52 protein-coding genes and 2 tRNA genes are annotated in these 55,860 nt (G+C 67.0%); 29 read left to right on the top strand and 25 right to left on the bottom strand.

Annotated elements, in window-relative coordinates; translation table 11 throughout:
- Positions 1 to 373 precede the first annotated feature (373 nt).
- Both MFF55_RS11010 and speB read right to left on the bottom strand, forming a co-directional pair.
- A complete protein-coding gene (locus MFF55_RS11010; RefSeq protein WP_238244137.1) occupies positions 374 to 775 on the bottom strand; it encodes a VOC family protein in 402 nt (133 codons plus the stop codon).
- A gap of 15 nt (positions 776 to 790) precedes the next feature.
- Entirely contained in the window at positions 791 to 1,807 is a 1,017-nt protein-coding gene (gene speB, locus MFF55_RS11015; protein WP_238244138.1) for an agmatinase, read from the bottom strand.
- A 268-nt stretch (positions 1,808 to 2,075) separates the two neighbouring features.
- Here speB and rpsT point away from each other — a divergent pair, with 268 nt between their 5' ends.
- From rpsT to recF, 4 genes are all read left to right on the top strand, one after another.
- A complete protein-coding gene (gene rpsT / locus MFF55_RS11020) occupies positions 2,076 to 2,342 on the top strand; it encodes a 30S ribosomal protein S20 (protein ID WP_238244139.1) in 267 nt (88 codons plus the stop codon).
- A gap of 793 nt (positions 2,343 to 3,135) precedes the next feature.
- Positions 3,136 to 4,650, top strand: coding sequence for a chromosomal replication initiator protein DnaA (gene dnaA / locus MFF55_RS11025; RefSeq protein ID WP_238244203.1), 1,515 nt, complete (start codon positions 3,136 to 3,138; stop codon positions 4,648 to 4,650).
- A 139-nt stretch (positions 4,651 to 4,789) separates the two neighbouring features.
- The gene (gene dnaN, locus MFF55_RS11030; RefSeq protein WP_238244140.1) at positions 4,790 to 5,911 is read left to right on the top strand and encodes a DNA polymerase III subunit beta; all 1,122 of its coding nucleotides are present in this window, start codon (positions 4,790 to 4,792) and stop codon (positions 5,909 to 5,911) included.
- Between the two features lie 43 nt (positions 5,912 to 5,954).
- Positions 5,955 to 7,100: a DNA replication/repair protein RecF gene (gene recF / locus MFF55_RS11035; RefSeq protein WP_373874790.1), complete on the top strand. Its 1,146-nt coding sequence runs from the start codon at positions 5,955 to 5,957 to the stop codon at positions 7,098 to 7,100.
- A 10-nt stretch (positions 7,101 to 7,110) separates the two neighbouring features.
- On the opposite strand, the gene MFF55_RS11040 is transcribed toward recF, so the two are convergent.
- Positions 7,111 to 7,515, bottom strand: a complete 405-nt coding sequence (locus tag MFF55_RS11040) for a type II toxin-antitoxin system VapC family toxin (RefSeq protein WP_238244141.1) — start codon at positions 7,513 to 7,515, stop codon at positions 7,111 to 7,113.
- Positions 7,515 to 7,754, bottom strand: coding sequence for a type II toxin-antitoxin system VapB family antitoxin (locus tag MFF55_RS11045; protein WP_238244142.1), 240 nt, complete (start codon positions 7,752 to 7,754; stop codon positions 7,515 to 7,517). The genes MFF55_RS11040 and MFF55_RS11045 overlap by 1 nt, the downstream gene beginning before the upstream one ends.
- A gap of 99 nt (positions 7,755 to 7,853) precedes the next feature.
- Here MFF55_RS11045 and recQ point away from each other — a divergent pair, with 99 nt between their 5' ends.
- The 8 genes from recQ to MFF55_RS11085 all read left to right on the top strand — a co-directional run bounded on the left by recQ (position 7,854) and on the right by MFF55_RS11085 (position 17,046).
- Positions 7,854 to 9,710: a DNA helicase RecQ gene (recQ, locus tag MFF55_RS11050; RefSeq protein WP_238244143.1), complete on the top strand. Its 1,857-nt coding sequence runs from the start codon at positions 7,854 to 7,856 to the stop codon at positions 9,708 to 9,710.
- Positions 9,711 to 9,886: 176 nt separating this feature from the next.
- Positions 9,887 to 11,050, top strand: a complete 1,164-nt coding sequence (locus MFF55_RS11055; RefSeq protein ID WP_238244144.1) for a hydrolase — start codon at positions 9,887 to 9,889, stop codon at positions 11,048 to 11,050.
- 347 nt (positions 11,051 to 11,397) lie between these two features.
- On the top strand, positions 11,398 to 13,617 hold the full coding sequence (gene purL / locus MFF55_RS11060; protein ID WP_238244145.1) for a phosphoribosylformylglycinamidine synthase subunit PurL: 2,220 nt from the start codon (positions 11,398 to 11,400) through the stop codon (positions 13,615 to 13,617).
- Positions 13,618 to 13,636: 19 nt separating this feature from the next.
- Complete coding sequence (locus MFF55_RS11065) at positions 13,637 to 13,873, top strand: BolA/IbaG family iron-sulfur metabolism protein (protein WP_238244146.1); 237 nt, start codon at positions 13,637 to 13,639, stop codon at positions 13,871 to 13,873.
- Between the two features lie 383 nt (positions 13,874 to 14,256).
- The gene (gene grxD / locus MFF55_RS11070; RefSeq protein ID WP_238244147.1) at positions 14,257 to 14,595 is read left to right on the top strand and encodes a Grx4 family monothiol glutaredoxin; all 339 of its coding nucleotides are present in this window, start codon (positions 14,257 to 14,259) and stop codon (positions 14,593 to 14,595) included.
- A 236-nt stretch (positions 14,596 to 14,831) separates the two neighbouring features.
- A complete protein-coding gene (locus tag MFF55_RS11075) occupies positions 14,832 to 15,734 on the top strand; it encodes an NAD(P)/FAD-dependent oxidoreductase (protein WP_238244148.1) in 903 nt (300 codons plus the stop codon).
- A 22-nt stretch (positions 15,735 to 15,756) separates the two neighbouring features.
- On the top strand, positions 15,757 to 16,659 hold the full coding sequence (locus tag MFF55_RS11080) for an SMP-30/gluconolactonase/LRE family protein (protein ID WP_238244149.1): 903 nt from the start codon (positions 15,757 to 15,759) through the stop codon (positions 16,657 to 16,659).
- A 171-nt stretch (positions 16,660 to 16,830) separates the two neighbouring features.
- A complete protein-coding gene (locus MFF55_RS11085) occupies positions 16,831 to 17,046 on the top strand; it encodes a hypothetical protein (protein WP_238244150.1) in 216 nt (71 codons plus the stop codon).
- A 6-nt stretch (positions 17,047 to 17,052) separates the two neighbouring features.
- Here MFF55_RS11085 and MFF55_RS11090 read toward each other — a convergent pair whose 3' ends face one another.
- Together MFF55_RS11090 and MFF55_RS11095 are read right to left on the bottom strand one after the other, a co-directional pair.
- Positions 17,053 to 17,886 carry a hypothetical protein gene (locus MFF55_RS11090; RefSeq protein ID WP_238244151.1) on the bottom strand — a complete coding sequence of 278 codons (834 nt, stop codon included), beginning with the start codon at positions 17,884 to 17,886 and terminating at the stop codon, positions 17,053 to 17,055.
- Between the two features lie 138 nt (positions 17,887 to 18,024).
- The gene (locus tag MFF55_RS11095; RefSeq protein ID WP_238244152.1) at positions 18,025 to 20,109 is read right to left on the bottom strand and encodes a M3 family metallopeptidase; all 2,085 of its coding nucleotides are present in this window, start codon (positions 20,107 to 20,109) and stop codon (positions 18,025 to 18,027) included.
- Positions 20,110 to 20,256: 147 nt separating this feature from the next.
- On the opposite strand from MFF55_RS11095, the gene MFF55_RS11100 reads away from it, so the two are divergent.
- A complete protein-coding gene (locus MFF55_RS11100) occupies positions 20,257 to 21,036 on the top strand; it encodes an extensin-like domain-containing protein (RefSeq protein WP_373874786.1) in 780 nt (259 codons plus the stop codon).
- Between the two features lie 73 nt (positions 21,037 to 21,109).
- The gene (locus tag MFF55_RS11105) at positions 21,110 to 22,396 is read left to right on the top strand and encodes a L,D-transpeptidase family protein (RefSeq protein ID WP_238244153.1); all 1,287 of its coding nucleotides are present in this window, start codon (positions 21,110 to 21,112) and stop codon (positions 22,394 to 22,396) included.
- Here MFF55_RS11105 and MFF55_RS11110 read toward each other — a convergent pair.
- The 3 genes from MFF55_RS11110 to MFF55_RS11120 are packed head-to-tail and all read right to left on the bottom strand — an operon-like array spanning position 22,383 to position 25,224.
- Complete coding sequence (locus MFF55_RS11110) at positions 22,383 to 23,150, bottom strand: ABC transporter permease (RefSeq protein WP_373874787.1); 768 nt, start codon at positions 23,148 to 23,150, stop codon at positions 22,383 to 22,385. The two genes, MFF55_RS11105 and MFF55_RS11110, sit on opposite strands and share 14 nt — an antisense overlap.
- The gene (locus tag MFF55_RS11115; RefSeq protein WP_238244155.1) at positions 23,138 to 24,298 is read right to left on the bottom strand and encodes an ABC transporter permease; all 1,161 of its coding nucleotides are present in this window, start codon (positions 24,296 to 24,298) and stop codon (positions 23,138 to 23,140) included. The genes MFF55_RS11110 and MFF55_RS11115 overlap by 13 nt, the downstream gene beginning before the upstream one ends.
- Entirely contained in the window at positions 24,295 to 25,224 is a 930-nt protein-coding gene (locus tag MFF55_RS11120; protein ID WP_238244156.1) for a glycine betaine ABC transporter substrate-binding protein, read from the bottom strand. Before MFF55_RS11120 ends, MFF55_RS11115 begins: the two co-directional genes overlap by 4 nt.
- 272 nt (positions 25,225 to 25,496) lie before the next feature.
- On the opposite strand from MFF55_RS11120, the gene MFF55_RS11125 reads away from it, so the two are divergent.
- Positions 25,497 to 25,886 carry a response regulator gene (locus MFF55_RS11125; RefSeq protein ID WP_238244206.1) on the top strand — a complete coding sequence of 130 codons (390 nt, stop codon included), beginning with the start codon at positions 25,497 to 25,499 and terminating at the stop codon, positions 25,884 to 25,886.
- 5 nt (positions 25,887 to 25,891) lie between these two features.
- Here MFF55_RS11125 and MFF55_RS11130 read toward each other — a convergent pair whose 3' ends face one another.
- Positions 25,892 to 26,284, bottom strand: a complete 393-nt coding sequence (locus MFF55_RS11130) for a YraN family protein (protein ID WP_238244157.1) — start codon at positions 26,282 to 26,284, stop codon at positions 25,892 to 25,894.
- On the bottom strand, positions 26,271 to 27,239 hold the full coding sequence (gene rsmI / locus MFF55_RS11135; protein WP_238244158.1) for a 16S rRNA (cytidine(1402)-2'-O)-methyltransferase: 969 nt from the start codon (positions 27,237 to 27,239) through the stop codon (positions 26,271 to 26,273). The genes MFF55_RS11130 and rsmI overlap by 14 nt, the downstream gene beginning before the upstream one ends.
- A gap of 124 nt (positions 27,240 to 27,363) precedes the next feature.
- Between rsmI and MFF55_RS11140 the strand changes: the two genes are divergently transcribed.
- Positions 27,364 to 28,575, top strand: a complete 1,212-nt coding sequence (locus tag MFF55_RS11140; protein WP_238244159.1) for a penicillin-binding protein activator — start codon at positions 27,364 to 27,366, stop codon at positions 28,573 to 28,575.
- 3 nt (positions 28,576 to 28,578) lie between these two features.
- Here MFF55_RS11140 and hemW read toward each other — a convergent pair whose 3' ends face one another.
- Positions 28,579 to 29,757 (bottom strand): radical SAM family heme chaperone HemW, encoded by a 1,179-nt coding sequence (gene hemW, locus MFF55_RS11145; protein WP_238244160.1) that lies wholly within the window; start codon positions 29,755 to 29,757, stop codon positions 28,579 to 28,581.
- A 56-nt stretch (positions 29,758 to 29,813) separates the two neighbouring features.
- Positions 29,814 to 30,047: a hypothetical protein gene (locus MFF55_RS11150; protein WP_238244161.1), complete on the bottom strand. Its 234-nt coding sequence runs from the start codon at positions 30,045 to 30,047 to the stop codon at positions 29,814 to 29,816.
- Between the two features lie 210 nt (positions 30,048 to 30,257).
- Here MFF55_RS11150 and MFF55_RS11155 point away from each other — a divergent pair, with 210 nt between their 5' ends.
- Positions 30,258 to 30,965: a glutathione binding-like protein gene (locus tag MFF55_RS11155; protein ID WP_238244162.1), complete on the top strand. Its 708-nt coding sequence runs from the start codon at positions 30,258 to 30,260 to the stop codon at positions 30,963 to 30,965.
- Between the two features lie 6 nt (positions 30,966 to 30,971).
- Here the strand turns inward: MFF55_RS11155 and MFF55_RS11160 are convergent, their stop codons facing one another.
- On the bottom strand, positions 30,972 to 31,841 hold the full coding sequence (locus MFF55_RS11160) for an MBL fold metallo-hydrolase (RefSeq protein ID WP_238244163.1): 870 nt from the start codon (positions 31,839 to 31,841) through the stop codon (positions 30,972 to 30,974).
- A gap of 95 nt (positions 31,842 to 31,936) precedes the next feature.
- Between MFF55_RS11160 and MFF55_RS11165 the strand changes: the two genes are divergently transcribed.
- The 7 genes from MFF55_RS11165 to MFF55_RS11195 all read left to right on the top strand — a co-directional run bounded on the left by MFF55_RS11165 (position 31,937) and on the right by MFF55_RS11195 (position 39,142).
- Positions 31,937 to 33,223, top strand: a complete 1,287-nt coding sequence (locus MFF55_RS11165; RefSeq protein ID WP_238244164.1) for a glycosyltransferase family 4 protein — start codon at positions 31,937 to 31,939, stop codon at positions 33,221 to 33,223.
- Between the two features lie 125 nt (positions 33,224 to 33,348).
- A complete protein-coding gene (locus MFF55_RS11170; protein ID WP_238244165.1) occupies positions 33,349 to 33,672 on the top strand; it encodes a rhodanese-like domain-containing protein in 324 nt (107 codons plus the stop codon).
- 78 nt (positions 33,673 to 33,750) lie between these two features.
- The gene (locus tag MFF55_RS11175) at positions 33,751 to 34,893 is read left to right on the top strand and encodes an efflux RND transporter periplasmic adaptor subunit (protein WP_238244166.1); all 1,143 of its coding nucleotides are present in this window, start codon (positions 33,751 to 33,753) and stop codon (positions 34,891 to 34,893) included.
- Positions 34,894 to 35,016: 123 nt separating this feature from the next.
- A complete protein-coding gene (locus tag MFF55_RS11180; protein WP_238244167.1) occupies positions 35,017 to 38,226 on the top strand; it encodes an efflux RND transporter permease subunit in 3,210 nt (1,069 codons plus the stop codon).
- An 80-nt stretch (positions 38,227 to 38,306) separates the two neighbouring features.
- Positions 38,307 to 38,384: transfer RNA gene (locus MFF55_RS11185), tRNA-Pro, on the top strand.
- A 239-nt stretch (positions 38,385 to 38,623) separates the two neighbouring features.
- Positions 38,624 to 38,869 (top strand): hypothetical protein, encoded by a 246-nt coding sequence (locus MFF55_RS11190; RefSeq protein ID WP_238244168.1) that lies wholly within the window; start codon positions 38,624 to 38,626, stop codon positions 38,867 to 38,869.
- A 51-nt stretch (positions 38,870 to 38,920) separates the two neighbouring features.
- A complete protein-coding gene (locus tag MFF55_RS11195; RefSeq protein WP_238244169.1) occupies positions 38,921 to 39,142 on the top strand; it encodes a hypothetical protein in 222 nt (73 codons plus the stop codon).
- Positions 39,143 to 39,851: 709 nt separating this feature from the next.
- Here MFF55_RS11195 and MFF55_RS11200 read toward each other — a convergent pair.
- A complete protein-coding gene (locus MFF55_RS11200; RefSeq protein WP_238244170.1) occupies positions 39,852 to 40,061 on the bottom strand; it encodes a hypothetical protein in 210 nt (69 codons plus the stop codon).
- Positions 40,062 to 40,626: 565 nt separating this feature from the next.
- Between MFF55_RS11200 and MFF55_RS11205 the strand changes: the two genes are divergently transcribed.
- Positions 40,627 to 41,883: a glycosyltransferase gene (locus tag MFF55_RS11205; protein WP_238244171.1), complete on the top strand. Its 1,257-nt coding sequence runs from the start codon at positions 40,627 to 40,629 to the stop codon at positions 41,881 to 41,883.
- A gap of 1,675 nt (positions 41,884 to 43,558) precedes the next feature.
- Here the strand turns inward: MFF55_RS11205 and MFF55_RS26795 are convergent.
- Together MFF55_RS26795 and MFF55_RS26800 are read right to left on the bottom strand one after the other, a co-directional pair.
- Complete coding sequence (locus MFF55_RS26795; protein WP_283206727.1) at positions 43,559 to 43,693, bottom strand: hypothetical protein; 135 nt, start codon at positions 43,691 to 43,693, stop codon at positions 43,559 to 43,561.
- A gap of 905 nt (positions 43,694 to 44,598) precedes the next feature.
- Entirely contained in the window at positions 44,599 to 44,733 is a 135-nt protein-coding gene (locus tag MFF55_RS26800) for a hypothetical protein (RefSeq protein ID WP_283206728.1), read from the bottom strand.
- Positions 44,734 to 45,148: 415 nt separating this feature from the next.
- Between MFF55_RS26800 and MFF55_RS11210 the strand changes: the two genes are divergently transcribed.
- Positions 45,149 to 45,226, top strand: a tRNA-Ala gene (locus MFF55_RS11210).
- 718 nt (positions 45,227 to 45,944) lie between these two features.
- Here MFF55_RS11210 and MFF55_RS11215 read toward each other — a convergent pair.
- The gene (locus MFF55_RS11215; protein WP_238244172.1) at positions 45,945 to 46,949 is read right to left on the bottom strand and encodes a hypothetical protein; all 1,005 of its coding nucleotides are present in this window, start codon (positions 46,947 to 46,949) and stop codon (positions 45,945 to 45,947) included.
- Positions 46,950 to 47,444: 495 nt separating this feature from the next.
- On the opposite strand from MFF55_RS11215, the gene MFF55_RS11220 reads away from it, so the two are divergent.
- Complete coding sequence (locus MFF55_RS11220) at positions 47,445 to 47,741, top strand: hypothetical protein (protein WP_238244173.1); 297 nt, start codon at positions 47,445 to 47,447, stop codon at positions 47,739 to 47,741.
- A 28-nt stretch (positions 47,742 to 47,769) separates the two neighbouring features.
- Here the strand turns inward: MFF55_RS11220 and MFF55_RS11225 are convergent, their stop codons facing one another.
- The 7 genes from MFF55_RS11225 to MFF55_RS11245 form a co-directional block, all read right to left on the bottom strand.
- The gene (locus MFF55_RS11225) at positions 47,770 to 48,084 is read right to left on the bottom strand and encodes a hypothetical protein (RefSeq protein ID WP_238244174.1); all 315 of its coding nucleotides are present in this window, start codon (positions 48,082 to 48,084) and stop codon (positions 47,770 to 47,772) included.
- Positions 48,085 to 49,923: 1,839 nt separating this feature from the next.
- Positions 49,924 to 50,115: a helix-turn-helix domain-containing protein gene (locus MFF55_RS27130; protein WP_373874788.1), complete on the bottom strand. Its 192-nt coding sequence runs from the start codon at positions 50,113 to 50,115 to the stop codon at positions 49,924 to 49,926.
- 33 nt (positions 50,116 to 50,148) lie between these two features.
- Positions 50,149 to 50,514, bottom strand: coding sequence for a hypothetical protein (locus MFF55_RS11230; RefSeq protein WP_238244175.1), 366 nt, complete (start codon positions 50,512 to 50,514; stop codon positions 50,149 to 50,151).
- A gap of 1,655 nt (positions 50,515 to 52,169) precedes the next feature.
- The gene (locus MFF55_RS26805) at positions 52,170 to 52,292 is read right to left on the bottom strand and encodes a hypothetical protein (protein ID WP_283206729.1); all 123 of its coding nucleotides are present in this window, start codon (positions 52,290 to 52,292) and stop codon (positions 52,170 to 52,172) included.
- An 11-nt stretch (positions 52,293 to 52,303) separates the two neighbouring features.
- A complete protein-coding gene (locus MFF55_RS11235) occupies positions 52,304 to 52,477 on the bottom strand; it encodes a hypothetical protein (protein ID WP_238244176.1) in 174 nt (57 codons plus the stop codon).
- 72 nt (positions 52,478 to 52,549) lie between these two features.
- Positions 52,550 to 52,813 carry a DUF6894 family protein gene (locus tag MFF55_RS11240; protein WP_238244177.1) on the bottom strand — a complete coding sequence of 88 codons (264 nt, stop codon included), beginning with the start codon at positions 52,811 to 52,813 and terminating at the stop codon, positions 52,550 to 52,552.
- A gap of 195 nt (positions 52,814 to 53,008) precedes the next feature.
- Positions 53,009 to 53,182 (bottom strand): hypothetical protein, encoded by a 174-nt coding sequence (locus MFF55_RS11245; RefSeq protein WP_238244178.1) that lies wholly within the window; start codon positions 53,180 to 53,182, stop codon positions 53,009 to 53,011.
- A 592-nt stretch (positions 53,183 to 53,774) separates the two neighbouring features.
- Between MFF55_RS11245 and MFF55_RS11250 the strand changes: the two genes are divergently transcribed.
- Positions 53,775 to 54,185 carry a hypothetical protein gene (locus MFF55_RS11250; RefSeq protein ID WP_238244179.1) on the top strand — a complete coding sequence of 137 codons (411 nt, stop codon included), beginning with the start codon at positions 53,775 to 53,777 and terminating at the stop codon, positions 54,183 to 54,185.
- Between the two features lie 65 nt (positions 54,186 to 54,250).
- A complete protein-coding gene (locus MFF55_RS11255) occupies positions 54,251 to 54,769 on the top strand; it encodes a hypothetical protein (RefSeq protein WP_238244180.1) in 519 nt (172 codons plus the stop codon).
- Positions 54,770 to 55,860 lie beyond the last annotated feature (1,091 nt).

Genomic DNA, 55,860 nt, shown 5'->3' on the forward strand with positions numbered 1-55,860 from the left:
ATGATCATGGGGCCTCTCCCTGTGCTGCGAGGTCCGTTGGCGCGGCCTCGATCAACTGTTCAGGTTGCGGGTCTTCAGGGGCGGGCGGGGACCTGGCCGGACTACGGTGTTGCCACCACGGACCCAACGGTCTCCCGCCCGCTTCCAGCCTGACACATCCCCCACACACAGGGACCCAGAGCCGCCGGCACAGCCATGCCTGGCACTCGGCGAGGTTCTGGGTTCCGGGCTCGCCTGCGGCGCCCCGGAATGACAAAGGGGTTGTGAAGAAGCCCCCTCTGGCGCCGCGGGTCGGGCTGGTTCCGCCTGCTACCGCGGAGGGTCAGCCAGCCCCACCTCCAACTCCTCCCCACAGGGGCGGAAGAGGTGCCCCTCACCCCGCCTGAGCGCTCGCGTCCATGTGCATTAGCTCCCAGACATGGCCGTCGAGATCTTGGAAGCTCACGCCGTACATGAAGCCGTAATCCATCGCCGGCTTCCAGGGCTTGGCGCTGGCCGCGAGCGCCCGTGCGAGCAGATCGTCCACCTCCTCGCGGCTCTCCGCCGAGAGGCAGGTCGGGACCTCCGTCGCCCTGTGGGCGTCGCTGATCTCGCCGGTGATGAAGTCGCGGAAGCGCGCCTCGGTCAGCAGCATGACGAAGCTCGTCTCGGACACGATCATGCAGGCGGCGTTCGCGTCGGTCATCCGAGCGTCGAAGCCGAAGCCGAGCGCCGAGAAGAAGGTCTTGGAGGCCTCCAGATCCTTCACCGGCAGGTTGACGAAGATCATGCGCATGGCAGGCATCTCCTCTTAGGGCGTCGGGTCCGCGGCCTCCCGTCGCCGGGCGACGCCCTCCGCCAGCAGGCACAGGATCTCGAAGGCGAGCGTCGCCCCGGCGAGCGCGGTGACGCCGGTGATGTCGAGGGGCGGCGCCACCTCGACGACGTCCGCCCCGACGAGGTCGAGGCCGCGGAGCGCCCGGACCAGGAACAGGGCCTCGCGCGAGCTGAAGCCGCCCCATTCCGGCGTGCCGGTGCCCGGTGCGTAGGCGGGATCGAGGGCGTCGATGTCGAAGCTGAGATAAGCCGGCGCCTCGCCGACGAGGGTCCTGGCCTCGGCCACCACCTCCGGCAGGCCGCGCACCAGCACCTCCTCCATCGGGATGACGCGCATGCCTTGCGCCAGCGCCCAATCGCGCTCGTCGGCGGCATCGAGGCTGCCGCGGATGCCGATCTGCACGCAGCGGCGTGGATCGAGGACGCCGTCCTCCACCGCCCGGCGGAACGGCGTGCCGTGGGTGAGCCGGGTGCCGTCGTACTGGGAATCGTCGGTGTCGGAGTGGGCGTCGATGTGGATGAGCCCGAGCGGCCGGTCGCGGCCGAGCGCCCGCAGGATGGGATAGGTGACGAGGTGATCGCCGCCGACCGAGAGCGGAACGATGCCGGCCGCTCGCAGCGGCGCCACGAAGGCCTCGATCCGGCGGCAGGTCTCGGCCGCGTCGATGGGGTTCACGGGCACGTCGCCGACATCCGCGCAGGCGGCGATCTCGTAGGGCGCGATCCCGGTGACGGGGTTGAAGAGGCGGGTGCCGGTCGAGGCCTCGCGCACCCCGCGCGGACCGAGGCGGGCACCCGGGCGGTTGGTGGTGGCCCCGTCGAAGGGAATGCCGAGAAGCGCGATGTCGATGGCGCCGGGGGCTGAGGCCGGATCGATGAGCGGCAGGCGCATGAAGCTCGCCACGCCCGAGAAGCGCGGGCTCGCCATCCCGACAGCCGGCTTGTGGCGCGCGATCCGCGCGGCATCGGCCTCGCTCAGGGGCTGCCTCATGCCCTCCTCCTCGAACCCTCTTCGCTTGCCGCGAGGATGCGTGCATGGGCTCGCACAGATCAAGCGCCGCGCGTCGCGACCGCGTGGTCCAGGCATTTCGGCGCTTCGCGTTGACGGGGCGGAGCCGTATGGCTATAGACGCCGCTTCGCCGACGGATGCGGGTCTGAGCCCGCCCGTCGGCTTCGCCATTGCCCCAATCACTTTCGCGTTTCCCGACACCTGAGCCCGCGGGCTCGTCGGGACCGCCCGACGAGACGAGGATGCCCCATGGCCAACACCGTGTCGGCCAAGAAGATGACCCGCAAGATCGCGAAGCGGACTGCCGTGAACCGTTCGCGTCGCTCGCGCATGCGCACCTTCGTCCGCAAGGTCGAGGAGGCGATCGCCTCCGGTGATCAGAGCGTGGCCCTCGACGCGCTGCGCGCGGCGGAGCCCGAGATCATGCGGGCCGCGCAGAACGGCATCGTTCACAAGAACAACGCCTCCCGGAAGGTCTCGCGCCTCACCGCGCGGGTGAAGGCGCTGGCCGCCTGATCCTTTCCGCCATCGACGATTTTAGGAAGAGCCCGGCGCCAGCGCCGGGCTCTTTTCGTTCCGGATCCTAACCCGTCGGACCGATTGCTTCGCGCGCGGCCCTTTCCCGGACGCCTGGAGCGCCAGCGGAAGGCGATTCGGGATCCAGCCGATGCTTTGCCGCGTCAGCGGCTCCTGACCACCGGCGCCGAGGTTCGGACGCTTCGCGGCCTCCCGTGCTGGACCCCGGATCGGGTTCCGCTGACGCTCCACCCGTCCGGGGAAGGGCGTGGTTGAAACAGCGGAAGCGATCAGGTGGCACCGCATCACGACATGTTCGTCGCGGAGAAGGTGGTGGGCGACGCTTCCCCGGCCTGGCCATCCCCGCTGATCCAGCGCCCGCAGCAAGCCTCCTGCGCGCTCCGCCCACCCCCACGCGCCGTTAACGCTGTTGCGAATCTTGCGCGTTGCGGAATCTAGGCGCGTGTGTAGATTAATGATGTCTCGCCGAAAGCGAGCAAATTCACTGTTTTTTCAGACATGCCCGAATCGTCCGCAAGATCTCGGGCGAAACTCGACTCTGCGCGGGTCAAAGTGACCATGCGAGCCACGCCTCTTGCTGGATTCCGGCGCAGGCTTGTTAGGAGAACCGTAGCTTATTGTTGATAGGGTCGGTTCATAGACGAAAGCCTGCGGTGGAGGGATTGACTCCATCGCGATGTTCTGGGTCTCGCGATCGTCTCGCGGGGCGCAACCACAGTGACGTGTGCGTACGCGCTGAAGGCGGGCTCGCCCGGGCGCGAGGAGAGCGATGATGCAGGTCGACGGGAGCGCAGCAGGGAATACGGAGGCTGCCGGTGGCGGGGCGGGTGGCGTCGATATGGTGTCCGCCTGGGCCCGCGTGAAGCGTCGCCTGCGCGCCGAACTCGGCGAGGACGTGTTCGCCAGCTGGTTCGCCCGCCTCGAACTCGACGCCGTCAGCAACGGCACGGCCCGCCTCACCGTGCCGACGCGCTTCCTGAAGAGCTGGATCGAGTCCCATTACCTCGACCGCGTGCTCACCACCTTCCGCAGCGAGGTCGAGACGGTGTCGCGCATCGAGGTGGCCGTCCGCGGCGCCGCGGCGCCCGTCCGCCCCCTGTCGGGCGCGCCCAAGCCCCACGCTCCGGCGAGCCCGCTGGCCCGCCTCCAGGCCGCCGGCACGCCGGCGCCGGTCCAGGGCGACCTGACGCTGCCCGCCGAAGCCGACGCCCTCCCCGCCGCCCGCGGCGACGCCGGCTCAGGCGACCTGAACGGCGCCCCCCTCGACAACCGCCTCACCTTCGCGAATTTCGTGGTCGGGCGCTCGAACGCCCTGGCGCATGCCGCCGCCGAGCGCGTGGCCCGCAACGACGACGCGACCGCGCTCTACAACCCGCTCTACCTCCATGCCGGCGTGGGCCTGGGCAAGACCCACCTCCTCCACGGCATCGGCCACGCCGCCCGCGAGAGCGGCCGCCGGGTCATCTATCTCACCGCCGACCGCTTCATGTACGGCTTCGTCAACGCCCTGAAGACCCAGAGCGCGCTGGCCTTCAAGGAGCGCCTGCGCGCCATCGACCTGCTCATCCTCGACGACGTGCAGTTCATCCAGGGCAAGTCGATCCAGGCCGAGTTCGGTCACACCATCAACGCCCTGATCGATGCCGGCCGCCAGATCGTCGTCGCCTCCGACCGCCCGCCGACGGAGCTCGAAGCCCTCGAGGAGCGCGTGCGCTCGCGCCTCGGCGGCGGCCTCGTGGTCGAGATCGGCACCCTCGACGAGCAGCTGCGCGCCTCGATCCTCTCCGCCCGGCTCGCCGCGGTGCGGGCGACCCATCCGGGCTTCGAGGTCTCGCCGACCGTCGCGACCTACGTCGCCCGCGCGATCACGGCCAATGGCCGCGACCTGGAAGGCGCCGTGAACCGGCTGCTCGCCCACGCGACGCTCACCGGCACCGCCGTGACGATGGAGACGGCCGAGGCCGCGATCCGCGACCTCGTGAAGAACCGCGAGCCCAAGCGCATCAAGATCGAGGACATCCAGAAGCTGGTGGCCTCCCGCTACAACGTCTCGCGCTCCGACATCCTGTCCGAGCGGCGCACGGCCGCCGTCGTGAAGCCGCGGCAGATCGCGATGTATCTCTCGAAGGTGCTCACCCTGCGCTCGCTCCCCGAGATCGGCCGCCGCTTCGGCGGGCGCGATCACACCACGGTGCTCCACGCCGTGCGCAAGATCGACAAGCTCATCGGCGAGGACACGCAGCTCAGCGAGGAGGTCGAGCTCCTGAAGCGCATGCTGCAGGATTGATCGTCGCCGGGAGGGGATGGCTCTCCCGCGGGGTCATTGCGGCCTTGCCTTCGCGGTTGCGCTTCGCCAAGCTGAATAGCCCTGAGCAACCCCTCAAGACGGCCCCGGTGATGTTCTCCCGGGGCCACGAGTTCCTGCGATGAGAGTCACTGTCGAGCGTGCGGCCCTGCTTCGGTCGCTCGGGCACGTCCACCGCGTGGTGGAACGCCGCAACACCATCCCGATCCTCTCGAACGTGCTCCTCCGAGGCGGGGCGGACGGCCTGCAGCTCAAGGCGACCGACCTCGACATCGAGGTCACCGAGACGGTGCCCGCCGACGTCGTCGATCGCGGCGCCACGACGGTACCGGCCCACGTCATCTACGACATCGTGCGCAAGCTTCCCGACGGCGCCCAGGTCTCTCTGGAGACCAGCGGCGAGACGGGGCAGATGACGATCCGCTCGGGCCGCTCGCGCTTCTCGCTCGGCGCGCTGCCCGAGGGCGATTTTCCGGACCTCGCCGCCGGCGAGCTGCCCCACAGCTTCGCGCTGGCGGCCTCCGACCTCAAGCGACTGATCGAGAAGACCCAGTTCGCGATCTCGACCGAGGAGACGCGATACTACCTCAACGGCATCTACCTGCACACGCTCGAGGTCGACGGGGGCCTGAAGCTCCGGGCGGTGGCGACGGACGGGCACCGCCTCGCCCGCGTCGAGATGGACGCCCCCGAGGGCAGCCGCGGCATGCCGGGCATCATCGTGCCTCGCAAGGCCGTGTCCGAGATCCAGAAGCTCGTGGAGGATGGCGGCGAGACCGTCGAGGTCGACCTCTCGCCCTCGAAGATCCGCTTCAAGTTCGCCAGCGGCGTCGTGCTGATCTCGAAGCTGATCGACGGCACCTTCCCGGACTACCAGCGGGTGATCCCGACGGCCAACGACAAGTTCCTGACCGTGGAGCGCGATCCCTTCGCCCGCGCCGTCGACCGCGTCTCGACGATCTCGTCCGAGCGCGGCCGGGCCGTGAAGCTCGCCGTGCAGGAGGGGCGCCTCGCGCTCTCGGTCAACAACCCGGATTCGGGCAGCGCCACGGAGGAGCTCGACGTCGATTACGACGCGGCCGCCCTCGATATCGGCTTCAACGCCCGCTACCTCCTCGACATCACGAGCCAGCTCGAGGGCGACACCGCCCTGTTCAAGCTCGCCGATCCCGGTTCGCCGACCCTGATCCAGGACCGCGAGGGCGCGGCGGCGCTCTACGTGCTGATGCCGATGCGGGTGTGAGCGAGGCTGTTTCGCGATAGGCCAGGACACTGAGCTGCAGGATCTGCCATTAGGCGGTGGCGCGCGCCTCACCCGCCTGATCTGCCGCGACTTCCGCAACCACGCCGATCTCGACCTTTCGGTCGGCAACAGCTTCGTGGCGCTGGTGGGCGAGAACGGAGCCGGCAAGACCAACCTGCTGGAGGCGATCTCGCTGTTCTCGCCGGGCCGGGGCCTGCGGCGCGCCGACCTGCTCGGCATGGCCCGCACCGGCGGGCCGGGCGGTTTCGCCGTCTCGATGACCCTGTCCTCGGGCGAGGACGAGCACCGGCTCGGGACCGGCTACGAGCCCGCCGCCTATGAGACCCGGGCCGCCCGGGTCTGCCGGATCGATGGGGCCAGCGCTCCCTCCCCGATCGCCTTCTCGGAATTCCTGCGGGTCGTCTGGCTGACGCCGGACCTCGACGGGCTGTTTCGCGGGCCGGCCGGCGACCGCCGCCGCTTCCTGGACAGGCTGGTGCTCGCCGTCGACGCGACCCACGGCGCGCGCGTCGCCGCGATGGATCGGGCGCTGCGCTCGCGCAACCGCCTCCTGGAGGAGCGCCCCGACGACAGCCGCTGGCTCGACGCGGTCGAGCGCGAAGTCGCGGAACTCGGCATCGCCGTCGCGCTCGCACGCCGCGAGACCGCCGAGCGGCTCGATCGGCTGATTGCGGAGAGCCGCGACGACGCCCAGCCCTTTCCCTGGGCGAGCATCCGCCTGGAGGGCGATCTCGACGACCTCGTCGCGGTCTGGCCGGCGATCGAGGCCGAGGACCGCTTCCGCGTCGCGATGCGCCAGGGCCGTCACCGCGATCGGGCGGCGGGGCGCTCCCTGATCGGCGCCCAGACCACCGACCTCGTGGTCCGCCACGGCCCGAAGGACGTGCCCGCGGGAACGGCCTCGACCGGCGAGCAGAAGGCGCTGCTCATCGGCCTCGTCCTCGCCCATGCCCGCCTCGTCCAGGCGATGAGCGGGCTCTCGCCCGTGATCCTGCTCGACGAGGTCGCCGCGCATCTCGACCCGCGCCGCCGGGCGGGGCTGTTCGAGGCGCTGGCGGCACTGCCGGGACAGGTCTGGATGACGGGGGCGGACGAGGCGCTGTTCGCGGAATTAGAGGGGCGAGCGGATCTGGTGCGGGTGGCGGAGGGGCGGGTGACAAGCCCGTGAGGTCGCGCCCTCAAGTAAGGGCCGACGTGATGTCCGTCCTCGAGAAATCGTTGCCGACGAACAGGAGCGGCACGTCATGGGTCCGCGCACAGACGTAGGCGAAGCAGTCACCGATGTTCAGTTGAGCCGGGTGACCGCGGCCCTTGCCGTACCGAGCATGCGCAAGGAGCGCAATGTGGGCCTCACCACCGGCGATAGGGACGAACGCGATGTCCGCCTCGTTGAGAAATCGGCGCATTTCCTCCTCGCCGTCCTCCCCCGTGTATCCACGTTTCCGGCACAGAGCCATCACCGTCTCGAAGACCGCGAAAGCGGAGGTGATCGGCTCATTGGCGGATCGAAGGCAGTCGGCGACGGCCAAGTACCCGGGCTCTGCGCATAGGATGGCGACGAGCGCCGAGGCGTCGACGAACATCACTCCTCGTAGAGGCTGTCGTAGAACGCCTTATCCGCCTTCAGCCCCGTGTCCGGATAGCTGGCGATGCGATCCTGGATCGGCTTGATGCGTGCGAGGAAGTCCGCAAGCGACTCCTCACGCCGCTTCAATTCGTTCGTAAGTGCCAGCCGGACCGCCTCGGTCTTGCTCACCCGTGCGCGCGATGCCAGTTCTTCGGCAAGGCGGTTGACCTCTTCGCTGCGGATGTTCAGGGGCATGGCACTCACCGTGTGTAGGCAGTCCGCATATATCGTCTACACGGTGGCGATACAACCGTTCGGCGCATATCCTCCCTTGGCCCACATCAAAGATTCGGCATGACATCCCGCCTCGACGAAGCCCGACGCGCCCTGAAAACCACCTTCGGCTACGACGATTTCCGCACCGGCCAGGACGAGGTGATCGGCGCGGTTCTCGACGGTGAGGACGTGTTCGCGGTGATGCCGACGGGCTCGGGCAAGTCGATGACCTACCAGTTGCCCGCACTGGTTGAGCAGTCGCTGGCCATCGTCGTCTCGCCGCTGATCGCGCTGATGCATGATCAGGTCCAGCAGATGCGGGGCTTCGGCGTCGCCGCCGCGACCCTGAACTCGACCATCGCGGAAGCGCAGTCGCGCGAGACCTGGCGCTTGATCCGGTCGGGCGACCTGCGGCTGCTGTTCGTGTCCCCCGAGCGCCTGATGATGGACGGGCTGATCGAGGCCCTGCGCGGGGCCGGAATCCGCCGCCTCGCGGTCGACGAGGCCCATTGCGTCTCGCAATGGGGCCACGACTTCCGGCCCGAGTACCGCGACCTCGCCCGTGCCCGCCAGGCGCTCGGCGACGTTCAGACCGTGGCGCTCACCGCCACCGCCGACAAGGCGACCCGGGCCGACATCACCGAGCGGCTGTTTCCCGCCGGCCGGCGCCCGCGGGAATTCGTGCATTCCTTCGACCGGCCGAACATCCGCCTCACCTTCGCGCCGAAGGACAACCCGACCCGGCAGATCGAGCGCTTCCTGCGCCATCGTCGCTCCGAGAGCGGGATCATCTACTGCTCCTCGCGCAAGCGCGCGGAACAGCTCGCCGAGGTGCTCGCGAAGGATGGCTTCAACGCCCTGCCCTACCATGCCGGCCTGGACCAGGGCACGCGCATGAAGAACCAGGACACCTTCCTGCAGGAGGACGGCGTCGTGATGACCGCGACCGTCGCCTTCGGCATGGGCATCAACAAGCCCGACGTGCGCTTCGTCTGCCACGCCGACATGCCCTCGAACGTCGAGGGCTATTACCAGGAGATCGGCCGCGCCGGCCGCGACGGGCTGCCGGCCGACACGCTCACCATCTACGGCCTCGACGACATGGCGCTGCGCCGCCGGCAGATCGACGAGAAGGAGGTGCCCGACGAGCGCCGCCGGGTCGAACGACGCAAGCTCGAGGCGATGATCGCGCTGTGCGAGGGCGCGACCTGCCGGCGCCAGTCGCTGCTCGGCTATTTCGGCGAGGCGAGCGAGGCCTGCGGCCGCTGCGACCTCTGCCGCAGCGGCGTCTCGCTGGTGGATGGAACGGTGCATGCGCAAAAGCTGCTCTCGGCGATCGTGCGGACCGGCCAGCGCTTCGGCGCGGCCTATGTCTGCGACGTGGTCCAAGGCAAGGAATCGGAAGCCATCCGCCGTAACGGCCATGGCGAGCTCAAGACCTTCGGCGTCGGCGCCGACAAGCCGGTCGCGGCCTGGCGGGCGATGCTGCGCCAGCTCTTCGCGTCCGGTGCGGTGGCCGAGAACGGCGACGGCTACGGCGGCTTGAGCCTGACCGACAAGGGAGAAGCGATCCTGTTCGGCCGCGAGGCCGTGCAGTTCCGTCCGGACCCGGAGCCCCGCGCGGCCGAAGCGCGCGAGCGGCGCAGGGGCGCCGCGCCGCGAGACGATGCGACCCTCGACCTCAGCGAAGCCGACGAGGCCCTGTTCCAGCACCTGCGAGGTCTGCGCGCCACGATCGCGCGCACCGAAGGCATCGCGGCCTTCATGGTCTTTCCCGACCGAACCCTGATCGAGATGGCGCGGGTGAAGCCCGTCGACCTCTATGCGCTGCGCACCGTCCACGGCGTCGGCGAGCGCAAGCGGGATGCCTACGGTTCACGATTCGTCGAGGCGATCGCGGACTTCCTCCATCAGGCGTCGACCGCCACGGCCTGATCCGGTTTCGGGTCGGGCGGCGGATCGTGTAGGGACGTGGCCCGCGCATCCGCGACGGCCTGCTCCGCCCCAGACGGCACTGATCGGACGATCGAACCATCCCCCAGGACTCGCTGCCTCTCGCCTCGATCCCGGACCGACGCGCCGACACCATCTCGTCGCGGCAGGTCTTCTACATGCCGGGCTTCGATCCGCGCGAGCCGGAGACCTATTGGGGCCTCTTTCGCCGCGAAGCCCGGCTGACCGCCAAGCGCCGCGGAACGCCCATCCAGGTCGGCGATCCCTCTCGCTCGTCCGACGGGCTCCGGCTGGATTGGGAGGTCGAAGCCGACGGCCAGGCGACCCGCTACACCCTGCTGCGCTGGGACGACATCGTCCGCGGCCGCTTCCCCCGTTCCAACTGGCGCCGCTTGATCGAAACGGCCGGCCTGTGGTGGCGGCTCTACCGGTCCGGCTACGTCCGCGCCTATCGTCGCGAGGCCCGGCGCTTCGCCCGCGTCATCCTCGGCATCCACCTCATCTACGCAGGCCTGGTCCTCCTCAGCCTCGCGCTCGCCGCCTGCCTCCTCCTGGTCCCGGCCGACCTGCTTCCGCGGCCCCTTGCCCTGCTGGCCATCCCCTTCGCAGCCTACGCGATCCTGGCCGTGCTGATGCGGGTGACGCGCGGAAAACCTCTCTTCGTCGCCCATCTCGTCGACGACACCGCCTTCACCCATGCCCATGCGGCCGGAAAGACGCCCGAGTTGGAGGCCCGCCTCGACGCCTTCGCCGCCGAGATCGCCGCGGCCGAGGAGCGCGGCGGCGAGATCGTCCTCATCGGGCACTCGTCATCGAGCTTCCTCGGCTTCGAGGTCCTCGACCGGATCCTGATCCGCGATCCCGATTTCGGGCAGCGCGGCACGCCGGTCTCCTTCGTGACGATCGGAAGCGTCATTCCCTGGATCACGCTGGACCGGAACGCCGGGGCCGTGCGGGGGGCGCTGGCGCGCGTCGCGGCCTCCGAGGCGATCGGCTGGCTCGACATCCGCACGAAGTGGGACTGGCTCTCGATCTACAAGCGCGATCCCCTGAGCGCCTCCGGCCTGCCCTCGCCCAAGGCGAACCGGCCGGTCGAGTTCCACATCCGGATGCCGGATCTCGTCGCGCGGCGCACGCTGAATCGCCGGAAGTGGAACCTCTTCCAGATGCACTTCCAGCTCCTCATGTCGAGCGAGAGCCTAGAGACCTTCGACTACATCGCCTTCGTGACCGGCCCCGAGCCGATCCACGTTCTCATCGAGCGCTGGCGGAGCATTAAGGCACAGCCCTTCGGTCAGCCCATGGAAAAGGACGGCTGGTAGCGATGCGCTCGCTCCAGGGCTCCGAACGCGGGCTAACATCGCGTTCGACAACGAATGGAAAACCAAACACTGTCATTCCGAGGCCGCAAAGCGGAACCCGGAATCTAGAACCGCTATGAGTACCAAGCATGGCTCTGTCGGCGGCTCTGGATTCCGGGTTCGCCTGCGGCGCCCCGGAATGACGGTGTTTGGTGGTCAAAGCGGTCGTGCCCTGGACAAGGAGGGCCTACCGCTAACCTGAGTTCAAGGCCCTTGTGTTCGCCCATCGATTGTTGCCAGCCCGGGCATTGACCGACTAGAGCCGTGCCGTCCGGGTCCGGCTGCGGGAGCCGGTCGAGGGGAGCCGCATGTTCCGCAACGATGTTCCGATCACGCCCGAGCTGATCAAGCAGCACGGCCTGACGCCGGACGAGTACGAGCGCTTCCGCGGGTTGATCGGGCGCGATCCGACGCTGACCGAGCTCGGCATCGTCTCGGCGATGTGGAACGAGCACTGCTCGTACAAGTCCTCGCGCAAGCACCTGCGCGGCCTGCCGACCACGGGCCTTCACGTCATCCAGGGGCCGGGCGAGAATGCCGGCGTCATCGATATCGGCGACGGGCTCGCCTGCGTCTTCAAGATGGAGAGCCACAACCATCCGAGCTTCATCGAGCCCTATCAGGGCGCGGCGACCGGTGTCGGCGGCATCCTGCGCGACGTCTTCACCATGGGCGCGCGGCCGATCGCGGCGCTGAACGCGCTCCGCTTCGGCTCGCCCGATCATCCGCGCACGCGCCACCTCGTCTCCGGCGTCGTGGCGGGCATCGGCGGCTACGGCAATTCCTTCGGCGTGCCGACGGTGGGCGGCGCCGTCGGCTTCCACCGCCGCTACGACGGCAACATCCTCGTCAACGCCATGGCGGTGGGCCTGGCGAGGACGGACGGCATCTTCTACGCGGCCGCGACGGGCGTCGGGAACCCGATCGTCTATCTCGGCTCGAAGACCGGCCGCGACGGCATCCACGGCGCCAGCATGGCCTCGGCCGAGTTCGACGATTCGTCCGAATCGAAGCGCCCCACCGTGCAGGTGGGCGATCCCTTCGCCGAGAAGCTGCTGCTCGAGGCCTGTCTCGAGCTGATGGCGTCCGGCGCCGTCATCGCGATCCAGGACATGGGCGCGGCCGGCCTCACCTGCTCGGCCGTCGAGATGGGCGCCAAGGGCGATCTCGGTGTCGAGCTGCACATCGAGAAGGTGCCCGCCCGCGAAGAGAACATGAGCGCCTACGAGATGATGCTGTCCGAGAGCCAGGAGCGAATGCTCATGGTGCTCAAGCCCGGCATGGAGGCGGAGGCGCAGGCCATCTTCGTGAAATGGGGGCTCGATTTCGCGATCATCGGCCACACCACCGACACCCTGCGCTTCGTGATCAAGCACGACGGCGTGACCATGGCCGACCTGCCGATCAAGGAGCTCGGCGACGAGGCGCCGCTCTACGATCGTCCGCACATCGCCAACACGCACCAGCCCGTGATCGCGGCCTCGGACGTGCCGGCGCCCGTCGGCCATGCCGAGGCGCTGAAGCGGCTCGTCGGCTCGCCCGACTTGTCGTCGAAGCGCTGGGTCTACGAGCAGTACGACCACTTCATCCTCGGCAACACCGTGCAGAAGCCCGGCGGCGATGCGGCGATCGTGCGGGTGGAGGACGGCCCGAAGGGACTCGCGCTGACCTGCGACGTGACCCCGCGCTACTGTGAGGCCGATCCCGTCGAGGGCGGAAGGCAGGCCGTGGCCGAGGCCTGGCGCAACATCAATGCGGTGGGCGGTCGCCCGCTCGCCATCACCGACAACCTCAATTTCGGCAATCCGGAGAAGCCCGAGGTGATGGGCCAGCTCGTCGGCTGCCTGAAGGGAATCGGCGAGGCTTGCCTCGCGCTCGACTTCCCCGTCGTGTCGGGCAACGTCTCCCTCTACAACGAGACCAACGGCGTCGGCATCCTGCCGACCCCGACCATCGGCGGCGTCGGCGTGCTCGACGACGTGACCCGCCACGCCACGATCGCGCTCAAGCGCGAGGGCGACATGCTGGTGCTGGTCGGCGCGACCGCGGGCTGGCTCGGCCAGTCCGTCTACCTCTCCGAGATCGCCGCCCGCGAGGAGGGCGCGCCGCCGCCGGTCGACCTCGCCGCCGAGCGCCGCAACGGCGACTTCGTGCGCGGCCTGATCACGTCGGGCCTCGTCGACACGGTCCACGATCTCTCCGACGGCGGGCTCGCCGTGGCGCTCGCCGAGATGGCGATGGCCGGCGGGATCGGCGCGGCCCTGCCCGAGGCGCCGGAGGGCCTGCCCGCCCACGCCTGGCTCTTCGGCGAGGACCAGGCCCGCTACCTCCTCGCTGTCGATCCGGAGACGGTGCCGGACCTGCTCTACAGCGCCTCAGCGCAGGGGATCGCGGCCGGTGTCGTCGGCGTGACCGGCGGCACGGATTTGACGCTGCCCGGCGGCGAAACCATATCGGTCGCAGCGCTTCGTGAGGCCCACGAGGGCTGGCTGCCGGCCTACATGGCGAGCCGGCCCGCGGCCGCCTGAGGGCACAAGGAGAACGACCATGCCGATGGAAGCGCGCGAGATCGAGGCCATGATCCTTGAGGCCTTTCCCGATGCCCGGATCGAGATCAAGGATCTCGCCGGCGACGGCGATCACTACGCGGCCACCGTCATCTCCGCAGCCTTCAAGGGGAAGACGCGGGTGGCCCAGCACCAGCTCGTCTACGGCGCGCTCCAGGGGCGGATGGGGGGCGTGCTCCACGCGCTTGCGCTGACTACGGGCGTCCCGCAGGATTGAACCGCTGCCGCAGGGCCGACCGCATGGATCAGCCGAGCCTCTACGACGACGACATCGTGACCTGGGCCGAGCAGCAGGCGGCGTATTTGCGTCTCGAGCCGTCGATGCGCCGACGCCTCAACTGGGATCACATCTGAGCCATTGCGCGGACGAACGCCGAGGCCAATATGGTGGTTTTCGGACAGACCTGCTACCGGACGGACAGACCTGCTACCGGACTTGCCGTTTGCGTGTCCGGTCCCGCCTGATGCATTACTGACGGATCGGTTTTATCTCGATGGCGTTTTGAAGATGATTGCCGGAACCGTCGACCGCTGAGCTTGCAGACACGTGCTCCACCGCCGTGTCGCGCGTGACCACAAGGGACCAGCAAGGAACTTCACATGACCGACGTCAACACCACGATCGAGAACGAGATCAAGTCCCAGGATGTGGTCGTGTTCATGAAGGGCACGCCGCAATTCCCGATGTGCGGCTTCTCCGGCCAGGTCGTTCAGATTCTCAACTACCTCGAAGTCCCGTTCAAGGGCGTGAACGTGCTGGACGACATGGCCGTGCGCGACGGCATCAAGGTCTTCTCGAACTGGCCGACCATTCCGCAGATCTACGTCAAGGGCGAGTTCGTCGGCGGCTGCGACATCGCCCGCGAGATGTTCCAGTCCGGCGAGCTGCAGCAATTCCTGTCCGAGAAGGGCGTGCCCGTGAAGGCGACGGCGGCCTGAACGTCAGTCCGTGACGCGCCGGGGCTCCCTCTTCCTACAGGAGAGGGAACCGTCGCGGGACCCGCCGAGCGTCCAGGAAGAAGCCGGCAACGCTGCCATGCCTGTCATGGACCCAGCCGACCGAGCGGTAGCAGGGGACGCGCGGACGCCTTCTTCGTGGAGCGCATCTTTCTGAGAACGGCCGCGCCCCTTCCGGGTTGACGCAGCACGGGACATCCCCGTGGAGCCGTCGATCCATGCGAGACGTCATCATCGTGGGCGGCGGGCCGGCAGGCCTCAATGCGGCGCTCATCCTCGCCCGTTGCCGGCGCACCGTGCTCCTCTGCGATGCCAATCGGCCGCGCAATGCGGGCTCGCCGCGAACCTGGGGCGTCTTCACCCGCGACGGCACGCCGCCGGCCGAGTTGCGCGCGCTGGGCCGGGCCGACCTCGACCGCTACGACACGGTCGAGTGCCGCGAGACGGAGGTCCTGGAGGCCCGCCGCGATGGCGACGCCTTCGAGGTCGTCCTCTCCGACGGGTCGCGGGAGCGGGCGCGCCGGCTCCTCCTCGCCACGGGCCTCGACCAGAACTTGCCGGAGGTCGACGGCTTCGAGACCTATTGGGGTCACGGCGTGCATTCCTGCCCCTATTGCGACGGCTACGAGGCCCGCGACAAACCCCTGATCGCCTACGGCCATGGGCCGGGGGCCAAGGGCCTCGCCCTCGAGCTGACGGTCTGGAGCGCCGACGTGACCCTGTGCACGGACGGACGCGAGACGGACTTTTCCGACAAGGACCGCGCCCGCCTCGACCGCCACGGTATCCGCGTGATGGAGGCCCCGCTCTCGCGCCTGGAGGGCGACGGCGATCGCCCGTCCCGGCTCGTGCTCGGGGACGGGACCGCCCTGCCCTGCCACGCGATCTTCCTGATGCCGGAGGCCTGCCTGCCCTCGGAGCTGATCCGCCAGCTCGGCTGCGAGCTCACGCGCAAGGGTACCGTGCCGACCGAGGAATACGAGAAGACGAACGTCCCCGGGCTCTACGTCGCAGGCGACGCCTCGCGGCGGGTGCAGTTCGCCGTGGTCGCCGCCGCCGAGGGCGCGATGGCCGCCTTCGCGATCAACACCGAATTGCTGCGCGCGGACACGGCCTCATGAGGCGACCCGGCAGGATGGCGCGATGAGCATTCCCGTCCATGGCGGCGAGCCGCGGGTCGCCGTTCCCTGCCGCTGCACGCTCGGCGAGGAGGTGACCTGGGACGCTCGCTCCGACCACCTCATCTGGGTCGACATCGAGGACCCCGCCGTGTGGCGGCACCACCCGGGACGCAGCGAGACGGAACGCTTCGCGGTCGGCGAGAAGATCAGCTTCGCGCTGCTGACCTCGGACCCGGACGTGGTGCTGGCGGGCTTCACGTCGGGCGTTGAGCGGCTGCGCCTCTCCGACGGCCATCGCGAGCCGCTGGTGAAGCCCGAGCCGCATCCGCCTGGGAACCGGCTCAACAGCGGTCAGGTCGGGCCCGACGGCGCCCTCTACTTCGGCACCATGGACGACGGGGAGAGCGGAACCACGGGAGGCTTCTTCCGCTGGGACGGAAGCGATCTGAGAAGCTTCGGGGGGCAGGCGGCCGTGACGAACGGCCCGGTCCTGAGCCCCGACGGCGCAACGGCCTATACGGCGGACACCGCCAACGGCGTGGTCCGGTCGCATGTGATTCGTGACGGTTTTTCGGGCGAGCCCCGGCCGCTGATTGTTTTCCCCAGAAATTGGGGCAAGCCCGACGGGCTCACCGTCGATGCGGAAGGCCATCTCTGGGTCTGCCATTACGGCGGCGCACGCGTCACGCGCTTCACGCCCGAGGGGGCGCCAGAGCTCGTCGTCCCCATGCCGACCGACCTCGTGACGAAATGCGCGTTCGGCGGAGCGGACCTCACGGACCTCTACGTGACGACCGCGCTGAGAGCGCGCGACCCCGCGACCGATCCCGTGGCGGGACATCTCTTCGTGGTCGAGACGGCGGTGCGAGGCCTGGCCGCCCAGGTCTTCGGAAGTCGCGAAGGGCTCATCGAAGCCGGCGAATAGTGGCCCGGCGTGCGCTTGCGCACCGCGAAATCTTGGGCGCGACGCAACATTGAATTATTCGTTAAGAAACCACGGCGCCGGGAACCTATTGCCGTTGTGCACATTATCTGCCAACAGCCGAGTTTGCGCGCCCCGGATTCACGTCCCCTACGGCTCAGGTCGGTGACCGCCATGCCAGTGTTCGAAGCCAAGACCCTCGAATCCGACCTGGAAGGCCTCGCCTTCCTCGCCGCGGTCCTTCATCCCTCGCACGATGAGCGGGTGCGCGCCCTGACCCATGGCCGCTGCCGGGCCGATTGCGCCGCCGCAATGGCCGATCCGATGACCATCGAGCCGCGCTATCCGATCGTTCCGTCCGACATCGAGGCGGTGATCCCGCTCGCGTGATGAACCCTACCAGGCCTGCGGCGTGATGAGGCCCTGCTTCGTCACGACCGTCCAGGCCCGGCCGCGGCGCTCGATCGTCTCCACCCGGCCGGCTCCCGGCACGGTGTCGCCGATCCCGACCTCGACGAGGCGTCGCTTGCGGTCTTCCAGCACTGCGATCCCGTCATAGACTTCGCGCACGGCCCAGGTCTCGATCGCCGCGGGCTTCGGCTTCGCGTCCGGGATGGCGCCGGTCTGGACCGGCTCCGCCGGAGCGGGTCTGCTCGCTTGCGGGGCGATCGCGGCGGGCGCCTGGGCCTGCCGCTCGATCTGCGTGCCGAGCGCGGCGACCTTCGCGCCCTGCTCGCGGGCAAGCTGCTCCTGCCGTTCGGCGAGCGAGCCGATCTTGGCGACGAGGGTCTGTTCGAGCCGGGCCAGACGATCGGTGAGAGCCGCGATCCGAGCCTTGTCCGCCTGGCGAGCCGCATCGTTCTCTTCGCGCAGCCCGAGGACGCCTTCGCCGACGCGGCCGATCTCGGTGCTGAGGCGGGCGGCATCGAGGCGCCCGGCCTCCAAGCCCTGGCTGAGCTGGGCGACGAAGGCCGCCGTATGCCCGGCGCGGGGCGCTGTCGCCGACATCGCGCTCGCGCCGATGATGGCGCCGAGGGTCAGCGCGCCCAGGGCAAGCCCTAGGCTGCGCGCCTGCGGATGGTTCTTGAGAGTCAGCAGACGGCTTTTGGCGACCGCCGCGGTGGCGGCCGGCTCCTTGCGCGCGCCCGCCACGGCTTCCTTCAGCAGAGCCTCCGGCGAAGGCGCTGCCTTCGTGCCGGCATCCTTCACCTCGACGACCTTGTCCGTCATGACCCGTGCTTCCCGATGGCTCGACAAGCTTGGATTAACGACGTTTGTTTACCGAAGGGTTACCGTAGCCTGACGTGCACGTATCCCTCCCCCGCGATGGGGAGGGATACGCACGACCGAGGCCGAGGAGACCGAGTCTCACGCCGCGAGCCCGCGCTTGCGCAGCAGCGGGTCGATGCTCGGCAGACGCCCGCGGAAGGCGGTGTAGGCCTCGCTCGGGTCGCGCAGGTTGCCGGCCCCGTACACGAACTTGCGCAGCCGGGCGGCGGTCTCCGGGTCGAAGATGTCGCCGGCCTCGCGGAAGGCGTCGAAGGCGTCGGCGTCGAGCACCTCCGACCAGAGATAGCTGTAGTAGCCGGCTGCGTAGCCGTCGCCCGAGAATATGTGCGCGAAGTGCGGCGAGCGGTGCCGCATCGCGATCTCCGCCGGCATGGCGATCCGCTCCAGGGCGTCGGCCTCGAAGGCGATGACGTCAAGGCCGTCCTCGCCGGCGGCGGAGAGGTGGAGCGTCATGTCGACGATCGCCGAGGAGGTGTACTCCACGGTGGAGAACCCCTGATTGAAGCTGCGGGCGGCGAGGAGCCGGTTCAGCAGATCCTCCGGCATCGGCTCGCCGGTCTGGTAGTGCCGGGCATAGGCGCGCAGCACGTCGGGCTGCTCGAGCCAATGCTCGTAGAGCTGCGAGGGCAATTCCACGAAATCGCCGGACACGGCGGTGCCGGCGAGCAGCGGGTAGGTCACGTCGGAGAGGAGCCCGTGCAGGGCGTGGCCGAACTCGTGGAACAGGGTGCGCGCGTCGTCGAAGGAGAGCAGCGTCGGCTCACCCTCCGGAGCCCGCGCGAAGTTCATCACGTTGACGATGATCGGCCGGATGTCGTCATCCAGGCGCTCCTGCGAGCGGAAGGCGCTCATCCAGGCGCCGCTGCGCTTCGAGGATCGCGCGAAGTAATCGCCGAGGAACAGGCCGACCTCCGAGCCGTCGGCGTCGCGCACCGCCCAGGCGCGCACGTCCGGGTGGTAGCGCGGAAAATCCGAGAGCTCCTCGAAGCGCAATCCGAACAGCCGCGAGGCCGTGTCGAAGGCCGCGGCGATCACGCCCTCCAGCGGCAGGTACGGCTTGATCTCGCCCTCGTCGAGGTCGTGCTCCGCGCGACGCAGCTTCTCGGCGTAATGGCGCCAATCGTGCCGCGCCAGGGCGAAGTTGCCGCCATCGGCCTGAACGATCGCCTGGAGCCGATCGCGCTCGGCCGCGGCGCGGGCGCGGGCCGGCGCCCAGACGGCGCGGAGCAGGTCCATCGCGGAATCGGGCGATTTCGCCATGGTGTCGGCGAGCTTGAAATGGGCGAAGCTCTCGTAGCCGAGGAGGCGCGCCCGTTCGGCCCTGAGCGCGATGATCTCGCGGATGATCGCGCGGTTGTCGGTAGGGCCGCCGCCCTCGCCCCGGCGGATCCAGGCCTCGTAGGCCCGCTCGCGCAGGTCGCGTCGCGTCGAGAAGACGAGGAAGGGCTCGATGAGCGAGCGCGACAGGGTGATGACGTGGCGGTGCTCGCCGCCGCGCGCCTCGGCGGCACTGGCGGCGGCCGCGCGCAGGAAGGGCGGCAGGCCGGCCAAGTCGTCCTCGCCGTCGAGCGGCAGGACGAAGCTGCTCTCGTCGGCGAGCAGGTTCTGGCTGAAGCTGGTGCCGAGCTCGGCCAGGCGGCCGGCCATCGCCGCCATCCGCTCCTTCGCCTCGGGCGCGAGGTCGGCGCCCGCGCGCCGGAAGCGGGTGCGGTAGCGGTCGAGGACGCGCCGCTCCTCGTCGCCCAGCGCCTCGGCGTTCGGATCGATGGCCGAGATCCGGGCCCAGAGCGCGGCGTTCAGGTAGATCGCGCTGCCGTGGCGGGCCAGCCGCGGCGTAATCGTCCGCTCGACGGCCTGCAGCTCGGGATTCGTGTGGCTCCCGCTCAGATTGAAGAAGACCGAGGCCACGCGGTCGAGATCCTGTCCCGCCCGCTCCAGCGCCGCGACGGTGTTCGCGAAGTCCGGCGTACGGGCGTCGCCGGCGATCGTCGCGATCTCCGCCTCGTGCGCGGCGATCGCCCGCTCGAAGGCGGGCAGGTAGTGCTCGGGACGGATCCGCTCGAAGGGCGGCAGGCAGTACGGGGTCGCCCAGACCGCCTCCGCGAAGGGGCCGGCATCCGCGGCCGGGCCAGCCTGGATCTCGGGGGCTTGGTTTGCGGTCATGGTCGTCCTTCGCGCTTTCGGGTGCGTCGGACCGAAGGTAGGTGGCGATGCCGCTCGCGCAAAGCCGACCTTCGGACGCGGTGCCTGGATCGAATGCGCATCGCGCCCGTTTGTGTCCCGTCGTCGAGGGATGGAAGCGGGAACAGCATGGCTCTGCGTCGATCCCTCGCTATCGCGGCCATGCTCCTCGCGGGCGGGCTTGGTCCCATCGCGGCCGAGGAGCGTGCGGCCCCGCCGGTCCCGCTGCCGCCCGAGCGACCGCTGGAACTCAGCCCCGCGCCGCCCGACCCGCCGAAGCCCCCCGAGGCGACGGCCGCGGAGACGCCCCTGCCGCCGCAGCGCCCCGCCGAGTTCGCTCGGGAGCCGGCGCTCGCCCCGACGGTTCCGGCGGCGGACGACGCCGCTTGCCGCCGCCGCCTCGAACGGCTCGGCGCCACCTTCGAGCCCCTGCCGGCAATCGCCAACGGGCAATGCGGCGCGGCGCGGCCCCTGAAGGTGACGGCGCTCGCGGGGATCTCCCTGTCGACCCCTCTTACCCTGGTCTGCGGCGCGGCCGAGGCGCTGGCGCGCTGGGCGACGGAGGTTCAGGTCGCCGCAGAGCGCGACCTCGGGCAGCCCCTGGCGAGCCTCTCGATCGGCACCTCCTACGAGTGCCGCGGCCAGAACCACGATCCGGACGCGCGCCTGAGCGAGCACGCCTTCGCCAACGGCATCGACGTCATGGGCTACGGCTTCACGGGCCGCCTCGCCATCGGCGTGGGGAAGCTGCCGGCGGGGACGCCCGAGGCGACCTTCCAGGCTGCGGTCCGCGCCCGCGCCTGCAGCTTCTTCCGCACGGTGCTCGGCCCGGGCTCCGACGCCGCCCACGCCAACCACCTCCATCTCGACGAGCGCGAGCGGAACGCGGGCCATCGCCTCTGCCAGTAGGCGGGGTCACGGAACGCAGGGGCGGCGTTCCGCCTTTACCGTGCGGGCGCTCCTGCCCCAGGAGGTTGTGGCGGTGACGATGCGTTCTCTCTTGCGGACCGGCCTTGCGGCCTTCCTGGCGGCCGGGATCGGCATCGTCGATGCCGCGGGGACGGCCAAGGCCGCCAAGAAGCGGGACGCCAAGGAGGCGAACGCCAAGGCCGAGCCGCTGACCAAGGACGCGATCAACGCGGCGACCTTCGATCCCCAGAAACCCGCCGAGAAGGCGGCCGGCAAGCGGCCGAGCCCCCTCCTCATCAAGGTCCAGGTGCTCCTCGACAGGGCCCGCTTCTCCCCCGGCGCCATCGACGGGCGCAACGGCGAGAACCTCCAGGGCGCGCTCGCGGCCTTCGGGGAAGCGCAGGGGCTCCCGGCCGACAAGACCCTGACCAAGGAGGTATTCGAGAAGCTCCAGGCCACGAGCGCCGACCCGGTGGTCACCGAGTACACGCTCGCGGAGGCGGACGTCGCCGGTCCCTTCGTCGAGAAGATTCCCCCTAAGATGGAGCAGCAATCTGAGCTGGACGCGCTCGGCTACACGAATGCGCGGGAGATGCTGGCGGAGCGCTTCCACATGTCCCGCGACCTCCTCGGCGCTCTGAACGGCGGCGCCGACCTCGAGAAGGCCGGCACGGTGATCCTCGTCGCGGCGGTGCCCGCGCTGGAGCGCGGCAAGCCCAAGGACGACAGGCCCAGAGATGCCAAGGCAAAGGACGCCAAGGCTGGGGACGGCAAGGGCAAGGAGGCCAGAACCCGCGAGGCCAGGGCTAAGGATGCTGACGCCAAGACCTCCGATGCCAAGACCTCCGACGTCAAGAATGGGGATGCGAAGAACGCGGAAGGTCAGACCGCCGACGCCAAGTCTGCCGAGCCGAAGGCGGCCGGTGAGGATGCCGCGCGGGCCAAGGTCGTCCGGATCGAGGTCGACAAGGAGACCCGCCAGGTCCGCGCCTTCGACAAGGAAGGCCGTCTCCAGGCCTTCTATCCCGCCTCGATCGGCAGCGATGAGAAGCCGGCGCCCTCAGGGACCGCCAAGGTCGAGCGCGTGGCCTACGACCCCACCTACACCTACGATCCGAAATACGCCTTCAAAGGCGTGAAGGCGAAGGAGAAGTTCACGATCAAGCCCGGGCCGAACAATCCGGTCGGGCTCGTCTGGATCGACCTTTCCATCCCCTCCTACGGCATCCACGGCACGCCCGAGCCGGAGAAGGTCGGCAAGACCGAGTCCCACGGCTGCATCCGGCTGACCAACTGGGACGCTCGCGACCTCGCCTCCCGGATCGAGCGCGGCGCGACGGTGGAGTTCAAGGACAGGTAGCCCCCCTCCCGGCCGGGATGTTCCAGCGGCGAAGGCGCGACGCGGCCGCCAGCAGGGCCGCGTCGCAGAGGAGGGCCAGGGCCGCCGTCGCGGCGGCGCCCTGCAGCATCGGCACGAGGTTCTGGTTCTGGAGCCCGGCGACGATCGGCGTCCCAAGGGTGGAGGCGCCGGCCAGGCCGCCGACGGCCGTCGTCGCGACGGCGAGCACCAGGGCGGTCCGGAAGGTATCGAGGATGATCCCGGCGGCGAGCGGCAGCTCGACCTGCAGGAGGACCTGCCGCGGGCTCAGGCCGATGGCGATTGCGGCCTGCCGCGCCTCCGGCGAGACCGCCTCGATGGCGCCGACCGTGCCCCGCAGCATCGGCATGATGCTGTAGGCAACGAGGGCCAGCACCGTCGGCGGACCGCCGAAGCCGAGCACCGGCAGCGCCAGCGCCACCATCACGACCGGCGGGACCGCCTGAGCCGCCGCGGCCGCGCCGTCGATCCCAGCGCGCAAGGGTGCGGCGAAGTCCCGGGTCGCGAGGATGCCGAGGCCGATCCCCATGAGCGCGACGAGCGCCAGCCCGATCCCCGCAAGGGCGAGGTGGTTGAGGCCGAGCTCGAGGAGGCGGTCGAGGGGGAGCGCCCGGCGCGGCTCCGCACCCAGGGTGACGGCGAGCCGCCGCGCGACCTCGGGATGGCTCCCCAGGGCGAGGGCGAACCCGGCCAGCGCCGGCCCGAGGATGGTGCGCCGGGGGGTCATGCCGGCCATCTCCGCCGCGCACCGGCCTCGGCGACACCCAGAGCCTGGTCTGCCGCGAAGGAGAGCAGCACGATGGGGATCGCGCCGAGCAGGATCAGGTCCGGCGCGAACTGCGCCATCCCGTCGAACACGACCTGGCCGAGGCCGCCTGCACCCACCAGCGCGCCGAGCGTCGCCAGGCCGAAGCTCTGGACCAGGGCGACGCGCAGGGCCCCGATCAGGATCGGCGCTCCGAGCGGCAATCGGATCCGCATCAGGATCTCGCGCGGGGTCAGCCCCATCGCCGTCGCCGCGTCGAGGACGGCCGGATCGGGCGCATCAAGGGCGGCCGTGAGACCCCGCCGGAGCGGGAGCAGGAGGTAGGCCGCGGTGCCGAGAAGGGCCGGCGCGGGCCCGAGCGCGCTGAAGCCCCAGTCCCGGAGCGTGGGTGCGGCGTTCAGGAGCCCCGAGATCAGGGCGACTAGGCCGCCGAACAGGGCGATGGCCGGAACCACCTGGATGCCGCTGACCGCGAGATCGACCACTCCCCTGCCCCGCCGCGGGGCGGCGAGCAGGGCGGCGACCAGGCCTGCCAGCAACACCGCGCCGAGAGAGAGCAGGAGATGCCTGCCGAGGGCGGCGCCGACGACCTCGCGCCGCGCTTCGTACTCGACCGCGAGCGAGAGTGCCGCGAGGCTGCCGGCCTGCCAGGCCAGGGTGCCGAGCACGGCGGATGCGCCCAGAACCGCAGGGCCGAGCCAGGGCAGACGGCTTGCCCGTATCGCCAGGGCCAGGCTGGTGCCGAGCACGCCCACGGCGAGCCAGGCTCCGGAGCCGAGGCTCGCCCGCACCGCGGGCGGACGCCCGGCAATCAGTTCCGCGGCGCCCGCGCCGAGCGCCTGGACGAGGAGCGCCAGGGCGGTTGCGAGGAGCGCGACCGCGAGACCCGCGCCGGCGCGGCCCCTCACGGCGCCGAGTATGAGAAGGCCCCCCGCACCGAGCCCGGCGGCGGCGTCGATCGTCCAGCCCGGCAGGTCGGCGGCCGCGAATGGCAGGCCGACGACGAGGCGGTTCGCCGCGATCCTGAGCACCGGCAGGCCGTAGAGCACCCCGACGAGGAGGGTCGCGCCGGAGAGGGAAGCCCCGATCGCCGCGGCCTGCGGCGTTCGCCCGTTCAACCGAGCAGCCCGCGTTCTGAAAGGTAGCGCCGCGCCACCGCCTCCGCGACCTCGCCCTCGACGGTGACCTGCGCGTTGAGGCCCCGCAGCGCCGCCGCGTCGAGGCCCGTGAAGATGGGCCTGAGGGCGGCCCGGATCCCCGGGTGGCGCTCCAGGACGGCCGCCCGGACGACCGGCGCGACCTCGTAGACGATCTGGGCGCCGCGCGGATCGCTCATCACGACGAGGTCGAGGGCCGAGAGCGCGCCGTCGGTGCCGTAGACCATCCCCGCATTGACCCCGCTGATGCCCTGCGCCGCGGCGCGCGCCGTCACCGCCGTGTCGCCGCCGGGCAGGCTGACGATGCGGCCGCGGGGCAGGTAAAAGTCGTAGGCGGCCTCGAACGAGGGCAAGGCGGCCGGGCTCTCGACGAACTCGGTGGAGGCGGCGAGCCGGATCAGCCCCCGCCGGACCGCGCCCGCGAAATCCTCCATGGTCCGGATGTTCTCGTCTCGCGCGAGCCTCCCGTTCACCGCGACGAGCCAGGTGTTGTTGGCCGGCGCCCGATCGAGCCAGGCGAGGCCCCGCTCCGCATCGCGGGTCCGAATCTTGTCGAAGGCCGCCTGCGGCACCTTCCAGGCCGGGTCGGTCTCGGTACCGGTGAAGAAGGCGCCGTTGCCGGTGTATTCCGGGTAGACGTCGACCGCCCCGGCGAGCAGCGCCGATCGCACGATCAGGGTCGGCCCCAGTCCGAGCTTGCGCGTGACGGCGAGCCCGAGATGCTCCAGCGCCAGGGCGATCATCGCCCCGCACAGCGCCCCTTCGGTATCGTTCTTCGAAGCGACCACCAGGGCTGCGGCGTGGGCCCCCGAGGATCGCAGGGCCGGGAGCGTCGCCAGACCGGCGAGCACGCCGCGCCGGCTCGGACGCCGCGAGCCTTTTCCCATTAACAAATGATATATCATTCCGGCGGCTTTGTCGGGAATGTATTGCTCAATAACATCGTGCCGTAGGAAGTGATGCCGTCGGCCAACGCGGGTGCTTGACACACCGCTTCGGACGGGCGACGGGTCGCTTCGTACCTGAACTGTTCCCCTCGTTCGGACCGATGGAGGCGCCCCGCGCGGCGCTGCTGTTGCCGGGCCGGGTTCTTCGCAAAACGAGATCGATGGAGACGCGTTCCGGCAACGGGACGCCCCCCGAGGGAAGATTCCGCGGCGTGAGTGCTGAACCGAACGACGATCTCCTGAACGGCACCCGCGTCCTCGTCGTCGAGGACGAGGCGGCCATCTCGATGCTGCTCGAGGACATGCTCCTCGATTTCGGTTGTACCGTCGTCGGGCCGGCGGCCCGGCTCGCGACCGCGCTCGAGATGGCCGAGGGCGAGGCCTTCGAGATCGCGATCCTCGACGTGAACGTCGCGGGCGAGCCGATCTACCCGGTGGCCGAGGCGATCGCCAAGCGCGACCTGCCGCTGGTGTTCTCCACGGGCTATGGCGGCGCCGGCATCCGCGAGCCGTTTCGCGATCGCCCCGTGGTCCAGAAGCCGTTCAGCCAGGCGGATCTCAAGCGCACGCTGATCTCCGCGATGAAGGCCGCGCGGGGCTAGGGTCTTCACAGACCCTCCAGCGGGAAGGCATCGACGAGGTGCACCGGCCAAGTCCGGCTCCCGACGAAGACCGCATCCGCGCGAAGGATCAGCCCGGCATGGCGCGGGCGGCGCGCGATCCAGGCGCGGGCGGCCCGTGAGAAGCGGGCGCGCTTGCGAGCGTCGATCGCCCCGAAGGCATCCCCGAGGACGGCGCGGGCCTTGACCTCGACGAAGACCAGGGTCGCGCCCCGGCGCACGACCAGGTCGATCTCACCGCCGGCCGCAACGTAGCGGCGGGCCAGGGGCCGGTAGCCCTTCAACATGAGCGCGACCAGCGCCAGGGTCTCGGCCGAGCGGCCGCGCAGGTAGGTGGCGCGGCGGCGCGACGCGGCCGCATCGACCTTAGACGCCCGCATCGTCGCGCCGCGCGAGCACAAGGGCGCGGGCATAGACCGTCCGGCGCGGCTGGCCGGTCTCGTCGGCGACGAGGGACGCCGCGTCCTTGATCGAGTGGCGCGCCAACGCCGCGGTGAGCGCCGCGTCGAGCCCAGCGTCGGCCTCCTCGCTCGCCTCCGCCTCGGGTGCCGCTCCGATCACCACCACGACCTCGCCCTTCGGCGCGCCCTCCTCCGCGAAGGTTTCGGCCAGCGCGCCGAGCGTGTCGCGCCGGATCGTCTCGAACAGTTTGGTGAGTTCCCGCGCCACCGCCGCCGGACGGCCCGCGCCCAGCACCTCGACGGCGTCGGCGAGCATCTCCGGCAGGCGGTGGGGGGATTCGAACAGGACGAGGGTGCCGGGCACGCCGGCGAGCACGCCGAGCCGCCCCCGGCGCGGCCCCGACTTCGCCGGCAGGAAGCCCTCGAAGAAGAAGCGATCGGTCGGCAGCCCGGCCGCCACGATGGCGGTCATCACCGCCGAGGGGCCGGGGATCGGGGTCACGGCGATGCCGGCCTCGATCGCCGCCTGGACCAGCTTGAAGCCGGGATCGGATACCAGCGGCGTGCCGGCATCCGAGACCAGAGCCAGCGCCTCGCCGGATAGCATCCGCGCCACCATCCGCTCCCGGACGGCGGCGTTCGAGTGCTCGTGATAGGCCACCAGCGGCGTCGTGATTCCGTAATGCATCAGGAGCGTGCGGGTGACGCGGGTGTCCTCCGCGAGCACCGTGTCGGCGGCGGCGAGCGTCGCCAGGGCCCGGAAGGACACGTCGCGCAGGTTGCCGATCGGGGTCGCCACGACGTGAAGGCCCGGCGACAGCGGCTCCGCCTCCGCGGCGAGGCCGAAGGCCGTGAAGGTCGCCGGTGGCTTGCCCGCGGCCGGCGGCGGCCCCTCTCTGCGGCGGCGGCTCCTGTTGTCGATTCGTTGGCTCATGGCGCGAACCTTGGCATGGCGTCGCCGGCCCGCGAAAGATTTGCGCGGGGCAAACGGCACATTTACTGTTTGCCGCGAACCTCAAATTAGGGTTTCGCCGGTCGCGACAGAGGTCTTTTCCGAGATGGTGCGATCAACCTGGCTGCGACGCGGCATCTCGCTCGGCGCGATCCTTCTTCTGGGGGTCTCGCTCAAGGCCTGCATCGGCGGGCCCGACGGCGGCCCGCGCGGCACCGTCCAGGCGCCTGCGCCGAGCGTCGCCGCTGACGCTGCCGCCACCGGCGGGACGCGGATCGGGGCAGGCACGGTCAAGGTCGCGCTCGTCGTTCCGCTCACCGGACAAGGCTCGGCGATCGGCACGGCCCTGCGCAACGCGGCCGAGCTCGCGATCGAGGATTTTCAGAAGCCCGATCTCCAGATCATCGTGAAGGACGACCGGGGCGCCCCCGACGGCGCCCGGGAGGCGGCGCAGGCTGCCCTCGCCGATGGAGCGGAGCTGGTGCTCGGCCCGCTCTTCGCCGCCAACGTCCAGTCCGCCGCGCAGGTGGTGCGCGCCGCGGGCAAGCCCATGGTCGCGTTCTCGACGGATGTCAGCGTCGCTGCCCGCGGCGTCTACCTCCTCAGCTTCCTGCCCCAGGCGGAGGTCGACCGCATCGTCGAGGAGGCCACGGCCGCGGGACGCCGCTCCTTCGCCGCCCTGATCCCGGAGAGCACCTATGGCAACGCCGTCGAGGCGCAGTTCCGCGAGGCCGTCGCGCGGAAAGGTGCCCGCCTCGTCGCCATCGAGCGCTACGCGCCGGGCAACCCCGCCCCCGCTATCGGCCGGATCACTGGGTTGATCACGGGGGCCGGCGCACAGGCCGACGCGCTGTTCCTCCCCGACACGCCCGAGGGCCTCGCGGCCGTGGCGCCGGCGCTGACCCGGGCCGGGTTCTCGCCCGGCCGCGTCAAGCCCCTGGGCACCGCCGTCTGGAACGATCCGCGCGTCTTCGCGCTGCCGGCGCTCCAGGGCGGCTGGTTCGCGGCCGCAGACGCGGCGGGCTTCGCGAACTTCTCGCAGCGCTATCAGGCTCGCTTCGGCGCGGCCCCGCCGCGCGTCGCCTCGCTCGCCTACGACGCGGTCTCGCTCAGCGCCGCGCTCACCCGGCAATACGGATCCCAACGCTTCGCGGACGCGACCCTGACCAACCCCTCGGGCTTTGCCGGCACGGACGGGACCTTCCGCTTCCGCCCCGAGGGTCTGAGCGACCGGTCGCTGGCGATCTACGAGATCCGCGGCAACGCGTCGGCGATCGTCAGCCCGGCACCCCGTACCCTGTCGCCTTCCGGGACCTAAGGCTCAGGCCGAGAGCGCCGTCACGATCGCGTTGAGAACCGGCGCGCCCCGCTTCGTCGTGGCGATACGGCCACCAGGCCGTCGGGCGATCAGATCCTCCGCGAGGAGCGCGTCAACCCGGGCCGGCTCCAGCGCCCTCCCCTTCAGGGCGGCGTAGCGCTCCGGATCGATCCCCTCGCTGAGCCGCATGCCCATCATCAGGAACTCGTCGCCCTGGTCGTCCGCCGACAGGGCTTCGGTCTCGACGATGCCGTGCCCGTCGCCCTCCACGCGCGCGAGCCAACCCTCGGGCGCGCGCTCGGTCACGGTGCCGAGGCGCCCTTCGTCCGAGACGAGGCGGCCGTGGGCGCCGGGCCCGATTCCGGCATATTCGCCGTAGCGCCAGTACAGGAGGTTGTGGCGCGATTCCGCGCCGGCGCGGGCGTGGTTCGAGATCTCGTAGGCCGGCAACCCGGCCCGGTCGCAGACTTCCTGCGTGACGTCGTAGAGCGCACGGGCCGCGTCGTCGTCCGGCGGCACGAGGCGTCCGGCGGCGGCCAGGCCGTGGAACGGCGTGCCGGGCTCGATGGTGAGCTGGTAGAGCGAGAGGTGCTCCGCCGCGCGCGCGATGGCCTCGCCCAGTTCGGCGCGCCAGGCCGCCTGCTCCTGGTTGGGGCGGGCGTAGATCAGGTCGAACGACATGCGTTCGAAATGTGCCTGGGCGATCGTGATCGCCTTGGTCGCCTCGCTCGCGCTGTGCAGGCGCCCCAGCCCCTTGAGCGCGGCATCGTTGAGCGCCTGGACCCCGAGAGAGACTCGATTCACCCCGGCGGCGCGGTAGCCGCGGAAGCGGCCGGCCTCCACGCTGGTCGGGTTCGCCTCGAGGGTGACCTCGACGTCGGGCGTGATCCCCCAGGCGCCGGCAATGGCATCGAGCAGGCCCGCGACGGTGCCGGGCTGCATGAGCGAGGGCGTTCCGCCGCCGAGGAAGATGCTCGACACGGTGCGGCCCGGCGTGCGGGCCGCCATATGCGCGATCTCCGCCCGGAAGCCTCTGAGAAAGCGTTCCTCGTCCACCGGCGCGTGCCGCACGTGGCTGTTGAAGTCGCAATAGGGGCACTTGGCGGCGCAGAAGGGCCAATGGACGTAGACCCCGAACCCGACGTCGCGGGTGGGGTGATCCGGGCCGGTGGAGGCGATCATCGGGCGGATGTGCGCGCGGGAGCCCGATTTGGCAATCCTGCCCGGACGTCGCGGCCTCAGACGAGGATGTCGAGAACCCGCTTCTCGGCGTCCAGGCTGGAGCGGAGCATGGCGGTGTTCAGGCTGACATCCGCCTTCGACTCGATCAGCTGCACGGCGGTCGCCGACAGATCGACCTGAACCGGGCTTGGCAGGCTCGTGCCGAGCGTCGCGACCCCTTCGGTCGCGGTGCCGTAGCGCTGCGCCGCGACCGCGAGGCCGCCGCTGCTCACCGAAACTGCGCTGATCATGGCTCCATCTCCGCCTTGAGCGAGCACGCTGACACGGGATTTCTGAATCGAGCGGCCGAGATTTGCGTCGTATTTGAGCGATGCCGGCGGTCCGGGAGGAGATTTCCTCAGAATTGCTCGTGGGCGACTGGTGCATCGTGTTCCCGCACCTACCTGCCCCCGCACCAAGCGCTCCGGCCGACCGGACGCGCCCCCCGGAGAGACCCCTCGATGATCGACCTGTATTTCTGGCCCACGCCCAACGGGCACAAGGTGACGCTCTTCCTCGAGGAGGCAGGCCTTCCCTACGCGCTCAAGCCCGTGAACATCGCCGCGGGCGAGCAGTTCAAGCCGGACTTCCTGAGGATCGCTCCGAACAATCGCATGCCCGCGATCGTCGACCACGCGCCCGAGGGCGGCGGCGAGCCGGTCCCGCTCTTCGAATCGGGCGCGATCCTGCTCTACCTGGCGGAGAAGACGGGCCGGTTCCTCGCCCCGGACCTGCGCGGCCGGGCCGAGACCCTGCAATGGCTGTTCTGGCAGATGGGCGGCCTCGGGCCGATGCTGGGTCAGAACCACCACTTCACGCAATACGCGCCCGAGAAGGTCCCCTACGCGATCGCGCGCTACGTCAACGAGACGAACCGCCTCTACGGCGTGCTCGACCGGCGCCTGGCGGATCGCGCCTTCGTCGCCGGCGCAGACTACTCGATCGCCGACATGGCGGCCTATCCCTGGATCGTGCCGCACCGGAAGCAGGGCCAGCGCCTCGACGACTTCCCGAACCTGAAGCGCTGGTTCGAGGCGATCGCGGCGCGCCCGGCGACGGTTGCGGCCTACGAGAAGGGCAACGCGCTCAACCCGGACCGCGACAAGCCGATGACGGACGAGGCCCGCAAGATCATCTTCGGTCAGACGGCCGCCAGTACCAAAGTGTGATCGATCCTACCGGCGCAGGCTGTCCAGCGGCACCGGCGCTGCGTGCGGCCGGGTCGCCAGCATGCCGTCGATGAGGGCCAGCACCTCGGCCCGGCCGCAATTGGCGGCCGGCTCGAAGGGGGTCCAGGTCTGGGTGAAGTCGAGCTTGGCGAAGACGTCGCGGTAGCGCCGCAGCTCGTTGGTGGTCAGCGGCACCCCGCGGACGAAAGCCTTGTGGGCCGAGATCGTCGTCGCGCGCCGGAAATCGCCCGGATCGAGCTCGAACTTCAGCGCATCCCCGCAGAACAGGATCTTTCGCGCGCGATCGAACAGGACCGCGTGGCCGTCGAAATGGCCGGCCGTGCGGTGCAGCTCCAAGCCGGGCAGCGGTTCCAGGAAGTCGTCGTAGGGCCAGGACACCTGCAGGGCCGCGCTCCAGACGAAGTCGGCCGCCGGCAGGCAGAGCTCGGGGTCGAAGCGGTCCTGGAGCTGGACCAGGGCGCCGTAGGCGTGGGGATGGGACGAGGAGAGCACCTGCATCCCGCCCAAGGCCGCGATGTGCTTCAGCGCCGCCTCGCTGAAGACCGGGCAGGCCTCGAAGCCCATGTTCCCCTGCGGAGTCTGGACCAGGTAGGCGCTCGGGCCGATCCCCGAGACGGGCTCGTTCCAGAAGCGCCAGACGCCCGGCTCCAGCTCCTGCCAGTGGCAGGGGAAGCGCGCCTGCGCCTCGGCCTCGGTCCAGAACTGCCAACCGTCCTGGGGCACCACGTGGCGCGCGTCGAGGCACATCGGGCAGGAAGGCGGCTTCGCGAAATGGCGCTGCCAGAAGCCGCAATTGTCGCAGGTGTAGGCGGGCAGATCGAGGGCGCCCGCGAAGGGCAGGTAACCGGGGGACACGGGCGTCGATCTCGTAAAAGCGGATGGCGTTGCGCCGGATGCGACGCATATAGGCCGGATCGCGACCGCGATGCATCACCCCCATCGGGAGGATCATGACCCAAGCCGCCGTCGCCTTCGACCTGACCCGGCTCGTCACCCGGCTGGCCCATGCCAGTCCGAGCGGCATCGACCGGGTCGACCTCGCCTATGCCCGACACTTCCTGTGGCAGGACGGCGCCCGGTTCGGGGTCGTGTCGACGGTGCTCGGCCCCCGCGTGCTCGATCGCAATGCGGCCCGGGCGGTGGTGGACGCCGTGGCGGCCGGCTGGGTCGAGGATCTCGATGCCGGCTCCGATCCCGTCTACCGCCGTCTCGTCGCGTCGATCGGCACGGGCGGCGAGTTGCCCGCCCTCGCCCCCGCTCCGGCCCGCACCCGGATGGCGCGTCGCCGCATCCAGCTCGACACGAACCTGCTTCTGCTCCGGGCCGGCGGGCACGAGGCGCTGCCCCGGGGCACGGTCTATCTCCACACCTCGCACCTGCGCCTCGACAAGCCGGAGCGCTTCGACTGGCTCTACGACCGCCCCGACATCCGACCCGTGTTCTTCGTCCACGATCTCATCCCGATCGCCTACCCGGAATACGGGCGGCCGGGCGAGGCCGAGCGGCACGCCGTCCGGATGGAAACGATCGCCCGCCACGCCGCGCATGTGGTTGTGAACTCGGCCGATGTCGCCGCGCATTTCAGCGGGTATCTCGCGGTGCGCGGCCTTGGATCGAAGCCGGTCTCGGTCGGCTGGCTCGGCGTCGAGCCGATCTTCCTCCAGCGGGAGGGGCAGCGCTTCACCCCCGCGCGCCCGACCTTTGTCGTGTGCGGCACCATCGAGCCGCGCAAGAACCACCTGCTCCTCCTCCATCTCTGGCGCGAACTCGCCGCGGAACTCGGGGAGGCGACGCCGCGCCTCCTCCTGGTCGGCCGGAGAGGGTGGGAGGCGGAGAACGTCATCGACATGCTGGATCGCTGCCGGGCCGTGCGCGCGCACGTGACCGAGGTCGCGGGCCTGTCGACGCACGGCCTCGCCGCCCTGATGCGGAGCGCGACCGCGCTTCTGATGCCCTCCTTCGCGGAGGGCTACGGGCTGCCGGTGGTGGAGGCCGCCGCGAGCGGCCTGCCGGTGGTCGCCTCCGACATCCCCGTCCACCGCGAGATCGGCGGCAGCTTCGCGGCTCTGCTGGACCCCCTCGACGGCGTCGGCTGGAAGCAGGCCATCCTTGGCCTCGGCGAGGCCGGGTCGCCGGTGCGATCGGACCTCCGTGCGCGCCTCGACGACTACGCGGCGCCGACCTGGGGGGCACATTTCCAGGCCGTCGAACGGGCGCTTGCCGCAGCCGCGTCCTGACTGTTCTGGCGACGCCCAAGTCTTGCGAAGGGTCCGCGCGCGGGCGCGATTGCCGTGGTGAGATCTGACGAATAAGAACAGGCGTCAGGGCCGCCCATATTCTGGCCCCGAGCGAGAGGCAGGCGATGAAGGTGGTCGATCTCGACCGGGAAGACATCAAGCGCGGGCTCGCCGACGGCTCGATCCTCGTGATCGACGTGCGGGAGCCGCACGAATTCGAGCAGGGCCGCATTCCCGGCGCGGTTCCTCATCCGCTCTCGACCTTCGACACGGCGGCCGTCGCCGCCTTGATCGAGGGCGATGGACGGCGCCCGGTGTTCTCCTGCGCCTCGGGGGTCCGCTCGGTCCACGCCCTTCAGGCGGCCCAAGGCGCGGGCCTTCCGATCGACGCGCATTATCGGGGGGGCTTCAAGGAATGGCGGGCGGCCGGCGAGCCGTTCGAGACCTGATCCGCCGTGGGCATGTGCGCTACCGCACGACGCGTGGGTAACACTCGCCTTAGCTCGGCACCATTAGGGACAGCACAGATGCCAACGCGCCGGCTCGCCAGCCTCCTCTCGATTCTTGCCTTCGCGGCCCCGCTCCTCGGGCAGCCGGCGCTCGCCCAGGCGCCGGGCGGACCGCCGCCGAAGGTGACCACGGCCAAGCCCGTCGTCCGTGAGTTCGTCGAGACCGACACCTATACGGGCCGCTTCGAGGCGGTGGACTACGTCGAGGTGCGCGCGCGCGTCACCGGGTACCTGGAAAAGGTATTGTTCCAGGACGGTGCGACGGTGAAGAAGGGCGACACCCTCTTCGTGATCGACCGGCGGCCCTACAAGGCCGCCCTGGAGCAGGCTCAGGCGGCCCTGGCCTCCGCGAAGGCAAGCCTGAACTTCTCGCAGACCGACCTCGAGCGCGCCCAGACGCTGAGCCGCTCGGGCAACATCTCGGAGCAGGTGACCGACCAGCGTCGCCAAGCCTCGCAGACGGCCCAGGCCAATGTCGACAGCGCCGAGGCACAGCTCCGCCAGGCGCAGCTCAACTACGACTTCACCGAGGTGAAGGCGCCGATCACCGGCCGCATCAGCCGGCGCCTCGTCACCGAGGGCAACATCGTCATCACCGATCAGACCATGCTGACGACGATCGTGTCGCTGGACCCGATCTACTTCAGCTTCACCGTCGATGAGCGCTCCTTCCTGAAATACCAGGGCAGCCTCAACATCGGCATGGGCGCCACCCAGAAGGCCAACGCCGTTCCGATCATGATCGCGCTCACCAACGAGGCGAAGCCGACGCGGAAGGGCCAGCTCGACTTCGTCGACAACCGCGTCGACAACGCGACCGGCACCGTGCTCCTGCGGGCCACCGTGGAGAACGCGGACGGGTTCATCAAGCCAGGCCTGTTCGGCATCGTCTCCCTGCCGGCGACGAAGCCCGCGAAGGGCGTGCTGCTTCCCGACGAGGCGATCTCCGCCAACCAGGACAAGCGCATCGTCTACGTGGTGAGCGAGGACGGCTCCGTCGCGACCCGGGACGTCCAGCTCGGACCCAAGGTCGACGGCTACCGCGTGATCCGCGGTGGGCTGACGGGCGAGGAAAGCGTCGTCGTCAACGGGCTCAGCCGGATCCGCCCTGGCGCCAAGGTGGCGGCCGAGGCGACCACCCTGCCGCCCTCGCGGACGTGAGGGTCGTGCGCTCCCGAGCGCGCGGGCGAGCTTACCCTCTCCCCTGCGGAAGCGGGGGAGTTGTGACAGGTCGATAACGAGACACCACCGCCGAGCCGCATGATGCGGCGAGAGGTTTGATCGATGCGCTTTGCCCACTTCTTCGTGGATCGACCGATCTTCGCGTCGGTGACGTCGATCATCTTCCTGATCCTCGGCTACGTCGCCTATGAGTCGCTGCCCGTCGCGCAGTACCCGGAGATCGTGCCCCCTACCGTGGTCGTGCGCGCCTCCTATCCGGGCGCGAATGCCGAGACCGTGGCCGCCACCATCGCGACGCCGATCGAGCAGGAGGTCAACGGCGTCGACAACATGCTCTACATGACGTCGCTATCGACCAACGACGGCAACATGCAGCTGACCGTCACCTTCAAGGTCGGCACCAACCTCGATATCGCCAACGTGCTGGTGCAGAACCGGCTCTCGGTCGCGCAGCCCCGCCTGCCGCCGGACGTGCGCAACCTCGGCGTGACCGTGCGCAAGTCCTCGCCCGACCTGATGATGGTCGTGCACCTGCTCTCGCCGGACAACACCTACGACCAGAACTACCTCTCGAACTACATCTACCTGCGCATCCGCGACGAGCTCCTGCGCCTCAACGGCGTCGGCGACATCACGGTGTTCGGCGGCAGCGAGTACGCGCTGCGCATCTGGCTCGACCCGAACAAGCTCTCCGCCTACGGCCTCTCGACCACCGACATCATCGGCGCCCTGCAGGAGCAGAACGTGCAGGTCGCCTCCGGCGCGCTCGGCGCTCCGCCGGCCCCGAAGGACAACGCCTTCCAGCTCGTCGTCCAGTCGCAGGGGCGCTTCCAGACGCCCGAGGAGTTCACGGACGTCATCGTCAAGGCGAGCGAGGGCCGCCTCGTCCGCATCAAGGACGTGGCGCGGGTCGAGCTCGGCCAGCAGACCTACACCACGCAGTCGTTCCTGAACGGGCAGCCCGCCGTCGGCGTCGGCGTGTTCCAACGGCCGGGCACCAACGCCCTCGAGGCGGCCGCCCAGGTCCGCCAGACCATGGAGACGATCAAGAAGAACTTCCCGCCCGGCGTCGAGTACAAGATCGCCTACAACCCGACGGAGTTCATCGAGGAATCCGTTCACGAGGTCTACAAGACGCTGTTCGAGGCCGTGGCGCTCGTCGTCGTCGTGGTGATGGTCTTCCTGCAGAGCTGGCGCACCGCGCTGATCCCGGTCATCGCGATCCCCGTCTCGCTCATCGGCACCTTCGCGGTGATGCAGGCGCTCGGCTTCTCCATCAATAACCTGACGCTGTTCGGCCTCGTGCTCGCCATCGGCATCGTCGTCGACGACGCCATCGTCGTCGTCGAGAACGTCGAGCGCAACATGGCCGAGGGGCTCTCGGCCGGCGAGGCCGCCCACAAGACGATGGACGAGGTCGGCGGGGCCGTGATCGCGATCGCCCTCGTGCTGTCGGCCGTGTTCATCCCCACGGCCTTCATCCCGGGGATCTCGGGCCAGTTCTACAAGCAATTCGCGCTGACCATCGCGGCCTCGACCATCATCTCGATGTTCAACTCGCTGACGCTGTCGCCGGCGCTCTGCAAGATCCTGCTGAAGCCGCACCACGAGCACGCCAAGCCCAAGTTCTTCCTGTCGCGCTTCCTGGCCTGGTGCGCGGACCTGTTCAACCGTGGCTTCGACAAGCTCTCGCACGGCTACGCCCGCACCATCGGCTTCCTCACGGGCAAGCTGGTCGGCGTCATCGGCATGCTCGTCGTCTACGCCGGCGTGATCGCCGGGACCCTGCACCTCGCGGCGACCACGCCGACGGGCTTCATCCCGCAGCAGGACCAGGGCTACCTGATCGGCGTCGTACAGCTCCCCGCCGGCTCCGCCCTCGAACGCACGACGGCGGTCATCCGCAGGGCCGCCGACCTCGCCCTGAAGGTCGACGGTGTCGCCAACGCCGTCATCATCTCGGGCTTCGACGGCGCCACCTTCACCAACACCACCAACGGCGCGGTGATGTTCCTGACGCTCAAGGCCGCCAAGGAGCGGGCCGCGGCCGGGAGGACCGCCGCCGCCATCACCGGTGACGTCTTCAAGGCCACGGCCGGCATCCAGGAGGCGCGCGTCCTCTTCATCCCGCCTCCGCCCGTCCGAGGTCTGGGCACCGGCGGCGGCTTCAAGATGCAGATCGAGAGCCGGCAGAGCTCGGAGATCGCGCCGCTGCTCGCCGCCGTCAACGAGGTGCTGGCCAAGGCCAACCAGAGCAACGAGGTCCAGCGCGTCTTTACCACCTTCGGCAACGACACGCCGCAGCTCTTCATCGACATCGACCGGACCACGGCGCGGATGCTGAACGTGCCGCTGCAGAGCGTCTTCTCGACGCTGCAGACCAATCTCGGCGGCGCCTACGTCAACGACTTCAACACATTCGGCCGCATCTACCAGGTCCGGGCACAGGCGGACCCCGCCTTCCGCCTGGAGAAGCGCGACATCGAGCAGCTCAAGGTGCGCTCCTCGACCGGCGCCCTCGTGCCGATGGGAACGCTGGCCTCGATCCGCGAGATCTCCGGCCCCCAGATCGTCCAGCGCTTCAACCTGTTCTACTCGGTGCCGATCCAGGGCGACGCCAAGCCCGGCATCTCGACGGGCCAGGCCCTCGACGCGATGGAGAAGATCGCCGAGACCCTGCCGCAGGGCTACGCCTACGACTGGACGGAGATCGCCTTCCAGCAGAAGGCGGCCGGCAACACCGCCATCCTCGTCTTCGGCCTCGGCGTGCTGCTCGTCTTCCTCGTGCTCGCAGCGCAGTACGAATCCTGGGCGCTTCCCCTCGCGATCATCCTCGTGGTGCCGACCGGCGTGCTCTCGGCGCTCGGCGCGGTGCAGATCAGGGGGCAGGACAACAACATCCTGACCCAAATCGGCCTCATCGTGCTCATCGGTCTCGCGGCCAAGAACGCCATCCTGATCGTCGAGTTCGCCCACCAGCTCGAGGAGACCGAGAAGAAGGGGCCGGTCGCCGCGGCCGTCGAGGCCTGCCGCCTGCGCCTGCGCCCCATCCTGATGACGGCCTTCGCCTTCATCCTCGGCACCGTGCCGCTCGTCATCGCCACGGGACCGGGCGCCGAGATGCGCCAGGCGCTGGGCACGGCCGTGTGCTTCGGGATGATCGGCGCGACCGTGTTCGGCCTGTTCCTGACGCCGGTGTTCTACGTGGTGATCCGCCGGGTGCTGATCTGGTTCGCGCGCAAGCGCGGCAAGGACCCGCACAACACCACGCCCGGCAAGCACGACCCGCATGTCAGCCCGGCCGGGGCGTGACAGCGCTCCCGAGACGGAAGCATCCGAAGGGGGTTGCGGCCCCCGGAGGGTGAAGCTATGACCCCCAAGCCTTAGGGCGTCGGAGCGTAGCGCAGCCCGGTTAGCGCACTAGTCTGGGGGACTAGGGGTCGGAGGTTCGAATCCTCTCGCTCCGACCATTATTCCTTATAAGCCGGAATGAGATAGCAGAGGCGGCCTTCGGGTCGCCTTTCTTGTTTTTGTGGGTTGGGTCCAAATTGGGTCGGATTATCCCAGCGGTCTTGTGACGACCACAAAATCCGTCCGGGTGTCTGCAGACGGCCGATAGGCAGGTGACGGTCGTTTGTTCGCCACAGCGCGATGGCGGCCGGATTATTGCTCTTACTGACGTGTCGGCCTCTGTCGGAGTTGCGAGCCCATGCTGAATGAGCGGCCGCTGTACGTCAGCGAGAACGGTGACACCTGGCATTTGGTGCGCGGCTCTACCAGCGGGTCGGTGTTCGTGCGCCACCGTGCCAACGAGGCCTCAGGCGGCCACGTCACGGATAGCGCGATCCCGGACTTTCTTGGCGTTGAGCGGCGTGGCCCTGAGCATCAGGAGCTCTGGCGCCTGATTGCTGGCTTTGTGGAGGACCAACCTGAGGCATGCGCAACCAAGCGCTAACCGTGGCTTTCTAAACCACGCCTTCTATCCGCCAGACAGCTTGAGACCGCCATGTTGGCGAAGCAGCAGATCGCCGCCCAGCTGACCCATATGGCGAAGGTCCAGATCAGCGATATCACTCGGGCGGTGAAGGGTAGCGAGAAGGCAGTCGCCTTGAACGAGATCACTGATCTCGCCCGCCGCCTGAACCTGCTGGCCGACGCGATCGCGACCAAGCCACCTGCCGCGGCTGTGGTGAACCCAAGCGTCGAGGTTACGCTCGAGCCGGCCTAGATTCGTCCGCACACCACCAAGTGCGCAGGCCCGAGGAGGCACTTCTCAGCAAACCCACAGGTGGGAAAGAGACGTCAGAGTGCCTCCTCTAAAAGTGCCGGGGACATCAGAACCCTCATGCCTTTTCCCAGACGAGAATGAGATCGCGCTTTGCATTCTTGGGCCTGAGCGCAGCAGGACCTGGTCAGAGCTCGCCATCGTGCTCGAGCGGCAAGGCCTTCCTCGGATCGATCCTTTGTTTGGTGGCCGGTACTGGCCAGCTGTGAAAGCTTTCCTGGATCGGATGCACCTCCCAGCCTCTCGGCTGGCTGACTAAGTCACAGCCAAATCCGTAGCCGATTGGCTGCCGGCCGACGAGTACCATTGGTGCGAACCCGTCGATAATGCGAGTGCGCTCTACCTAACAGGTCTCCGCGGCGCGCTGCACCTCGGTACGCTTAATCCGCTGCTCCGCTGCCGAGATGCACACCTAGCCCCTACGTCTCCGTCGGCATCGCACCCGTTGCCCTATGCGCATAGGGATCCCCGTCGTTGGCGTTCGGGAAGCGGCGGTCTACGTCCGTTGCTGCTCTAAACCGCCTACCATCTTGACCTTCTGACCCAGTATCTCAGACTGACACGACTTGGGTCACGCCTGGCTCTCGCGCGAGATCGCGAACCGCAGGAAGCCCTGCACAAGGCGGGGCTTCTGGTCGTCGTGCGGATCGACTTAGGCGACGCTGTTCTGAATGCCTAGGTCTTCGGCTGGGTCCACGCCCTCCGTTGTGTGGTTGCTCTCTACCTTGGGCTCGGCAGACTTGCCCTCTGCACCGCTCTTGGTCGTACGGGTGCTGTGGCCTTCAGCACCGGTCTCGTCGACCTCATGCGTCCTCTGGGTCTCGCGCATGCTCTCGCCATGGGGCGGCTTCTTCTCGGTCACTGCTTCCTCGCCATCATTCGTGGGCAGTACCAACGGCTAGATCGGATGGTTGTTCGCGCGTCGCCTAAGCGACGCGGGTGATGCAGAGGTGGGGCTTGCCCTGATGTACGCGGCCCTCACGCATAGCAGGTGCCGGCGAATCCTCGCCTTAAATCCGATCCGTCAGCGCTCGCGCTTAATTCCAGTCAGGCGTCCGGCCCCGATCTACCGAGCACGCCTCGGGTAGCCCGTTCCGGCATTTATGCGTTGCTCCGCCGCGCGCCGCCCCCGTACAGCATGCCGCCCGGCCACATCTGTTCGGCCATGAACTGAGCCATCATCACCTTGGCTTAGAACTGCGCCTGCTTGGCGTTCTCCGCCGCATTTTTCCGGTCCATGGCCAGATCGCCGGACGAACCGTTCGTGTGAAGCGAGGTCACGAAGGTCGGGGGGAGCACCGCCGAACCGCCCGGTCGTCGCCCCGTTGCTATTGGCCGGGCCGGTGATGTGAACCGGAATGCGTCGACCGTCTGGGAGTGGTACCGCCGCCTCACCTCTGGGCATCTCAGACGAACAGGATGTCGTTGTGGGTGCCTCCGGTCAGCAGATCGAGGTTTGTCACACTGGTGATCTGGATCGTCTCTGCCGCAGCCGCTCCGCCATCGCACAGGGGCATCGCTGCGCCGCCATCGCCTCTGCAACTGGGCAAGTTCTGCCCGGAGTGACGCTGGCGCGCTGGCACGCGAAGCGAGGTTCGACGACTGGCATCTTCAGCCCCGCGACCCGCGCAGAAGCAGATCTAATCCGGGCCTCTGCTGCAGCCGAGAGTGCTCTCGCTCTCAGGCAGCAGGGCTTTGATCCCAATCTCATCATCGGGCATCCCGGATGGGGTGAGACCTTGTTCATGCGCGAGGTGTTCCCGCGCGCCAAGCAGATCCTGTATGGCGAGTACTACTACCGCTCCTCAGGCGGAGATGTCGGCTTCGACCCCGAGTTCAGCAGAATGACAACTGAGGAAGCGTTCCGCATCCATGCCAAGAATGCCACGATGGCCTTGGCCTGTACTGAGGCTGACAAGATCATCTGCCCAACAGCATTTCAGGCCAGCCGCTTCCCAGACCTCTTCCGCTCACGGATGTCCATCATCCACGAGGGCGTCGATACCGGGCGCATCAAGCCGGATCCTGATCCAACGCTGAGCTTAGCAAGCGGGCGCAGGCTCGACCGCTCGAACCCCGTCATCACCTTCATTAACCGCCGCCTCGAACCATTGCGCGGGTTTCACATCTTTATGCGAGCCCTACCTAAGGTCCTGGCCGAAGTGCCGAATGCCGAGGTCGTGCTGATCGGGGCAGACGAGGCGGGCGGATATGGACCAAAGGCACCATCAGGCATGACTTGGAAGCAGGTCATGCTGGCGGAGGTGCAGGACTGCCTCGACCTACAACGCGTGCATTTCATGGGACAGATACCCCATGAGCAAATGCTGGCCGCCCTCTCCATTTCGACGGCGCACGTCTACTACACCTACCCCTTCGTGCTCTCTTGGTCGCTGCTTGAGGCAATGACCTCGGAGTGTCTCATCATCGGCTCAGATACCGCGCCCGTTAGAGATGCCATCGTGAATGGGCAGAATGGCCTGCTGCTCAACTTTTTCGACTTGGAGGCGCTGTCAAGTGCACTCATCCATGCCTGCCGTGATCCTAAGATGTTCCTGCCCTTGCGCCGTGCTGCACGTGAGACCGTGTTGCGCCACTTTGATCGTGACAGCCGTTGCCGACCTGCTTGGCTGCAGACCATCCATGAGGTGCAGCCCAGTCTAAAATTCCGCACTAGCGCCTGAGCGCGGCTGCCACCTCCCGTGCATACAAACCAACACTGGGATTACGCTCGTTCCAATGGTTGCGAGAAAAGGCGCCGGACGTCGAGTCGGGGCCTGTCCGCGGTCGGCACCTCGAAGCCCTGCGCGCCTGCACTCTTCACCCCCTTGCCCTGCGTCGCGGCGCCTACCCGTCCGCGATGACGGTGCTGGTTGCGCGCGGGCTGGTCGAGCAAGGCGCAGCACGTTGGAAGTACCGCAGACCCGGCGAGACCGCATGGTTTCTGACAGAGACCAGGCGTGCTCTGGTGCGAAACAAGGGCGACTGAAAAAGATCAGGCGTGAGCCACAGCCGTCCACGTCGGCGGAAAACCCGCCTTCGCCTTCCGCTTTGAAATCCAACACGCTGGAGGAGCCGAATTCCGTAAGAGTATCCAGGCTGCCGCTGCCGCAGTCGCTAAGCTTTCGCCGATTGGGGCAGCAATAATGGCTTCCAGCACTCCGCTGGGCCACATCAAAGCAGCGCCGCCAACTGTGCCGATGAAGGCCGTGGTGATGTACGCGATGATCATGCTTTGGCCCATCGCCTTACGCTGATCGACTACCAACGCGCAGACATCCTCTCGGTTGCTGCCAAGCCTCTGGCTGCTACCAGCAATTTTCCAAAATGATGATCGCGAAGGCAGCTCAGGACCTTCCCACTGTACTGTCCACTGTGTCGGATTGCACTGAACTGCGTGCCGGGGTTTGGTATTCCTGCGCGGAATTACAGTAGAGACACTCGTCTTGCAGCGCGACGAAGCCATCCAAGCTCACGATGACGTGGAGCATGTTCCACGTCCCAAGCGGGATCTCGTTACACCGTTACTGCTCGGGGTCGGCGGCATTCTCACATTAACGTGGTGTGGGCTGCTGGCCTGGGGTGCTGTGAGTCTAGTCAGCTACCTGCTCAGCTAAGTGACCTCGTCTGATGCAACCTTAGGCGCGCAATGGACCAGCTCAAGGAAGAGGGCGAGTCTCGCTAGACAGGCAACGACTTTCCGCGGTGACGTGCCTCAAGGAAAAAAAGTAAGAAGCCCGCCGCAGCGATGCTGGGCGGGCTTAAGGCCTGTGTCGTGTCGGCATTGAGCTTATTGAGCTAGAGGTGCCGCGTCCTTAGCCAAGGCGGTGACATCCCTGTTCCGAGGCTGATCCATGGCGGTTGCAGGACGCACGCTCTCAAGTCCGGCTAAATCTTGCGGCTTCCAGTTGCGGCGAGCTAAAATCGACGCTTCCAGAACTGCGCTAGGATTAACTAAATAAGAACTTTGAACGTTATTCGTGCGGCGCCTCATGGTCTGTTTCTTCGTGGCCCGAGGCGTTTCCGCATCGATTCGGGAAGAGTCCTCGTCGCTCGAACCACCTCGTTGGAGGGCACTATATTGAGCAGGCGCATCTGCTAGGCGACTGCATGCGCCTACTAGCTGTATAGCAATGCCGCTTACGAGAATTCTGTTGATCAACAACATGCATGTCTCAAGGTATAAATCTCCGGGTAATTAATGGGTGGCCCTGCTGCCGTAGCTCGTGGGGGATACCCGACAGCAGGGCCTGTCTAAGGCGCGACAGGAAAGAAGCTCCCAGACCAAGGGAGAATGCCTAGCTCATGCCGCAGGAACAAGCCCTGCTGATGGATGCCGGTAGGGCCGCTCCGGTTGATTCAGATCAGGTAGTAGGTCCCGGCCGTCCTGAAGATTTTGGCGCAGTGACCCTGCTCCACGAGGCGCCGCGCTTCCTCGATCGTCACGTGTCGATCCAGCGCGATCTCCGACAGCGTCATCCACCTTGCCTGCATCGCCATTCTCCAGCTTGTCGAGTGCGAAACGCGTCGGCCCGTTAGACGTTCGACAGTGGCCGACGAAAAAGCCCCGGGCAGCGGGTGCCGGCGGGGCTGAAGTGGATGCTTGGGGTACGGGCTTAACCCTCATCGGTGGGATTGGTTCTCCGGCGTACCTCCATGAGGAATCGGTGTGAGAAGCGTATCGGACGTCAGGCCTACTAACGCCGCAGCTCATCTTCCCAGGTCTCGGCAGGACGGGGCATTACAATGCGGCGGACAGCACGCTTGAGCTGCTGCGCTCGACGGGCGCGTCTCTGCCACCAGCTAGTAGTCCGCTTCACAGCCCTTCCTGATACGAACGAAACGGGCTTGGACCGGACCGCCCGCAGTACCCTCGCACCAGCACCGGGAGCTTCTTGCCCCACTGAAATAGCGACTACGCGTTCGGCCGAAGCAAGGGACGTTGCTCTGATCGTAGGCATGCAGCCTTGGCAGATATTGTCATAGGCGTCCGCTATCCGGGGTCTCAGGACGAAGCCATGCATGGCCTTCTTGGCACGCTCACCAAGCCTTTCGAGTGCCGCCAGATCAGGGTGTCTAGAGCGCCACGAATCATCTTCCGGGAACGCGGTTCCTGCGGCGATGATCACCCCAAGGCTCAGCACGAGGGCTGCAGCAGCACGTGCTTGCATGATCCTCAGCTCACCGTGAACAGGCTCCCGGTGATTGATGAAGCGGTAAGGTTAAGATTTTGAGTTCGTCTACAAGGCGGAATGGCACGCGCTACGCTCAGCGCGATCTCATCCGCCCACTGCGCCGATTCGAACCGCAAGGGCAGCCGACTGAGGTCGTCAGGGGCCAAACGCCGTTGCAATCGTTTGGGATGCCGGCGGGGCCGCTGCGGTGACGATCCGAATAGTTCAGAGCAGGTAGTAGGTCCCGGCCGTCTTGAAGATCCTGGGGCAATGGCTGCGGTCGACGAGATGCTTCGCCTCTTCGACGGTGATGTGACGGTCCAGGGCGATCTCCGCCAGCGTCATCAACTTCGTCTGCATGCCCGCTCTCCGCATCGTCGAAGACAGAACGTACCGCGCAGGATGCCGCTCATAGGTCTGAAGCGAAAAAATGCACCGCGCAGCGTATGCAGGCGGGGCTGAGGGTGCTCTGAGGAGAAGTGTAGGGGCAACCCGGCCTGGGCCGGTTCGGTTCAGTGCGACCCGCGTGGGGGCTTCAGCCCCTCCAGCGCATCAATCCGGCGTTGCATCTGCGTCAGGGCGTCCCGCAGGCTGAACGTATCGCCGAATGTCGAGGGCAGCGGCCATGATCGTCTCGCGATGTGGGAGGATCGGAGCCGTCGCCGGTGAAGGCGGGCAAGCGGGGATCAAATTGCGACGGTCGCGAAAGACGTCCGGTAACGCTGTCTGAACGTCACTCGGAACGTCGAACTTCGAGGGCATATTGAGCCAGCATGGGCCGGTGGGGGAGCGGATCACCCGGATGCCGTGCAAGGCGTCACAGGCTCGGTTCGACTCCGAGCCCGGCCCTCCAACTCGCGATGTGGAATGATCAGCGGAGCTAACGGGCTGGCCCACTCGTTGCAGTCCGCTCCCCGTGATCCAAGGAACCGCCCGTTTAACTACAACACCTCCCATCGGCCTCAGACGAGCGCTGCTACGCGGCCGCTCCTACATTCAGGTCGGGGTTTGGATGGCGAAAGAGATGAACCCCTGGCGCAGGTTCTATGGGAAGCGGCGGTGAGGCTCGGGCGAGGAGGCGTGGCGCGCAATCTTGTCAGGGGCTTCTTGACGATCCGACCTATTCCCGTCGGGACTGCCATGCAACCCTATCGAAACGATTAGTCGGCAGAAAACGTTTCTGGTGCCGAGTAGCGGCCTGGAGCACGTTTCATGGCCGCATCACGTCTCGCGACGACCGCCCTTCTGATCGGATTGTCGTGCGGCTCGGCATTTGCCAATGAAATCGATCGCACGGGGAGTGTATTAGCCCTGCCGCCTCACGGTGATCCTCTTGTTTCGCCAGCTCGCTCCTCAGCTGTGAAGCCAGCCGAAGCCATCTTGCCTGAGCTGCAGGTGGTGGCTGACGTGCCGCGACGCGGCTTCTTCTCTTCAAGGAAGGACAAGCCCTGGGATCCTCGCGTTTGCGTTGGCTGCTAGGCGCGCTTCAGTCGTGCCAGGCCGTTCAGGCGCCCGAGCCATCTCGTCCAGCACAATGGCCGCGCACGCGAGGTCGGCGATGCCTGGCCAGATCACAGCTTCGGAGCGCCCTGCGGCCCCCATTCGATCCGGTTGCCAGGCGCGCCACCCCGTACAAGGGGCGTTCCAGCCGGCACTTGGATGTCGTGGCTTTTTACCACGACCTGCGCCGACCCGTTCTCAATCGTCAGGATCGGGGTCGCATCCTCAGCCCGCACCATTAGATGCTCGATCACGATGGTCGGCGGGGTCGTGTTGTTGCCCTGAACCCAGACTTGGGCCGTCGTGCCGGCATTGGCCGGGTCGGACTTGCTCGGGGTGATGCTGGTAAGCCGCGCGGCCGTGATTGACGACCAGAAGCGGAAGTTGCGGCGGCATCGCTCGGCCCGCAGATCGCCGAGGGTGATGTTGCGCCCCTTGATGTCGACGCCACCGTCCGTGCAATTCAGGAAAACCGCGCGATTGATGGTGATGTTGTAGGCCTCGCCCTCGATCGTCAGGCCGTCCGAGTTCCAGTATTTGCCTGCCTCGCGCCGCTGACCCATCTGCTCGAAGCGCACGTCCTCGATCAGGATGTCGTGGGCCGTGCCCGAGATGCTGATGCCGATCTGCATTGGCGTCTGGCCAGCTGCGGGATCGGGAGCCAAGCCACGGCCGGTCGCCCTGCGGATGACAAGGCCGCTGCTGTCGCCCGTGATGTTGATGAGACCCCGCAGCAGCTCGTCGCCGCGCACGTCTTCGATCAGGCTGTCCTTCAGGCAAGCGCCCATGCCTCGAATATTGATGAGGCGTCCGACACTCCTCGCCCTGATGTCTCGGATTGTCACACCTGAGATCTGTCGCGCGATGCCGAGCACCCGTCCGGTGTCGTGCAGCGCGCCGTTCAGCGCATCGAAGTGAGCGTAGATTTCGCCGTTCTTGACCTCCCAACCGCCCATCTTCGGAGGACGGCCGAGATCGTAGACCGCACGGGGTGGCGGCTTGGGCCAGGTGAAGCCGACGATCCCCGGGCCGGGCGGTGGATGGGAGAGCGAGCCTTGTATCAGAACAGGGGGCATGATCAGCTTTCCTTCAAGAAAGCGGCCAACGCGCAAGGCGCACATCCAACCGCATAGTAGGATGAGGTAGCTGACGAAATCATGCCTGAGAGCATCGCTCATTAAGCAACGTTGTCACGGCCAGAATAGACCGACCTAGGGCATCAACTTGGTGGGCCATATTCCTTGGGCGAGGTGACGACGCGAGATTGCGCACCGACTAAAGGAGAGAAGAGTGCAGAACGACTTTAAAAGGCAGTTAAAAGCTCAACAAGGTTTTCTGCAACGCTCTATGGCTCTTTATGATCAAGGTTTTGCCGAAGAAGCAGTCCGAGTGGCAGTCACTATACGTGTGCTTCTACATGACACGAAAAGCTCTACATCCCTTTTGTCGCATCTCGGCTTAAACGATGCGAAGTTAATGAGTTTCATGGCCGAGTATGATCACAGCGACCCGGGCGGCTATGGTCAGTTTTTGTTTCAGTTGGATTTGATGAGCAAAGCAAGTTTGCGGTCATGCCTCAAGATAAGCCTGATAATCCGAGATTGCTCACCGTTGCACAATGGCTTGATGAAATAGGTTTCTATGTCGATGGAGTAACAGTGAATCGCCGTGATTTGATGCTGTGGTTGCGAACAAAGATGGCGGAGCGCATGTCGACGATCAGCTGCCAGCCCGATATCAAAAAATTTTTCTCAACTTGGACCGCAGCGGGAGATCCGGAAGATATTTATAGAGCTCAAGATATAGCAATTCGCACGATGGCAGAGGAGGTATTAGCATCGCACGAAGTGTGGAAGATCATTGATTAAACTAAAACGTTTTAGTTCTAGCAACCGGTCACGGAATAGCGACCGACTGCGAAGTCTGGCGGTTGTCGTTCACGGCGTTCGGAAAGCTCTCATTGATCAGCACGTTGTAGGTGCCTGCCACTGCCTTGGGGTAGCGGATGTTGTCTCCATCCGCGATCCAGGCGCTCGTCACGTTCGCGCTGTCCAAGGTCCAGGTGACACTGACGAGCGTGATAGTGCTGCCCTGTGTGCGGTTCGACAGGGTGCCGACATAATCCGCGCCGACTGTTTCAGTCAGCGGTGAGAGCGTCAACGCCTTCAGCCCGACCTTTGAGACGTAGGGCGTGGTTTCATCAGCAGACAATGGCGCTCCCAATGGGTGACTTCGCCTGAGCCTTACGATCAAGGCATTGCCTCAGCCCTCAGTCCTGCTGATCCTTTTGCACAATGCGGCGAGGCGGCGAACGAACTAAAGCATTTAATGCCCGCAAGCTTCGCCACTTAGTGTGCTTCGGACGCTTTCGGAGCTTCCTGGCGGTGACCCTGATGCATGATCTGGCTCTGCATGAGTGGAGCCGCTCGCTCGTATTCCTTGAGCAGCGAGAATGCTCCAATCAGGGCCTGGAACTTCGATTTGACCAGCGAATCCTGCGAACCTGAGTGCAGGTCTATCTGTCCGCACGTTATGGCGGAGTGGAGCGGTCCGAGCTGCACGCGGGAAGCTGGCTCGGCTATTAGGTTATCGTCGTGACCATCCAATTCAGTTGGCGGATATACCGGTCGCACATACGCGATGCAGCGCATGTGTCGGATGAAGCGACCGTTGCCACACAATTTACGGTCAAGCTGAAACCGGAGCGAGTGCCTCACCAGGTAGGTGAGCAACGACGCCACGACGGCGCAAGTCCGCGGCCACCACCTTGAAGCCCTCCGCGCCTGCGCCCACCACCCCGATGGCCTGCGCCGCGGCGCCTATCCGTCCGCGATGCTGGTGCTGATCGCGCGCGGGTTGGTCGAAGAAGGACTCGGGCGTTGGAAGTGGCACCGGACTGGTGAGACAGCCTGGTTCCTGACGGATGCCGGCCGTGCTCTGGTGCGAGAGCAGGACGACAGAGAAGGATTAGGTGTGAGCCACAGCAGTCCATGTCGGCGAGAAGTGCGCCATGGCGCTGCCCTTTGCCACGCGCCGAGTTGCCCATGTCGACCCCTGGAGCAGAACCCAAGCTGCCAATGCCACCGTCGCCAAGCTGCCGCCGACTGGGGCAGCAATCATGGCTTCGTACACTCCTGCGGGCCACAACAAGGCAGCGCTAGCCGCTCCGCCTATTAAGGCTGTGGCGATGTATGCGATGATCATGATTTGGCCTTCCAGCTGTTCGTGACCAAGGACCAATGCGCCGCGTTGCGCATGGTTGCGGTTAAGCTCGGGGACCCTTGATCCCCTCAGCGGCAGAGCTGGCGCGGCTGGCGCATGGCACGACAGATGCTCTCGGTTGATTGCGCGGAACAGTTTGTTAACCGTCACCGTTCCTGCGCCGCAGCGACCATGGAGTGCACCGCAATGCAGCTTGAACAAGCCCTGCAGCCTCATGCTGTCACGGAAGAAACAGCACGTCCTAAGCGTGACATTCTCACCCCAGCCCTGCTGGCGGCAGGTGGGGTACTGACAGTCGTCTGGACAGGTTTCCTAGGCTGGGGAGCAGTTAGCCTGGCGAGCTACCTGCTCGGCTAGGTGAACTCGCTTTCCTCGATGCCAGGCGCGCGATGGACCAGCTCAAGAACGAGGGCGAGACTTGCCAGATAGGGAATAGCCGATGAGCATCACACCCTCGCGTGAGTAGCGTTTCCCGCCGCACACTCCGTTGCGGTCGCTTAAGTAGTTTAACATAGGATTATTGAGGGCAATCGAATTGTGAGCCGCCTCATGGTCGAGGGCATCAACTTCGGCCGGTCGCGCGCTCCGAGAACAAAAAGCAACAAGCCCGGCCCGGCGATCTGGCCGGGCTAACGTTGCGTGGCTCTGACACTGGAGATCGGGGGAAGTCGAGCGCCAGGGCCGGCCCCGGGGGAGATGGGGATCAGGATCCTGAACGACGCCTCAGTGCCTGGTGCTGGAGATAAAGAAAAGCCCCGCGCGGCAGGTGCCAGTGGGGTTGAAATTCATGGTTGGGATGTGCGCTCAACCCGCGCCGATGGGGATAGTTCAAGGCTCCCTTACTTCTACCTCTAGCTCACCACGGTTTTCCGGGATGGACTTGATGCTGGCGGCCTCAAAAGCCTGTCGGACGTCGATCAGCAATCCATCGTTCGGTAAGCCTTCACCTTTCTCGAAGCGATGAAGGGTGCTGGAGCTGATTAGGGCAGCTTGAGCGAGGTCTTTTCTCGACCAACCCAATCAGGGCTCTCGCTTCCTGGCACCGCTCAGGCGTCACGTCTCGGACCTTCCCAGGCCTGCACCCGATCCATCGCTGTTCTGGCATGCAGCGGCAATAATGCCGATAGCCTCAAGCCGGCTTTGGAAGCGCTCGTAGGCCTTGCTGAGCAACCTGAGTTGCCGATCCTCAACCTTACCGCGGGCACCCGCCTCCATCACGTCGTGAACGCTCCTCTGCAGGTCATCGGCCGCCGCATCCAGGCCAGGGTTGCGGTCGAGCAAGCTGAGTAGATCGATCAGGTGTGCACGGATGGTCAGGGCAGCGTCCTTTGCATCTCGCCCCAAGCCGACCTGGAGCAGCGCAGCGTCGATGCCCTCGACCCGCCTGCTGACAAGCTCGTGGCGTAGCTCTGGTGTCATCGGATTACTGTCTCAAGGTTCCTGGGTCTTTCCATCGAGGGCTCACATCCGCGCTTAGCCTTCCTGATCTGCAGCTCGTTCTCTCTGGCTCACATCGGCGGGATGACTCAGGAGCAGGACCATTTTGTTACGCTTAGCGGCGGCTTTTGCCCTCGCCACAACCGCCGCAGGCACCGCGGCTGGAGCGCCGATAGGAGCAGACAAGAAAGCCACCCTGCAACAGCAATGCACGAGTGACTTCACGACCTTCTGCGTCGATCTCTCCTAGAAGACAGCCCCGAGGTTCAGGCGTGCTTTGAGAAGAACATGTCCAAGCTGTCGCCGGGCTGCCAAGGTGCAATCAAGAGCTACAAACAAGGCAAGAAGGGCTAGCTGCAGACCACATCGCCACGCTGGTGTACTCGCCCCAGTGACTTCAGGCCTGCCCCGATTTCGCCGAAGAGGGCCTGACTGCGGCGAACTGGATGCTTCACGTTAACGTGAGCGCCCGGCGAATCGGCCATCCTTTAATTCTTGGTTGGGCTGGTCATGCCGCGCATCACAAATATGGATTTCCGCACGCACGATGACCGCATCTCACGCAGGATCATCGCCGCGCTCGTGTTTCTTCAGTTCGCTTTTGCGACAGCCTGCCTGCTGCTCCCATAGCAGGCAGGTAGTCGGACTGATGCTCGCGGTGCATCGGGAACATAGCAAAAAATCGCGCTCGCACGTGGATCAGCCCGCTTTTTGCCTGCGATCAAGAATGTGAGAGACGCCGACTGGACAGATGCGGCTGCAAGTTGCGTCCGGTCGACCTTCCACGAGCGTGAGCTTAGTTTGTACAGCGATCTAGCGTTGCAGGGAGGAGCCTGAGCATTGAATGACATAGATCAATGCCAACAATCTGGGCACGCTCATTAACCTGTTCTTAATCCCAATGGATCGATCTGAAGATGCTCTACGAGGCTATAGTGCATATTCAGGATGTCTATTATGCAACATTTTGGCTTCAGATCGCTACTGGTATTAACAAAGATTGGTTATGACCTGCGGGATCAGTTCGCAGATACGTTCCATGAACCCGTCGAGGAGGCTTTTGGCTCCCTGCTGGATGCCCTAGATGATGCAGAGGGCGTACTCAGCTTGGCACCTAGCCAGTACGAGTGGGCCAGCGACGACTCCTCATTCCGGTACGCAAGCTAGTGTAACTGGCGAGCGTGCTTTCGCTTTTTACGCCTCAGGAGCAGGGGCTGCTGGGCCTCTGGCTCCTCAGTGCTGGCCTGATGCTCGCGTGGAGCGGATTTGAGGAGCGTACCGGCGACGCCCACAGACCTGAGTTGGTGTGTTCTGATCGGGGCGGTGGTGTCAGCCTCGCGCCGAGCACCCGCAGGGAGGTCGGAACTGGTGCCCAGCTTCTACGGGACCTCTGACCTCGTGATCGTTGACGGCCCTCGTTCGCTCCTTGGAGCGGACGAAGGTGCCGGACAGACACGGGCATTTGGCTGGCCTCTGAGTGATGAGCCCACAGTGTCAGGAACCGACCTCGGCCTGCAACATGTGCCGCTTCATCTGTCGATACGGCCGACCTCCGCGGCAAGCGAGGCCTGCCAGTGGTCCGGAACCACGCTGCCTTTGAGGCGCATCTTCAGCTCAACGCCGGTCAGAACCTTCTGTCAGTGCTCGGCCGGCAATTCCTCGAGCGGCTTCGTCAGGCCGAGATTACGTGCCGTCGCCTCGGCGCAGACCCGCCAGTCCAGTGGAAGACGAGGCACCTTGGGGCCCTTGTCCTGGGTCATAGCTTATCGCCTCAGGATCTCGTGAAAGACGCCAGTGCCCAGACGAACATCAGGCCGCAGATCAGGGCGATCAGGGTGCGATTGACCGGCAGCAAATCATGAAACGGCGCGACGTTCATGATGATGATGCCGACAAGGCCACCGAGAGCACCAATCCATCCAAGCTGACGATCGCGTCCGTTCATGGCTGCCGGCCCCTGACCGTGCTGGCGTGTCGCTTGTACCCCAAACTTAGAACCGCTTCGGCGTCCCGGCTCCTACACACGCCGGGGGATTGATGGCGGCCTGACCATCCAGAACTGAGACAGCACCAGAACCGCCTCGAACAGAACAGTGCCTGCCTCGTCGCGCACGCTGCAGGTAATCTGGCTTCTTACGTCTCCGTCGAGGCTATGGCTGCCCATCTGGCGAAGGACTGTCACGACCTCGCGACGCGCGGCCTCTATACTGGGCAGGTCGAGACCTTCCTCGTCCCGTGCCTCGAACTTGCCGTCGCTCGTGTCGATGAAGTAGCGCGGCATCAGATTCTCCGTGACGGAGCCACGCTGTCGTGAGGCAGGGACCTGCCGCCCTAACGTTCAGCAAGCCCCGCGGTCAATTCGGCTCCGAGGGTGCGAAAGCGCGTCCGGTCGTGTTGCGAAGGGCGCGAGCGCGTACGCTCTTCGTCAACCAAGCCCTGCGGGTCGGCTCTTGGCCAGGCGGAGCCGCAATAGCCGTCAATCGATCAGGCGGCTGAGAGCCAGGAGCATCGCCGTGGTGCCGAGCATGACACCCGTGAGCTGGGCGAAGGCACCGGAGCGACGAACGACGTCGGTTCGCGACCAACCAACGAGGAGCCCACCGGCCTCGCAGAGCGCGTATCCGACAACTAGGAGCCCGAGCACCGCCATTATGGTCGACCAACGTGATCCTTGCCATGTGGCTCCGCACCAATTTGCAGACCGAGGCTGCGGACTCCAATACGACGCCCAATGAGGGCCGCAGGGCATGGCAGCGCCCTTTAAGGTCCACGCAGCAGGCTGGTGCTGAATAGTCAGGGGCGCAGCATGTCTGTACCGCATGCCAACGACGGTGATGCCTATCCTCACTCAGCACAGGTACGATGCTTATGGCGCCATTGCGGCCCCTCGCGTGAGCCGTAGGGGCCAAGCCTGACCCTGCCAACATCGAAGATCTGCAGAGATAATCCGGCGATTACAACCGACCTGCTCGACGGGAACACCGACTTCCGACAGTGTGATAAATCAGCAGCAAGCAACCACAAAGGCATCAGAATTTACATAAAGCAATACAGTGAATTTGACACGGGAATTTTGTTTCTGGATCCTCTCGCCACATCCGCGAGTAGTGCGTCCGCTGTGACGCTGGCGGGGCAGTCGTGACATGGACCCGAACAAGCGCCTGCCCTGGGACCTCACCTCTGGGCGCCCCTCTCAGCTCATTGATCGTGGCACCGAGGAAGTCGTGGCCGGGAACAACAGCTTGAGCAACGTCCTGCGGTTGGTGGGTTCCTTCGATGAGCTGGAGAGCCAAGCACCACCCCCGACCGGCCGGTCCTCAGCACGCGATTGGACGAAGCTGATCGACCGCATCCGTGAGGCTGCTGCGCGCAGCCGTGAGATCGAGGCGCAGGCGCATGAACAGGAGCTGCGCGTTCAGGACCTCTTGGATCGTGCCCGGGAGGACATTCAGGCCGCAGCTGAGCAGGTTCGTGCCGCCGATGCGCGTGCCGCTGAGATGCAGGCCCGCACTGAAAAGCTGCTGAAGGCGGCCGACGAGCGCGTGACGGCGGCTGAGGAGCGCGCTCGCGTCGCCGAGGAGTGGCTGGCGCGGGTCCACGACACGATCTCGCAGGAGTTCGTGGTCGAGCCCGGCAACAAGCCAGTCGCCTGATGGCGCCGCGTCTTCCCAGCTCGGTGCCCGACCACCCCGATGATGCTGAGGAGCCTGCGGCCCAGATGAGCACGACCTCCTCCGCAGGCGTGGGAAGTTCGCCGCCGGCCTTATGGACCGCGCCGGACGCAGCCTCCTCGCAGAATGTCGTTCCCCTCTTTGCTGAGCTGGAGGGATTTGACGCCCATTCGGACCAGCTGGACCCGGACTGGCCGGGTGCAATCCAGCTGATCCGCGATGTGGGCGCGCAGGTCCGTCGTGAACGGCACCGAGCGAGGGAGATTGTACAGCAATCGCGTTCCCTCATTCAGCGCACCGTCCTGCAGGCGGAGAGCGCTGAACGGCGTGCCGAGGCTGCCGAAGCCCAGGCGTACGAGGCCTGCTTGCGGGCCGATCGGGCTGATGCGAGCTTGCGATTGGCGCAAGAGCGAGCGCAGCAAGCCGAGGAACGGGCGCAAACGGCGGAAGCAAGCGAGCGAGAAGCCCAGATCTGGCTGCGCCGCCTGTATGCCTGCCTCAAGATCGAGCAGGAGCTTCTCAGTCGAGACATTCTGAACGAGGAGGTTCTGCAGTCCCAAGCATGATCACTCGGAGCTCTCGGCGGGTTTGCCGAGCAAGATCCACGAAGTGTGGCCTCACAACAAGGAGGCTGTGTTTGCCGCCACCCCCTTCGCCGAACGCCAAGGAGATCGAGGGCTGAGACATGGGACCACTGACCCCGCTTCAACGCAACCTACTCCGGGGTACGCCCGACGATTGGCGGGGCATGCCTGAGGAGTGGCATGCGGGAACTGTGTTCCTGCGCCTTGTGGAACGAGGGTTCGTGGAAATGCGTGAACGGCGACGGGGCTATTCTGCCCTCAGCATCGTGCCGGGACCCAATGGCGGGCACTACTGGCAGACTCGTAGGACAGAGGCCGGTAGACAGGCCCTTACATTTACTCCCCAATTAAGCGACCCAGATCATGGGTGAGTTTCCGCCTTCGCGGATTGGCAACGAACGCCCCGCCGCGTCGAAGTAAGGGGAACCGTCAGCGGCAAGGCCTGTCCAGGTCGCCATAGGAAGGAGGCTTCCGTATCAGCGAGTGGCGTCTAACTGATCCGCAAAGAGAGGCCCCGCGCGGCTGTTGCCGGCGGAACTGAAAAGTCAAGGTGGTGGTCTGGGGGACCGAAGATCGCCTTGCAGGGCACGTGCCAGTGTCAGGATATCTGACTGTTTCACAATTTCCGCAGCCATATCTCCGCGCCCGTCGCCGTTGTCGGCATGAGCTCAACGCCGGAGGCTTCAGCCCATCCGTCGGCGCGCTCGAGCGAGAAAGCCCTTGATGCCACCTTCGTCCGCGGGTTGGTCTGTCGCAGGCGCGGCGTCGCCCTCCCGATCGGCATCAATCAGCTCGTGCAGGGCTTGCGTGAGCATTGGAGGCCAGGGCTCCCCGTACTCTCGAAGGAGTTCTGCGGCCTTCGCAAGGGCTTGAATCTGCTGCTGGGTGATGTCCGCACCCATCATGTGCGCATGGAGCAAGCGATCGGTGAGCGCACTTGTCAGACGATGCACCTCAGCCAGAGCTTGGCATCGCGGCTCTGCGGCTACACTCATTTCCGGTAACCCTTCGCCTGCAGGTGCTCGGTGTAGCGCACGCTAGCTCCCATCCGCTAGCAACCCGGCGGGCCATGT

Origin of the sequence: Methylobacterium iners, from assembly GCF_022179305.1 — a bacterium.
In the GTDB taxonomy this organism is placed as follows: Bacteria; Pseudomonadota; Alphaproteobacteria; order Rhizobiales; family Beijerinckiaceae; genus Methylobacterium; species Methylobacterium iners.

What these genes read in the sequence shown, in the direction of transcription:
- MFF55_RS11240 (WP_238244177.1), bottom strand. Translation starts at nt 52,813, where the DNA reads ATGCCGCGCTACTTCATCGACACGAGCGACGGCAAGTTCGAGGCACGG.
- MFF55_RS11045 (WP_238244142.1), bottom strand. Translation starts at nt 7,754, where the DNA reads ATGCCCCTGAACATCCGCAGCGAAGAGGTCAACCGCCTTGCCGAAGAA.
- hemW (WP_238244160.1), bottom strand. Translation starts at nt 29,757, where the DNA reads ATGATCGCCTCCACCGGCCCGGATCACCCCACCCGCGACGTCGGGTTC.
- MFF55_RS11040 (WP_238244141.1), bottom strand. Translation starts at nt 7,515, where the DNA reads ATGTTCGTCGACGCCTCGGCGCTCGTCGCCATCCTATGCGCAGAGCCC.
- MFF55_RS11175 (WP_238244166.1), top strand. Translation starts at nt 33,751, where the DNA reads ATGCCAACGCGCCGGCTCGCCAGCCTCCTCTCGATTCTTGCCTTCGCG.
- MFF55_RS11180 (WP_238244167.1), top strand. Translation starts at nt 35,017, where the DNA reads ATGCGCTTTGCCCACTTCTTCGTGGATCGACCGATCTTCGCGTCGGTG.
- dnaA (WP_238244203.1), top strand. Translation starts at nt 3,136, where the DNA reads ATGCAGGTCGACGGGAGCGCAGCAGGGAATACGGAGGCTGCCGGTGGC.
- MFF55_RS11140 (WP_238244159.1), top strand. Translation starts at nt 27,364, where the DNA reads ATGGTGCGATCAACCTGGCTGCGACGCGGCATCTCGCTCGGCGCGATC.
- rpsT (WP_238244139.1), top strand. Translation starts at nt 2,076, where the DNA reads ATGGCCAACACCGTGTCGGCCAAGAAGATGACCCGCAAGATCGCGAAG.
- MFF55_RS11065 (WP_238244146.1), top strand. Translation starts at nt 13,637, where the DNA reads ATGCCGATGGAAGCGCGCGAGATCGAGGCCATGATCCTTGAGGCCTTT.
- MFF55_RS11235 (WP_238244176.1), bottom strand. Translation starts at nt 52,477, where the DNA reads ATGAACGGACGCGATCGTCAGCTTGGATGGATTGGTGCTCTCGGTGGC.
- speB (WP_238244138.1), bottom strand. Translation starts at nt 1,807, where the DNA reads ATGAGGCAGCCCCTGAGCGAGGCCGATGCCGCGCGGATCGCGCGCCAC.
- MFF55_RS11155 (WP_238244162.1), top strand. Translation starts at nt 30,258, where the DNA reads ATGATCGACCTGTATTTCTGGCCCACGCCCAACGGGCACAAGGTGACG.
- MFF55_RS11075 (WP_238244148.1), top strand. Translation starts at nt 14,832, where the DNA reads ATGCGAGACGTCATCATCGTGGGCGGCGGGCCGGCAGGCCTCAATGCG.
- MFF55_RS26795 (WP_283206727.1), bottom strand. Translation starts at nt 43,693, where the DNA reads ATGCAGGCAAGGTGGATGACGCTGTCGGAGATCGCGCTGGATCGACAC.
- MFF55_RS11170 (WP_238244165.1), top strand. Translation starts at nt 33,349, where the DNA reads ATGAAGGTGGTCGATCTCGACCGGGAAGACATCAAGCGCGGGCTCGCC.
- rsmI (WP_238244158.1), bottom strand. Translation starts at nt 27,239, where the DNA reads ATGAGCCAACGAATCGACAACAGGAGCCGCCGCCGCAGAGAGGGGCCG.
- MFF55_RS11010 (WP_238244137.1), bottom strand. Translation starts at nt 775, where the DNA reads ATGCGCATGATCTTCGTCAACCTGCCGGTGAAGGATCTGGAGGCCTCC.
- MFF55_RS11190 (WP_238244168.1), top strand. Translation starts at nt 38,624, where the DNA reads ATGCTGAATGAGCGGCCGCTGTACGTCAGCGAGAACGGTGACACCTGG.
- MFF55_RS11090 (WP_238244151.1), bottom strand. Translation starts at nt 17,886, where the DNA reads ATGACGGACAAGGTCGTCGAGGTGAAGGATGCCGGCACGAAGGCAGCG.
- dnaN (WP_238244140.1), top strand. Translation starts at nt 4,790, where the DNA reads ATGAGAGTCACTGTCGAGCGTGCGGCCCTGCTTCGGTCGCTCGGGCAC.
- MFF55_RS11165 (WP_238244164.1), top strand. Translation starts at nt 31,937, where the DNA reads ATGACCCAAGCCGCCGTCGCCTTCGACCTGACCCGGCTCGTCACCCGG.
- MFF55_RS11215 (WP_238244172.1), bottom strand. Translation starts at nt 46,949, where the DNA reads ATGCCCCCTGTTCTGATACAAGGCTCGCTCTCCCATCCACCGCCCGGC.
- MFF55_RS11110 (WP_373874787.1), bottom strand. Translation starts at nt 23,150, where the DNA reads ATGGCCGGCATGACCCCCCGGCGCACCATCCTCGGGCCGGCGCTGGCC.
- MFF55_RS11230 (WP_238244175.1), bottom strand. Translation starts at nt 50,514, where the DNA reads ATGACACCAGAGCTACGCCACGAGCTTGTCAGCAGGCGGGTCGAGGGC.
- MFF55_RS11245 (WP_238244178.1), bottom strand. Translation starts at nt 53,182, where the DNA reads ATGGCGGTGCTCGGGCTCCTAGTTGTCGGATACGCGCTCTGCGAGGCC.
- grxD (WP_238244147.1), top strand. Translation starts at nt 14,257, where the DNA reads ATGACCGACGTCAACACCACGATCGAGAACGAGATCAAGTCCCAGGAT.
- MFF55_RS11220 (WP_238244173.1), top strand. Translation starts at nt 47,445, where the DNA reads ATGCCTCAAGATAAGCCTGATAATCCGAGATTGCTCACCGTTGCACAA.
- MFF55_RS11130 (WP_238244157.1), bottom strand. Translation starts at nt 26,284, where the DNA reads ATGCGGGCGTCTAAGGTCGATGCGGCCGCGTCGCGCCGCCGCGCCACC.
- MFF55_RS26805 (WP_283206729.1), bottom strand. Translation starts at nt 52,292, where the DNA reads ATGACCCAGGACAAGGGCCCCAAGGTGCCTCGTCTTCCACTGGACTGG.
- MFF55_RS11255 (WP_238244180.1), top strand. Translation starts at nt 54,251, where the DNA reads ATGAGCACGACCTCCTCCGCAGGCGTGGGAAGTTCGCCGCCGGCCTTA.
- recQ (WP_238244143.1), top strand. Translation starts at nt 7,854, where the DNA reads ATGACATCCCGCCTCGACGAAGCCCGACGCGCCCTGAAAACCACCTTC.
- MFF55_RS11095 (WP_238244152.1), bottom strand. Translation starts at nt 20,109, where the DNA reads ATGACCGCAAACCAAGCCCCCGAGATCCAGGCTGGCCCGGCCGCGGAT.
- MFF55_RS26800 (WP_283206728.1), bottom strand. Translation starts at nt 44,733, where the DNA reads ATGCAGACGAAGTTGATGACGCTGGCGGAGATCGCCCTGGACCGTCAC.
- MFF55_RS11150 (WP_238244161.1), bottom strand. Translation starts at nt 30,047, where the DNA reads ATGATCAGCGCAGTTTCGGTGAGCAGCGGCGGCCTCGCGGTCGCGGCG.
- MFF55_RS11085 (WP_238244150.1), top strand. Translation starts at nt 16,831, where the DNA reads ATGCCAGTGTTCGAAGCCAAGACCCTCGAATCCGACCTGGAAGGCCTC.
- MFF55_RS11055 (WP_238244144.1), top strand. Translation starts at nt 9,887, where the DNA reads ATGCCGGGCTTCGATCCGCGCGAGCCGGAGACCTATTGGGGCCTCTTT.
- purL (WP_238244145.1), top strand. Translation starts at nt 11,398, where the DNA reads ATGTTCCGCAACGATGTTCCGATCACGCCCGAGCTGATCAAGCAGCAC.
- MFF55_RS11100 (WP_373874786.1), top strand. Translation starts at nt 20,257, where the DNA reads ATGGCTCTGCGTCGATCCCTCGCTATCGCGGCCATGCTCCTCGCGGGC.
- MFF55_RS11120 (WP_238244156.1), bottom strand. Translation starts at nt 25,224, where the DNA reads ATGGGAAAAGGCTCGCGGCGTCCGAGCCGGCGCGGCGTGCTCGCCGGT.
- MFF55_RS11080 (WP_238244149.1), top strand. Translation starts at nt 15,757, where the DNA reads ATGAGCATTCCCGTCCATGGCGGCGAGCCGCGGGTCGCCGTTCCCTGC.
- MFF55_RS11195 (WP_238244169.1), top strand. Translation starts at nt 38,921, where the DNA reads ATGTTGGCGAAGCAGCAGATCGCCGCCCAGCTGACCCATATGGCGAAG.